Source organism: Bacillus sp. M6-12 (assembly GCF_002860285.1).
GTDB lineage: Bacteria > Bacillota > Bacilli > Bacillales > DSM-1321 > Peribacillus.
Map to the genome: position 1 here is coordinate 1 of NZ_PGVF01000015.1, position 57342 is coordinate 57342.

Genomic DNA, 57342 nt, shown 5'->3' on the forward strand with positions numbered 1-57342 from the left:
AGGACGAAGGTTGTAACACGAATTTAGTTACAACACTGGCGACTTTAGCCGTTCTTCCTCTGACCAGGGTGCTTCCGCTTTTCTCTGATGTCCAGCTCCAGCGCCCAGCCCCTCGAGGTCATTAGCCAATCACTTCCGAAGGCAAAAAGCGCCTTCTGTCAGCGCTCGTCTTATGCTTGTCGGGGCTGACCAGGGCGCTTCCGCTTTTCTTTCCTTGTTACATGTATATGAGCGAGTGCCGGAAAATTGTCATTTTCCTGCCGGATTTTCGGCATCTTTATGGATTTTTTACCCACACATTCATATCTTCCAGGCTGCTAAAAATATAGCAATTATTTGCGAGCCTTCCTCCAAACACATAACCCAGCTGATGAAGCGCTGCGTTCATCCCAAAGGACAGCGAGCGGGCAATCGAATAAGTGCAATATATTTTCATTTGGTAAAGCTCCTTTTCCAGTCCGGCAATCAGCAGCTTCATTAGGCCAAACTGCCGGTGTTCAGGCAAAGTGGCGCAATCGGTTATTTCCGCATTATTGTAGATGCGGTTTATTTCAGCTGATGCAGCGCTGATAATCCTGCCGTTGTGCTGGTAAACATAAAAAATCGTGTCACTTTCCATAACCTCGCGGATGTAGTCAGGGCTGTTCATCGGGACGGGATACACTTGAAATACGCTTTTATAAAGTTCTGCAAGCTGCGGTGCATCAGCAAGCTGAGCTCTTCTCATTTCGTACTCGGCAGGCGGATTGGGCATCGGTCCGACTGATGGAAGATGCTGAACATTTTTTACAATGTCATCTTCCTTTTGCCATTCCGGACTATCCCTTCGGCCTGCTTTAAAATATTTAACAAGAAAATAAGCATCACTGCCGGAAAAGTATTTTGTGATTAACGCTTCGAGTTCGAATCCCGCCGATACCAACCGGATCAAATCTTCTTTTCTCGCTTTAAAAATTAATTTTTCTGCATTCATTTCCTCAGCCGATAGTACCGCTTCGCTCAGGCAGTGGTCAAAATTTCCGCGATAATCATCAACTCTTGCCCGCTTATTAAAAGGATCAAGATATATGTCCAAAAAATAATCCTGGCCGCGTATCAGTTTTTGTTCAGATTTTTTCATGGCCTCGCGCAAGAAACAATGGCAGATTCAAGCACAATCACCAGCTTGCTCGGAACATTATTTTCCTTCATCTGTAAAAGTTCTCTTGATTTCGGGCCTGGAAATTCTGTTTTTAATGAAATCGATCTTTCAACGCCCATCTTCTTATCCCCCCATTATTCTTTTCCTGCTTCCCCGCACCAATCAATTAAAGTGCAGGCAATAACCTCCGCCACCTCAATGACTTTGCTGATTTCGATAAATTCATTTGCATCATGTGCAACTGCAGTTGTTCCAGGCCCGAAAACAACAACAGGGATTTCTCCGACATTTGATAAAATGCCTCCGTCAGTTCCCCATGGAGAGGCTTCGATTAATGGATTCTCCCCGATAATTGAAGTGAAATTTTTTGACAGAACTTCCATTAACGGATGATTCAGTTCAAGGCTCCCAGGAAGCCATCTTGCACCGAACCATTCCAGCTCGACCGGTTTCGTGGAGAACCATGCATCCTCGCTATTGAGACTGCAGATACAATCCTCAAGGTCCTGTTCTGCATCCTTTACCCTTTCAGTCGGGGCGATCCCCATCCTGCCTTCGATTACCGCTATATCTGGTACGGAGGAAGGCCACTCACCACTGGAAAGCTTCCCAATATTAATCGGTATGGGAATTGGGATACTCTTATAAAGCGGGTGGTTAAGCCTAATATTCCTTGCCTTTTCAAGCTTTTGCAGCTCGGTAATTACCTTCATTGCCTGTTCGATAGCACTGACTCCTTCATATCTGGTGCCGCCATGGGCAGACTTGCCTTTTACTGTTATCCTGAACCACATGGAACCCTGCTGCAGCGGGAAAAGCTTCATATTGGTCGGCTCTGGTATTATGGCTCCATCAGCTTTATAACCCCGCAATACGGCAGCCAGAGTACCTGCGCCGCCGCTTTCTTCCTCAATCACACTTTGAAAAACCACATCACCCTTTAAATCAATTCCAGATGCATGCAGTGACTCAAGCGCCAATAACAGCGAGACAGTCCCGCCTTTCATGTCTGTGGCTCCACGTCCGTAAACCTTTCCATCCTTGACTATTCCACTGAACGGATCATTGTCCCAATCCTTCAGGTTTCCTTCCGGCACCACATCAATATGGCTGTTTAAGATAATCGATTTACCTCCGCCTGTTCCGCTTTTTACTGCTGCGAGGTTCGGGTTTCCTTCAAACTGGCTGCGATCACAGTGAAAGTTGGCGTGGCTTGTCAGCATCTCTCCGCCTAATTCCCACAGATCAATAGAAAGGCCAAGCTCCCTGCATTTTTCGACTATAATTGCTTGAGCCTTCCCTTCCTGACCTCTCCGGCTTGGTTCCTGTACGAGCCGCTGCAGGAACTTTACTCCATTGTTCCTATTCTCCTTCAGCCAATTTTTCACTTTTTCCTTACTCTCCATCCAACTCCTCCTCTTACATGAATTACGGAGCACGCAATGTTAATATTTTAATATTCTCAGACTGTCTGAGATTGTAAAATTCACTGCTGTTTTTTCCCTTACTTCCTCTATTGTGTAAGGGCTGAATAGATCAACTAGCGATAATCCTTCACTGTATACTTCGAAGACAGCCATCTCAGTAATAACCAGCTGGACACAGGATTTTGCTGTCAGGGGAAGTGTGCATTTCTCCACAATTTTGGCTGAACTATTTTTGTCACAGTGGTTCATTACGACGATTACTTTTTTTGCTTTCGCTGCCAGGTCCATTGCTCCGCCCATTCCAGGAACTCTTTTACCAGGCACAATCCAATTGGCAAGATCCCCAGAACCGCTTACCTGTAAAGCTCCTAAAATCGTAATATCGATCTTGCCGCTTCTTATCATCCCGAAGGCTGTTGCACTGTCGCAATAGGAAGCTCCTTTTTGCAATGTAACGGGATATCCGCCTGCGTTGCATAGATTGGCATCCTCCTGCCCTGCAGCCGGGGAAGGCCCCATACCAGTAATCCCATTTTCCGCATGAAACATGACCGTTTTGCCGGCGGGCAGATGATCAGGAACAAGCGAAGGAATCCCGATTCCAAGATTCACAAGCATCCCATGCTCAATCTCAGCAGCGGCCCGTTTGGCGATTTTGTTTCTTACTTCTGCTCCCAGACCCACTTCCAATTGACCCCCTTTGACGGAATAATATAATCTACAAACACCCCGGAGGTAATGATGGCTTCGGGATCCAGCTCCCCAAGCGGAACTATCTCATCGACCTCCGCGATAGTAACCTTTCCGGCCATGGAGACAAGCGGATTATTGTTTCTTGCACTTTTGTTAAAAATCAGATTACCGTACGGATCTGCTTTTTGGGCAAGAACAATTGATATATCTGCAGTTAGGGCTGTCTCTATCAGAAATGGTTTTCCATCTATTTCACATGTTTGCTTATTTTGGCTAACCACTTCTGTATCAGCACCAACATCTGTCAGGATTCCCGCAAGCCCCATCCCTCCTGCGCGAATCCGTTCAGCAAGGGTCCCCTGGGGTGAAAACTCAATTTCAAGCTCGCCGTTTGTCATAAATTTGCCGGCATTAGGGTTGGATCCAATATGGGAAACTATTAATCTTTTTGCCTGTTTATTGGTAACAACCTTGCCAATGCCGATGTCGGGAAATCCAGTATCATTCCCGATCAATGTAAGTTCCTTAATATTGCTTTCGATTATTGCATCAACCAGTCCCGGCGGTGTCCCTATTCCGCCAAACCCGCCAAACATGATCGTCATGCCATCTTTAAAAAAGTGCCTGATTTCATCTATAGATGTTATCTTTTGAAAGGTATTGTCCAGCATAGGTACACTTCCTTTATTCCTCATTCATATAGGCAGCCTGAATAATCGTTTCTGCCTCCTCCAGCGTTTTCCGCAGCCTGCGGACAAGTTCTTCACATTCTCTTTTAGTGATTGTCAGCGGCGGAGCGATAATCACGGCATCACCGCCCGCACCTTCCTCGCCTGCTGCCGAAGGGTATAATAACAAACCATTTTTCGCCGCTAATTCTATAATCAATGTGGTGACCCCGGCAGAAACTGCAAAAGGCTCCTTCGTGTCTTTCCTGCGCACAAACTCCAATCCTAGGAGCAGCCCTTTTCCTCTTAAATCCCCTATTAACTGGAAACCCTGAGCAAGCTTCTTCAGCAAATTGCATAAATATCTGCCTGTCTCCTCCGCTTTTTCTGCTATCCGATTTTCATCTACATAGTTTAAAACGGCAAGTGATACTGCACAGGATTGTGGATTCGCACTAAACGTATGGCCGCTCATAATTAATTTTGATCCAATCAAGATAGGGTTTAAAACCTTCTCACTGACTACAGCAGCAGCTATTGGAGTGTATCCGCCGCTCATACCTTTGCCAAAAGCAACAATGTCGGGCACAACTTGATAATGATCGCAGGCAAGAATTTTCCCAGTCCTTCCAAATCCGGTCATCACTTCATCAGCGATAAATAAAATATCATTGTCTTCACAAATATCTTTAATTTTTTCAAAATAACCCTCAGGCGGCGCTATGGCCGCACCTGCTGCACCAATAACAGGCTCGGCGATAAAAGCTGCAATTTGTTCGGCCCCGATCCTTTTTATTGCCGTTTGCAGCTGATTTGCACAAGCAAGACCGCAGGATGGGTATGTACTATTAAATGGACATCGGTAGCAATATGGGGGATCAATTGCCGGGAAATCTTCCAGCAATGGTGTGAACCTTGCCCTTCTTGCAGTATGCCCTGACATCGAAAGCGCTCCAATCGTAATACCATGATAGCTTCTCCATCGTGAAATAATTCTGTGCTTAGAGGGCCTCCCTTTTTCCTGCCAAAATTGGATCGCTATTTTCATCGCTGTCTCGGTCGCCTCTGACCCGCTGTTTACAAAAAAGCTGTATTTTAGCCTTCCATCCGTCATCTTGGCTATTTTCTCTGCGAGCTTTTCGGCAGCTTCACTCGTAAACTGGGAGCGGTAAACAAACGAAACCTTGTTTGCCTGCTCAGCCATCGCTGCTACAACTTCCTGGACTCCATGGCCGATGTTCGCTGTCACCGCCCCAGACGAAGCATCAAGATAATCCTTTCCTTCCCTATCAAATAAAAAAACGCCCTTCCCATGGCTAATAACCGGATATGCAGCATTTAACATCGGTTTGATTAAATATGATACATTCATCGCACCCTTCTCCTCTTTTCCAGCCGTAAAACAAGCAATATAGTAAATTGTATGTACACCTAATGGAAATCTTGCTTAGAAAGTGAATCTTCAAAGTCTTCATAAACCCGTGAGAAGAATTTGAGGACATAAAATCGATAGTGAACAGAGAGGTTTTTAATTTTTTTCCTAAGGCAGGATACTGGAATACTACATTTTGAGTTTCGCAGTCAAAATAAAAACGCCTATCCTTTGGATAGACGCAATTAAGCATGCTCTCACTTCTTTCGATCAATCGGCCTGACAACAAAGCAGCCAACCCGGCAAATCTTTAATGAATGTGTTTTTAAGATAAAATTATTTTAATTTCAACACCGCTGCCGTTAGCTTTCACCAAAGCTCTTCCTCCGACAGGTACCGTAGCAAAAGGATGTACATGGCCGAAGTTTACATTAGCAATGACAGGTATACCTTCTAATTCTTTTTTTGAAGAAATAATTTTTTCCAGTGCGTAATCGGTCATGCCGCTGTCCTGTTGAAAACGACCGATTACCAGCGCCTTGATGCTGGTGGCATCCGGAAGGTGGAGCAGTGATTGCAAATTCCGGTCAAATGTCAGCGGATGGGTTTCTTCATCGTCCTCAATGAACAGGATGCAATCTTTTATGGATGGCATAAACTCTGTTCCCTGAAGGAGATTTAGTGTACCTAAATTTCCTGCCAATACCTCGCCTTCTGCATTTCCCGGCTGCAGGACCATGAATGGCCCCTGCTCATGAAACTCCCGTTTTTCCTGGTCAAGGTACCAAGGATCATCACTCCACTTGTCGCTTGGCAGAATTTCATAATCTTCACTATCCATTATTGCTTTTTTAAAATATTCGAGGGTATAGTCAAAGCCGTACTTTACCCCAAAACTTGAAAAATGCGGACCAGAATAGGTAATCAATCCCGTTTTCTGATAAATGGCCCATTGTAATGCCGTAATATCACTAAACCCGCATAATACCTTTGGATTCTGTTTTATCAAATCATAATCTAAGTAGCGCAGGAGCTGATTTACATTATAACCGCCAATTGCAGTGAATATCCCTTTCACATTTGGGTCACGGAAAGCGTCATGGATGTCCTGCACTCTTTCTTCTATGGAGCTTGAGAAAAACTCATCATGCCCTGATGTATTATTTCCGTAAGTTACTTTAAAACCCAAGGATTCCAGTCTATCCTGTGCAATTTCCACTTGCTCAGATTTTAAAATAGCAAAACTTCTAGATGGAGCAATTACCCGGATTTCATCTCCAGCCTGTAAATGTTGTAATTTCATAGCTTTACTCCTGTATCGTGTTATTTTGTTGAATACTTTTATACTACTAGAAAGAAAAAATTTTTTACATAAAAAATTCCTGCTGAAAAAATCAGCAGGAAAAAAGTTATACCTCAGTATCGTGCAGATGGCTACACTGTAACAGGTTCATCGTGAACAATCTTCGTTTTTGACTTTTCAACAATATCTCGAGCAATCCATACGCCGCATGCACTTGCCTGTGCAAGACCGCGTGTGATTCCGGCTCCATCGCCGCCTACATACAGTCCGGATATTTCGGTTTCAAAGCGGTCATTTAGCTTTGGACGCGCTGAATAAAACTTTGCTTCGATTCCGTAGAAAAGCGTGTGTTCAGAAGCGAGCCCCGGAGTAACCTGGTTTAGAGCCTCTGTCATTTCAATTAAGCTTTTTAATGTATTATACGGAAGAACAAGACCTAAATCACCGGGGACCGCTTCCTTTAAGGTCGGCTCAAGGAAGCCTTCTTTAATCCTTTTTTCCGTTGAACGGCGCCCTTTTAAGATATCACCGTATTTTTGAACGATGAGTCCGCCATTGGATAGTGCGTTGGCCAGCCTGGAAACCTCGTGTGCGTACTCATTCGGCTTATCAAAAGGTTCAGCGAACGTATGGGATACAAGCAAGGCAAAGTTTGTATTTTCACTCCCAAGTGCCGGGTCCTTATAGGCATGGCCGTTTGCAAGCATAATCCCCGAATGGTTTTCCACCACTACGTGGCCTGATGGGTTGGAGCAGAATGTCCTGACCGTTGTACCAACAGATGTGTTGAAAGTAAACTTGCCTTCATATAAATGCTTATTTATCTCTTCCATTACAATATTCGAGGTTTCTACCCTTACACCCACATCAACCTGGTTGTTGATCATTTTCAGGCGGCGTCCCTTAAGGAGAGAAGTAAGCCATTTGGAACCATCGCGGCCTGGTGTGACTACCACCTTTTCAGCTGTCACCTTTTCCCCTGATTTTAGCTGTATACCTGTCACACGATATGTTCCCTTTTCCTTCACAGTCAGAAGCTCTTCAACTTCAGTTTTGAAGACCATTTCCACTTTATCCTTTAAATATTCAAAAATACTTTGCAGGATTTGCAGATTCTGTTCAGTTCCTAAATGCCTTACCTGTGCACGCAGCAGCTTTAACCCCGCTGCATAACCGCGCCTCTCAATATCACGGACTTCTTCTGTCATTGGGTCGGTAATGGATGTGGTGGCACCGTGGCTTAAATTGATTTCATCAACGTATTTAATCAGGTCTACTACCTGTGAATTTGGCAAATAATCTGTCATCCAGCCGCCAAACTCACTCGTAATATTGAATTTACCGTCAGAGTATGCTCCCGCACCGCCAAAACCATTCGTTATCGAGCAGGCAGGCAGGCAACCAGCAAAATCCTTCTTGCCGGCAGCAGGAGGGCATTTATCAATCTTTTTTTGTAAAATTGGACAATTGCGGCGATATATATCATGGCCTTTATCTATAAGCAGAATATTAGCTTCAGGCATTTTTAAAGAAAGTTCATAACAAGTGAAAATACCGGCTGGTCCGGCTCCAACAACGATTACATCATAATTATTTTTCATTCAAATTCCTCCAGTGGAAAATCATATTTCATCTTTCCCCTAAGTAACTATATCAGAGCTGAAATTATCAGTCAATTATTTTACGAACTATTTTAATAATGTTATATTTAATGTTCGTATTTTGGTTGAGTTGAAACTTATGTAACCGTGGACAATCAGCGATTTGTACGTAAAAAAACCGGCTCCAAAAGGATAGCCGGTCATTTTTGCAAAATTAATAATTGACGAAGGAAGCACCAATGATTATTAACAGGATGAATAGAACAACGATTAACGCAAATCCAGATCCAAATCCTCCACCATATCCGCCGCCATATCCACAGCAATATCCGCCATATCCGCCGTATCCGTACATATTATCCGCTCCTCTTCTTGTCTTTATTGAGATTACACTAATAAACTATGTTATATGGCCCTGCCCTGTCTGTGCATTCGCCCATTTTCCAAATAAAAAAAGAAAATTATGTGCTAATCAGACTTTTCAGAAAAACCTAAAGTGGTCTTCAGAAGGCTCAGTATGCGTTATAGGGCTAAAAAGCTGGAAATATTAATTCCTAGGTAAATAAAAACTTTTTATTTGCGAAAAAAGACACAGAAGCATGCGAAAACTTGCTTACCAATCCATGCAAGATGATGTATAATTTCTTTTCAGGTAGTGTTAACCAGTAAAATGGTAATGTACTAAATTACCTTCAGCTGCACCAAAATATGGTATGTGTAAGTGCCACTCTTGATCATAAAATACAGAGCGATTATTCAACGTTGGGGGATATGAATTGAAAAACCGTTTTATTCTTATGCTTCTTTCCATTACTTCTGCGACCATGGCCATCGTCATACTTTTCATCTTGTTTGGAAGCACCGAAAAAACATACGGGTTTGACAAAAATAGCAGCGTGTATGAAAAAATGAATCACAAAAAAGCAATTTCGTATTTGGTGATCGGGGACAGCATTGGACGAGGATCAGGCACAGAAAATCCGGCGATGCGATGGTTCAAAATCCTTGAGCGGCGATTTTTCATTGAAGATGCTATCCGTCTTAAGGGTGACTATATCGTTCAAAGCGGAGCTACAGCATTTGAGGGTCTATATAAACTGACCAGCCATAAAGAGAATAGGCCCGTGGATTTAATATTTTTTGTATTCGGAGAAAATGACAGGAAGTACATGCAAGCAGGGGAGTTCGGACATCTATATGAATCGCTGATGAGGCAAGCAAAAACTCTGCACCCAAATGCCGAACTGATCACCATTACAGAAAGCTCGCTTACCTTCGATGACTTTGCAAAGCAAATAGCGGCTATAACAGGACATTATCAGGCTGCAAGCATCGACATGCGGCCAGTCTTCCAAGCAAGCGGTTATACTGCAGAAGAGCTGACAAGGGATCTTGTCCACCCTAACGAAAAGGGTTATCAGCTATATTCAGATACAATCTACAGCAAACTTTGGGAAAATGCGTCGAATAACAAAAAGCCAGCTATACTCCCGCCGCCGCTTTATGAAGACAGCTTTTTGGGATTTCAAGAAGTAATGAAACCCGATCGCCTGGATGGCTTTGTGCCCAAGGGCAGTTTTCTGGAATCACATCACACCGGTGCAGTCTTAGAATATGAATTCAGCGGATCATTAGTTGGAGCCAAAGTATTAAGGGGACCCGATGGAGGAATCTTCAATGTGTATATTGATGACAAATTCATTACTTCCCTTAGTACCTGGTGGCCATTTGAAAAAGAACGTTCTTTATATATTGCGAGCAGTTTGGCGGACGGGCCGCATAATATAAGGATTGAGGTTTCAGAAAGAAAATCTCCTTACACCAAAACGGCGAAGAGTTTTATCCGGATCTCCTCAATTATAAGCAATAAAACCGAGTAATTTAGAGTTTTTGGAGGAGTTGCTAGATGAAAGTACTATTGAAAAATTTTATTAACGGGATCCTGACCATTGTTCCGATCATTTTAGTCATATATGTTGTTTTCAAAACATTTACGTTTCTTGATAGCCTGCTGGGCAGTTTTTTGCGCCCTGTTTTAAAGGATGCTTATGTACCTGGAATTGGACTGATTTTGACTATTGCCCTGATTACATTGCTCGGCTGGCTTTCTACGCAGCTTATTACCGGGTCGCTCATTAAGTTGGCCGATCGCATTCTGGCGCGCATCCCAGTCGTCAAAACTATTTACTCTTTCATTAAAGACACAGTCCATTCATTTCTTGGCGATAAAAAGTCGTTCTCGAAGGTAGTCCTAGTAACACAGCCTGGATCTGAATTAAAAAGCATCGGGTTTATCACAACGGAAAACCTTGACGATTTTTACAGTCCATTAAAAGAGTATGCTGCCGTTTTTGTACCGCAAACCTTCCAGGTGGCAGGCTTCACCTATTTTGTACCAAAAGAGTTTATTGAAGTCATTGATGTTACTCCTGAAGAAGCAATGAAATTCGTACTTTCAGGCGGATTAACTTCTAAATAAGAAAAGCGCAAGCGCCCTGGTCAGAGGAAGAACGGCTAAAGTCGCCAGTGTTGTAACTAAATTCGTATTACAACCTTCGTCCTGTGGCAACGCCGTTCTGACCCACTTCCTCACAAAGCTGTGGCTTTGTTTCGTGCGATGTATCGCTGCCGCAGCGTTCCTTGTCCTGTTCGACGGGGCTGGGCGCTGAAGCTAGATATCTGTACTTGTTAAAAAAGGAATGCTTCTTTCTTATTTTTTAAAAAATAATTAACCCGCGAGCATATCATAAGTCCCGCGGATTTCATTGTGTCCAATTTTGATTCCTGCTAAGGTCACCTAAGCTTTTCTGTCTATTGAGTATTCATTAGCAAAGCGCAACCGCACTTACAAAGAAATGCCACTAAATTACCTGCAATCGTTTTTGTGAATGATACGTTACTTCCATACATCCTCTGATATCTCTACAACATGACGAAGCTTTGCCCACTGCTGCTCTTCAGTCAGCAGATTTCCTTCTTCTGTAGAAGCAAAGCCGCATTGCGGACTTAAGCAGAGCTGGCTTAAATCAACATAACGGGAAGCCTCATCTATCCGGCGCTTGATATCTTCCTTATTTTCCAATTCACCAAATTTAGAGGTTACTAATCCAAGCACAATCTGAAGGTCTGGCCGCTGTACGAAACGGAGCGGTTCAAAGCCTCCAGCACGATCGCTGTCATATTCCAGAAAGAAGCCATCAATATTCAAGTGGCCAAATAACTTTTCCGCTACCGGCTCATAGCCGCCGGATGAAATCCAAGTGGAGCGGAAATTCCCCCGGCAAATATGCATTGTTATTTTCATATCCTCCGGACGGTCTGCCACTGCAGTGTTAATGGTTTGCAAATACAGTGCACTGAGCTCATCAGGGTTCAAACCTTTTGCACGAAGCTGCTCTTTCTGCTCATCGGAACAAAGATAAGCCCATGACGTATCATCAAGCTGCAAATAACGGCAGCCATCATCATAAAAGGATTTAATTGCTTTTTTATAGGTGATAGCCAAGTCATGAAAAAATTCATTTTTGTCACTGTAGGCACTTTTTTCGATTTCGCCGCGGAAATGAAGCATGCTTGGGCTTGGAATCGTCATTTTGGCAATATGATCCCCTGCAATATTCTGCAAAAACTTAAAGTCTTCTATCATAGGATGATCATTGAAATCAAGTTTATTTGTAACTTTAATAGAACGGGAACTTGTTTGTTTTTGATGAAATTGAATCCCGCCGCCTGTCTCATAGCCTTCAACACCGGTCAGGTTTTCCAGGAAATCAAAATGCCACCAGGACCTCCGGAATTCACCGTCAGTTACTGCGCGAAGCCCAGTTTCCTTTTGTTTTTCAACAGCGCGGGTGATTTCTTCGTTTTCAATTGCTCTAAGCTGCTCTGAAGTAAGCTGTCCTGCCGCTCTTTGAAGCCGCGCCTCCTTTAACCTGGCCGGCCTTAAAAGGCTGCCAACCTGGTCTGCCCGAAATGGCGCCTGATTTGATTGAAGTGACTGACTTGAATTTTTGATGATATTCTCCATGACGTAATTCCTTCTTTCCTCGTAAAATAAAAAGCTCCTCCGATTATGGAAGAGCTTGGTAAACAATCTCTTCCTCATCTTTAAGATCACCATTGTGTTCTTAAGGACTTGGCACCATTCTGTCAGTAACAGCGGTTGCCGGGCTTCACAGGGCCTATCCCTCCACCTCTCTTGATAAGGAGATAATAAATATATAAATTCTAGTATTCCTAATTTTCACTCATACGTCAACCCTTTAGAGTATAAAAGTTTTAAAAAACTCTATGAAACTTATTTTAAAGAATAAACGTAATATATTTATATACCGCTTTTTCACTATAAAGAGCATAGATAAATAGGATTATCACAATTGATAAAAATAGATTCAGCTGGAGTGATAGAAATGAAAAAGAAAGTTGTATTGGCTGGAGGAACAGGGTTTATCGGAGATTATTTTAGACAGAAGTTTCTGAATCTTGGATATGACATAAAAACCATTTCCAGGCAGTCTGCTCATATTTCATGGAATGATAAAACTGGAATCATAGAAGCTTTGGAGGATGCTGAGATTCTGATCAACCTGGCAGGAAAGTCGGTAAATTGCCGCTACAATAGCAAAAATAAACATGAGATTTTGAAATCAAGGACAGAGACAACCGAAATTCTAGGAAACGCTGTGCTTGCTTGCCAATCTCCTCCTCATTTATGGATCAACTCAAGTACAGCAACCATATATCGGCATGCCGAAGACCGGCCGATGACTGAAAAAGATGGGGAGATTGGAACTGGCTTTTCCGTTGAAGTTGCAAAAGCATGGGAAAAGTCCTTTTTCTCTTTCGCATTGCCCAACACAAGACAAATTGCACTTAGAATCGCCATTGTATTGGGTGCAGGCGGAGGCGTTATGACACCATATAAAAACCTGGTGAGATTCGGCCTTGGCGGCAAGCAAGGCTCTGGAAAGCAGAGGTTTAGCTGGATTCATGCGGAGGATTTATTCAGAATAGTTATTTTCCTGCACGAAAAAGAACATGTCAGCGGAGTGTTTAATTGTTCGGCTCCTGAATCCGTAACCAACTGGGAACTGATGAGCCAGATAAGAAAAGCTATGAATGTGCCAGTTGGTCTGCCGTCTCCTAAATGGCTTCTTGAAACGGGCGCAATGTTTATCAATACGGAAACCGAATTGGTGTTGAAAAGCCGATGGGTAAAACCTGATAGACTGGAAAGCGAGGGGTTCCAATTCAAATATCCAAAGCTTAAGGAAGCCTTGAAGGAGATACTTCAAAATTAATAATAATATTTGGGGACAAACTTATTAAGACTTAACTTGGTTCCGCATGCTTTTCTTTTGGCCTGCCGCAAAATCTGAAACGGTATTTTATGAGGATCTCTTGGGGGTATAGGAGCAAGCACAACTAATTCACAAACGAATTTTTGACGTTTTAAGCCCTTATTTGGAGTATAAATTCACTTTTTTGCAACGTACGAATAGAGATCATTCTCTCCCGGGAAAAGTTTATCTTGGAGTCTGTTTTATCATCCAACTTTTTATCTTTATCAGCAACTTTTATTATGAATTTTTCAACTTAGAATGGTGTATCTGCTAGTCAACGGTTCGGATACCCCGTTAGGGTATGTGTATTTGACCGGCTATCTTACAACTTAGACCAATTTATCATCGACCTTCAAAATTTATCGCTCAACTTGCCCCATTTATCGTGTAACTTTGCGAAAATATCGATTTCTCGACAAAATTCCCCTTTTACCGGTGTTTGATGACGGGTGAATGAGGTTAATTTCCAGCCTGTACACGCCTTAACCCAGTAAAAAATCCGGATCCATTTCTTGGATCCGGACAAAATATCTTACTTTTGAGCAACTGTCAATAATACAGTTGTTCCTCTTGTAAGTGATTGTTCACTTGTTTTTTGCAGACCGCCAAAATCGTCTCCATTGGTGATGATGATAGGGGTGACGGTGCTTTTTGCTTTTTCACGGATCAGGTCAAGATCAAAAGAGATAAGCTTGTCCCCTTTTTTAACCGTATCCCCCTGGCTAACATGAGCCTCAAAGCCTTCACCGTTCATAGCTACCGTTTCAAGGCCTATATGGATCAGGATTTCGATTCCATCTTTGGATTTAATCCCAACTGCATGCTTGGTCGGGAAAATTTGAACGATTTCTCCAGTGACCGGTGCAACAACAACACCCTCGGCTGGATCAATGGCAATTCCATCCCCCATCATTTTCTGAGAAAAAACCGGATCTGGAACATCTTCCAGCTGAACGGCTTTTCCAGTCAATGGAGCCGCCAGTTCTCCTGCAAATGGTTCACTTTCTTTTTTTCCAAATAATTTCTTAAACATAATGAATACCCTCCACTTTCAATGCTTCTAATTCTGTTTTTCAGGAAAATAATTTCCTATACTCGCCGTAGCCTTCCTTTTCCAGCTGGTCGGCTGGTATAAAGCGCAGTGCGGCGGAATTGATGCAATAGCGCAAACCGTCTGGACCTGGGCCATCAGGAAAAACATGCCCCAAATGTGAATCCGCTGTATTGCTCCGGACTTCAACCCGGCGCATCCCATAGCTTAAATCCTCTTTCTCAAAAACTTCCTCTGCTTCAAGCGGCTTTGTAAAGCTGGGCCATCCGCAGCCAGCATCATACTGGTCCCTGGAAGAAAACAAAGGCTTTCCTGAAACAATATCTACATATATGCCTTCCCTGTTATTATCGTAGTATTCATTTCTGAATGGCGGCTCTGTTCCATTGTTCTGAGTTACTTCATACTGCATAGGCGTAAGTTTTTTCTTTAGTTCCTCTTTGTTAAAGTTTGGCATCCTGGCTGTTTCCCCACTTTCTTTCTAAAAATCCAGCTCTTCCTGATCCGTGCCGGTAGGCTTCATAATGTGCCGGGTTCTTTTTGTAATAGTCCTGATGGTACTCCTCTGCAGGGTAAAATTCCTTTGCGGGAAGGATTGGCGTTACGATTGGGCTGCTGAATTTGCCGCTTTCCCCAAGCTTTTTTTTCGAACGCTCTGCTGCGTCCCTTTGTTCTTCATTATGGTAAAAAATCGCCGTCCGGTAAGATTCTCCGCGGTCACCAAATTGTCCTGCGGCATCTGTTGGGTCGATTAGCTGCCAAAATAATTCAACCAGCTTTTCATATGAGTATATTTCAGGATTGAACGCAATTTGAACGGCTTCAAAATGGCCTGTCGTATCACTGCATACCTCCCGATAAGTCGGATTTGGTTTATGGCCTCCTGTATAGCCGGATATGACTGACTCAATCCCCGGCTGTTCATGAAAAGGTTTTACCATACACCAAAAACAGCCTCCTGCAAAGGTTGCCAGTTCTGTTTTTTCAGACATCAAAAATCCCTCCCAATCACTGAACATTTCTATTAACTATTCCCTATTTAAAGCATTTTAACGCTTTTCTCTAGTTAAAGAAAGTTTTAAGCTTGTTTTCATAAACTGATAATTACAAATTCACGCGGCTTCCCAAAAAGGAACAGTCAAAACGGTCTGAAACATACTCCCAACCGTGTGCACCTGCCCAGTATTATTCGCATATTCTGACTTTATCAATAACCAGGGATGGGAGATGAAAATATGTCAAGGAATACGGCAATTCACTTTCAAAAAGCATCTATGTATTACATGCTGGCCGAATATCATAAATACTCAAACCCCGAACTGCATGTAAAATATTATTATAAACATTTTAATCATTTAAAAAAAGCCACCCAGGGCTTTAGGAGTAATGCATGGCTGCCTCAATCCTTTCAGACTTTTCCCGGGAGACTTCGGTTCCTGCATGCATGCTTAGACGCGCCTGATGCAGACGTATATCTGAATGGGATGAGGATATTTCAGAATGCAGCAACCATGACAGCAGGTGAGTTTTTGTCACTCCCGGAAGGGCAATATCAATTGGACATCTATCCTTCCGGGAAAATGATTCAAACAATCGTAAGCGGCAAAGTAACAATAACGACAGGCAAATTGGTAACAGCCGCTGTTGCAGGACATACGGATAATCCCCGGCTAGTTGTATTAACGGATGATTCCTATATTCCTGCAGGAGAGTCTAAAATCAGATTTGTCCATTTAAGCCCTGATGCCCCTTCTTTTGATATTGCCGTTAAACAGGGAGATATTGTTTTTCCAAATCTTTCTTACCGCAAGGCTACGGACTACTTGGGAATCATGCCAATGACGATTGATTTAGAGGTAAGGATGGCCGGAACATCAGACGTTGTTCTTGATCTGGAGCAGGCTCGGTTCTATCCTGACAAGGCATATTCCATTTATTTGACCGGCTATGCAGGAAAAGGCCCCGGAATAAAGCCGCTTATTCTCCATCCTTAAAAGACAAAAGTTCAAGCTCACTGGTTAGAGGAAGGACGGCTAAGGTCGCCATTGTCCTGTCGCGACGCCGGCACTAGACGTCCTCGCAAAGCTGTCGCCTTGGTTTCGTGCTATGTAACGCTGCCGTAGCATCCTTGTCTTATGCGTCCGGACTGGACGCTGCAGCTAGAGAGATAGACGCAGTACTTCAGTTATCCATAACTCTGATCTTATAATTTCCTTAGCAAAAATAAAAACAAGCCGGTGTAAACTGCTTGCCACCGGTTTGTTTCACTAGTTTGGCACAGAAAGAATAAATGAAATCTTGTCATTTTCCAGATCAAACTCTTCTGCCTTCACTTTTACATTACTCTTTAGCTTTAAATTTTGCAGCGAAAGATAAATCTTTTCCTCATTTGGCTGAATGCTTACCCAGTCAGGAATTTTGTATTGTTTGTTAATAAAACTCAGAATATACGAAACCGGCAAATTAAGCTGACCGAGTGACATGGATTTTTGTTTTAATAGCAAATCGCCATTTTCCAGTGCTTTTGGCTCAAAAGTCAGCTTCATCTCAAAATCCCGGCCAAATGCTGGCACTGTTCCGTATAATTCTACCTCTTCAGCCAGAATTACATGATATTCAATCGGTCCTCTTAAGCCTTCATCAGTCAGGTAACGATTAATTAATTTATTCAGATCACTTTTATTTGTATGGACTTTAAATTGAATATCCTCATGTACTCTGCCTTCTTGCTCAATGTTGTCATGGGTTGCCGGTAGGCTAATAAGGATAATTAATAAAGTGATCACAAAGATATTAATAAAGAGCAAAGAAAAGAATAATGCTCTCCACTTTCTGCTGCCTGCCATAAGCTTCCCCCTTTCATTTGAGCTCTGTTAATTATACGCATACTCTTTAATTGAATACTCTTCCATTTGTTTGTATATTTGAGCAGCAATTAGCTCATAGCCCCGGTCATTTGGATGGAAGTAATCCTCAGTGAACAGCAAGTCTTCCTTGGAATTCTTAAATACATCACCTATTTGTATAAAATGCGTGTTTTCAAATTCCGCCAGTACCATCTCGCTGCTTGAATTCCAAGAACCCATGATCTCATCCAATTCACTGAAAAATTTTGAGAATGGGTTGTATAAGCCTACAAGATAAATTTCGGTATTTGGATTATTGCTTCGAACTTTTGCAATTATTTCTTTTAGCCTTGTTTCATAATCTATTCTGGCATCGACAAACTGCTCCATTTGAAGGTTCATAATGTTTTCCCGGACAACCTTCATAACATCATTTCCCCCAATTGTTATGATTACTGCATCACTGGCGGCAATTTCCTGCTTCAGCTCAGGATTATTAAGCCTCCTTAGGAGCTGATCTGTACGGTTTCCCTTTTTTCCATAATTACTTATTTGAGCTGTATGGAGGAATGTTTCTTCCTCCAGCAGTGATTTCAGGTAGGGCAAATAGCCTCCATTTTTATGACTGGATCCTACTCCTTCTGTAAGTGAATCCCCAATTGCAACCACCTTGAGCGGTGCAGGGAAAAAAGAGGCAGGAATAGCTTCTTTTGTCTGGAGTCCTATCTCACTTTTCTGCTGTTGTTTCGGTTCCTCCTTAACAACTTCAGCCTGCCTTGTACAAGACGCCAGTGTTGCGGTGCATATGATTAAAAGAACTATTTTCCTGAACATTGCTCTCACCTGCCCATTACTATTTATATTATATCACGAAGCAAAAATTCGAAACCCGGCTATAATTCAGAACCTGCTGAAAGATAAAGAGGCTCCATCCCGCTGTGCCACTAAAGAAGTTCAATGACCGGGCTGAAGGGTCAAATGGCTTCTTTAATGGCACCTATGCCGGATAGGCCTCTAGTTTTTCTGTAAAATTTTTATATGTTTTACAATCTCATCAAACGGGATTTTATCCAAACCTGTATAGTAATTAATGATTTTTCCTTCTTTATCCATCAGGTAGAAATCGGTGCCATGTATTACCTGATCCTGTCCTTCAGGTTTTGCCACAATTGTTTTAAAACTTTTTTTTGCAAACTCTTCAATTTCCTCCTGCTCGTAACCAGTCAGGAAATGCCAGCTGGAAAAATCAGCTGCAAAATTAGAACCAAACTCTTTTAAAACTTTAGGATTGTCAACTGCGGGATCTATTGAGAAGGACACAAATTCTACATCCTTGATACCTTTATCCTTCAGTTTTTTTTGCAGCTTCGCCATATTGGCAGTCATCGGAAGGCAAACATCTTCACAGTTTGTAAAGATAAAATCTGCGACCCAGACTTTTCCTTTTAAATCCTTTTTAGAAAAAGAGGCGCCATCCTGGTCAGTAAAAGAGAAATCTTCTACCGGCCAATTTTTTGCATTTGGCACTTCTGCCTTCCCGCATCCGGAAATCATTAATAAGACACTAACAGCTATTGCCATAGCTGCAATTTTTACTTTTTTCATAGTTTCACCCTTGTCACTAATTCATATCAGTCTATTTTAACAAATGGTACAACATGTGAAAAGGAAGAATTATTATATAATTTATGGAACTTAAACAAAGAATCATGTCCTGTCTCGGTTTGCATAGATTCGTTAAATGTACAATTTGTAGAATATTGCAGGCAATCAACTGTTCTCAAATTTTCTATGTTATGATTAGCATGCATTTTTGAAAAATTATGGGCAGGTGATTTACATAATGAAAAGAATTTATGCAAAATCGGCAGCTTTGCTGTTAGTTTCAGCCCTTTTCCTGGGTGGCTGCGGATCAGCTCAAGAAGAAAGCAATGCTGCCAAAAAACCCGCTTCGAATCATGAAGCATCCGGATTCCATGGTGAGCACACAACAAATGGAGACGTTCGGGAAGAAACAGCTTCTGCAAAGCAGCTGCCGGGCTTTTTACAAGGCAAGGACAAGGCAATGGCAGTCATTTATGCAGCTGCTGGCCAGAACAAAGAGCTGCTGGAAAATATCCCATGCTATTGCGGCTGCAGTGAATCCGCCGGACACCGGGATAACTATGATTGCTTTATTCATGAAAATAAAGAATCGGGTGCCGTTGTATGGGACGATCATGGAACCCGCTGCGGAGTCTGCCTCGAAACGGCTTCTGAATCCATCACACTTTACAAATCCGGAAAAAGCATAAAAGAAATCCGCGATTTAATTGATGATAAATATAAAGAGGGATATGCAGCTCCTACCCCAACGCAAATGCCAAAAGGGTGACAATAAACCAGAAAACCAAGCAGTCCCCAGCCTTTAGATAAGGGCGGGGTTGCTTGGTTTTAACTTTTATAAGGTCAAAATCCTCATTTCTGTTAATCCTGTAAAGGACGAAATATCCCAAATTGTTATGAAAAGAAAAGCTAAGTCTGCCATGACAGAATTTATTTAGTATAATACATGAAGCCTACTGCACCAGGGCCTGCATGAGTGCTGACCACAGGTGTTGTATATACAACGTCGACTTTTTGGAATCCGCTGTTTTCCATTATCGCTTCTTTTAACTTATCCGCAAGCTCAGGACCGTTTGCATGAGCAATTCCCACGCCAAGAATCTCCTTGCCCTTTGTATCGTCCATAAATTCTTTGACCAATTGTTTAACAACCTGGGACTGGCTTCTCGCTTTTGACGATTGATTAAGAACACCATCTTCGAGCCGGGCAATTGGTTTAATGTTCAGCAATGATCCAATAAACCCAGCCGCTTTTCCGATTCTTCCGCCCTTTATTAGATTTTCAAGCGTATCGATCACAATATAGAGCGAGGAATTTCTTCGGATTTCCACGAGCTTTTCTACTATTTCAGCGGAGGATTTCCCGCTCGCAGCCATTTTCGCAGCTTCAATTACTTGAAAAGAAAGCGCCCTAGAAATAAACTTTGAATCGAAAACAGTAACTTTTGCATCTGTCATAGATGCAGCGCTTTCCGCTGAACGGACCGTTCCGCTCATTCCGCCTGTCATATGTATCGAAATAATTTCGCTTCCATCCTTGGCAAGCTCTTCATAGACCTCTACAAATTTGCCTGCAGGAGGCTGAGAGCTTTTTGGCAATTCGTTTGCATTCTTCATCCGGCCTAAAAAATTTTCAGGGGAAATTTCAACTTTATCTAAAAAGGTTTCGCCATCAATAGTAATGGACAGGGGAACCATAGTTATTCCATACTTACCTAATTCTTCTTCCGACATATCAACTGTTGAATCCGTAACAATTTTAACCTTAGCCACTTTTCCACACCCCTAATTCTGCACTTGTATAATATTATACCTTTTCATATAAGTGATTCAAACTAATAAATGAGGCTATTCGGTTAATTATCATATAAAAAAATATTATCCCAGAAATAGAAAAAGCACCCAAAATTAGGGTGCAGGTGTTAGGCATTATTCTTTAATTCTTCATGTTGAAAAAGCTGCTCATAAACGGGCCATTTCAGGACTTGCCTTAAGTGGTCTTTAAACGAGTATACGATTTTAGCATCTGTCGCTTTGTAAACGGTTCTCATTAACATTTCCAATCGAGCTGAAATCATAAAATGATAAGTGTTATCTTCCTCCAATACTGGAATGTGGATAATTTTAACCTTCTGTCCAACAGCATTTTTGAACTCCAGGCTTTTGAATAACAAAATATCAATCCTCTTTTTTCACCGTTTGAATATATTATACACGAAATGTGTGTCTTAAATTGTCAAAAAGCGCTTAATTCTAAAAAAAAATAATCCCGCTGCCAGAACGGAGCGGGATTTCATAAGAGCAAAATCTATTCCATTTTAAACCGGTTCTCAAGAATCGGCTTCGCCGTCTTCCAATTCTTCTTGTCGTGCGTCGCGCTTCATTTTCCGCTTATAGACGACTTTTGAAAGTGTAATACTGATTTCGTAAAGAAGAAGCAGCGGAATCGTTACCAGGATGTCTGACATAATATCCGGCGGTGAAATAACTACAGAAATGACTACAAGAATGAAGTAGGCATATTTTCGGACCCTTTGCAGGACATATGGATTAATAATGCCAATGGATGTCAGGAACATAACGATGACTGGCAGCTCAAATAAAATGGCAAACGGCAGGGTCATGTGCAGAACAAAACGAAAATATTTATCCGCCGTAAAGTTCGTGACCAGCATGTCACCGCCAAGCTCGACCAGAAAGTTCAAGACTGTCGGAAAGATAACGAAGTACCCAAAGGCTAGTCCGACAATAAAGAGAATAAATAGAGCAGGAATATACGATAATGTCATTTTTACTTCAAACGGCTTTAAAGCAGGTTTTACAAATAGCCAAAGCTGGGTGGCGAAGATCGGTATTGTTGCAGCTACTGCTATTACAGAGGCAAGCATGAAATAAACCCAGATAATATCGCTCGGCCCCAGAACAATTAATTTCACATCTAAATCCTTCACAAACCATTTATAAATATCTTCAACATATATGAATCCCAGGATAAAGAAAGCTATGAAGGATACAGCTGTTATGATAAGCCGTTTTCTAAGTTCGTCCAAATGATCTATTACATTGATGTTTTCTTCCATTTTTTTCACGCCTTCTTAGAGAATTGCCAAAAACCGGATATCCCGCAGGAAAACTGCCGAATAAAACTGCCGGGTCCGTGTTTTGTAAAAAATAACCGATTAAAAAGGTGTAAGACTGTTCATCTCACACCCGAAAAAAATCAAAATGATATGTTATTTTACCGCTTTTTTCTTTTCTTCTTCAAAATCTTCCATTACGTCGCTTGTCAGCTCGCGAGTGGAATTTTTAAATTCACGCAAGGTTTGGCCAAATGCGCGTCCAATCTCTGGAAGCTTTTTAGGTCCAAAAATAATAAGAGCAAGTACAAGGATCAGAATCAAGCCTGGTATGCCGATATTTGAAAGCATGCAAACATCCCCTTTTGTTTTGTGTGGCTGCTGCCACTTACTACTACCATTATAGTATTTTTTGATGGGCATTTGTACTTTGAGATAGATATTTCATAGTAAATTCACATATCGAAATGTTTCATTTTCAAACCCATTCATATTCTATTCTATTTTGTCGATTCGTGCAAGGGTGATATTAGATAAGTTTTCGTCCTGCATTCATTAAATTAATAGGTGGAACAAATTGCTTTCCTTGTTCACTTCCATAAAAGGGAAGCCCTTAAGTGCCATCCGGTCGACCAATCCCTGATAATCCTCCCTTTTCTTGAGCTCGATACCTACAAGGGCGGGTCCGCTGTCTTTATTGTTTTTCTTCGTATATTCAAATCTGGTGATATCATCGGTCGGCCCAAGGACTTCATCGAGGAATTCCCTTAATGCACCGGCCCGCTGCGGGAAATTTACTATGAAATAATAGAGCAGCCCTTCATATTGCAATGAACGTTCCTTTATTTCCTGCATTCTGCCGATATCATTATTTCCTCCTGAAATAACGCACACTACTGTTTTCCCCTTAATTTCTTCCCGGTACAGGTCCAGGGCAGCGATTGGGAGTGCGCCAGCCGGCTCAGCAACAATTGCATGTTCGTTATAAAGCTCCAAAATAGTTGTACAGACTTTTCCCTCAGGCACTAAAAGAATATCATCCACCAGCTCCCGGCATATCTCAAACGTCTTTTGTCCTGCGCATTTCACGGCAGCTCCATCAACAAAAGTCTCAATGGATTCCAATACAGAAATGCCGCCTTGTGAGATAGCTGTCTTCATAGATGCTGCCCCTGAAGGCTCCACACCGATACATCGTGTATCAGGAGAAATGGTTTTTAAATAGGTGGATAACCCGGCCATTAAGCCGCCCCCGCCGATGCCCGCAAACACAAAATCGATTTGTTCATCGATATCGTTCAGGATTTCAACTGCTACTGTGCCCTGACCGGCCATTACTTTTTCATCATCAAACGGGTGGATGAATACCATGTTCTCTTTTTCGGCGCATTCTACAGCTTTTGAAAACGAGTCATCAAAGGTATCCCCCACCAGCTCAATCTCCACAGCTCCTTTTCCAAACAGCTCTACCTGGTTTACTTTTTGCCTTGGCGTAGTCGCAGGCATAAAAATCTTGCCGCGTATCCCCAGCTGCCTGCATGCATAAGCTACACCTTGGGCATGATTTCCGGCACTTGCACAAATGACTCCATTCCCGGTTTGATCTTCGGGCAATGACTTTATTTTATGGTAAGCACCTCTTAATTTAAATGAGCGAACATGCTGTAAATCCTCGCGTTTCACATAAACACTGCATCCATATTTCTCAGAAAGCACTTTATTCTTCTGAAGAGGAGTATGTGAAACTATATCCTTCAGCTGATTATAAGCAATCAGAATGTCTTCAATCGTAAGCCACTTTTTTACAGAAACGGTTTGAGTCATAACCTTCTCCTCTATCCTGTGATTTTTTTCCCGATTAAATATGGGCTTTATTAATTTGTAAATTATATCACTTTATAAGTACAAATCAACTGATTTTTCAAAAAATTCACACGGAATAAGGCAGATTTATGGAATAGTCTAAAATTTATTAATATAATATTAAAAAGGAAGCGTTTTCATTTGTTTTGAGGTTGCTTCAGGGATTTTAGGGGTTCATTTTATGCGGGGGTGTTGGAATGGAGTTTTTATTATGTTCAACTGATTGTGCCTTGCCTGTGGAAATAACAGTGGATGATGACAATGGACGGTATATGATCCGAAAGAGCGATACTAGCGGGGAATACTTCAATAGCCCGGGTGAGTTAATTACTTGGGTAAAACAAAATTTCTTTGTTGAGCAGTTCTGTACTCCTTTAGAATTTTACGATATGATCAAGACCCTCACAGAATATGAAATGAATAACCTCCACAATAAATGATCAATTTTTTCATATAAGAATCCTGACCGCCTCTGTATTCAATCCCGGCCAGGATTCTTTTTTTCGGATAAGAGGCAGAGCTACGCCGATTGTCCAGGAAAAAATTGAATAGCAAGTTGTAGGATAAAGCTTCGATCACACCGCTTTATTGGGTTAGGCTGTGATAATTATTTATGCTTATTTCCATGCATTTGCTGGGATGAAGGAAAAGACTTTATCTGCCTGTACCCTTGAATCATCAGACTAGATGCTATCATTTTTTCTCGTAGACAAGAAAGTCATGCTCATAGATGTTTTTTTCATCAACTGTACCTTTTCTTGAGGAAATCAGCTCCCACTCGCGTTCATTCACAGGAGGAAAGAAGGTATCTCCTTCAAACTCTTCCTTTATCTCCGTAATATAAAGTCTGTTTGTAACAGGAAGGACTGCCTTAAATATTTCCGCTCCGCCGATTACAAATACCTCGCCTTCATGTCTATCCGCATATTCCTTTATTTCATTAGCAGAATGGAGTACAGCGCAGCCATCCGCTTCAAAGTTTTTATTGCGGGTAACAATAACGTTTTCCCTGCCTGGAAGTATTCTGCCTATCGATTCGAAAGTCTTTCTTCCCATTACTATCGGATGGCCCATTGTTACTTCCTTAAAGTATTTTAAATCTGCAGGAAGATGCCATGGCAGCTGGTTTTCCTTTCCGATCAGCCGGTTCTTATCCATTGCAAGCAAAAGTGAAATCATCAATTTGGTCTCCTTAAACTTTAGTTGAATAAAAGGAATTTAATGGAAGATTGCTTTAATTAACCATTATTTCTGTCCCCAATTATCCTGTCTTCGTGCAGGGTTATTTATACAGCAACCGGAGCCTTAATCGGCGGATGCGGATCATACCCCTCAATAGAAATATCTTCCATTTCAAAATCAAAAACTGAACGTTTCTCCGGATTCAATTTTAATTCAGGTAGGCTCTTTGGATCCCGGTCCAGCTGCATTTTTATCTGTTCCAGATGATTTACATAAATATGGGCATCACCTAGTGTATGGATAAATTCCCCAACCTCCAAGCCGCATTCATGGGCAATCATGTGCGTCAAGAGTGCATAGCTTGCAATATTAAATGGAATTCCAAGGAAAATATCCCCGCTTCTTTGATATAGCTGGCATGACAGTTTCCCTTCCGATACATAAAACTGGAAAAGACTGTGACAAGGAGGCAGAGCCATATTCGATGGTACATCTTCAGGATTCCAAGCAGAAACAATTAATCTTCTGGAAGACGGATTATGCTTAATAGTTTCAATAATATCTTTTAGCTGGTCAATTGTCTCCCCTGTGGAAGCTGTCCAAGCTCTCCATTGCTTCCCATAAACATTCCCCAGTTCTCCAAATTTCACAGCAAAGTCCTCATCGGTTAAGATGCTTTGTTTAAACATATCCATCTGTTGTTCATATTGCCTGTTAAACACTTCGTCAGTTTGTGAACGCAAGCCAAAATCAGTCATATCGGGGCCGTTATATTCCGGGCTTTCAACCCACTTTTTGAATGCCCACTCGTTCCAGATATTGTTATTGTGCTGCAGCAAATATTTAATGTTGGTATCCCCTTTAATGAACCATAATAATTCACTTGCAATCAGACGAAAAGGGATCTTTTTGGTAGTTAATAGCGGGAATCCTTCATTTAAATTAAAACGCATTTGGTAGCCAAACAGCGAAATCGTCCCTGTACCTGTACGGTCCTCTTTTCTCACTCCATGTTCCATAACATATTTACACAATTCCAGATATGTATTTTCATTTTTACTCAAAGTATTTATTCTCCTCCCATTATAAAGCTGTTACCAGTTTTGATATAGCAACCAGGCCTTGTACAGGTTTTAAATTAATTAAACAACTTATAGGAAGCACACAACTAAAAAAACAGGAATGCTGCTGCAGTTTTTTCACAAGTGGTTCTATAATATTTGCAGCAGCCTACCTTCTATCATCCAATTATCGCAGATTGCTATTTTAGCTGTTTTATATACGCAAAGGTTTTGGGGGCTCCTTTTTTCAGGAGTTCTCTGCTTTCATCATTATAATAATAGAATGCAAAACACTCTGCAAAATATTCCTCTGGGTAGTTTATGAAATATTTTTTCTCCGGAAACATTACAGCGGCTTCTTGTGACCATAATGCCAGAAAGCTATCATTGTGCCGTATTTTATTAAATACAAGATTATCAATACTATGGGCTAATTCATGAAGCTCAAGATTGACAGACCCGTGGCCGCTTCCTTTTGCGCTGGCCCCAATCTTAACCAAAACATTTGGGCCGCCTCCTAATCCAGGCACAACATCCCATGTTTTCGACTTATCCTGATAACCGCGAGGCACGCGCCCTTTTAAATGGCGGGCTGTCGTATTTGCAGTTAGGCTTCCGTTGAACAGCTTAACCTTAATTCCCTTAGCTGCCACCCTTGATAGCAAGGACGGCGGCAGGCGATCAATCCTTTTCATCATTTCAAGAGTTTGTCCGGTATTGAAATCAGAATTAGGAAAAAGAAATAACTCAGTCGTGTTTTGCCTGGACTGAAACTGAACTTTCAAGCCATGCCGTTCACTGTCAGACAGCTGCTGCCAAGTCCGGCCATATTCTGTGGCATTTGAAAAAGAATAAACAGGAATTACACAAATTATAACAGCCAAAATTTTCAGCCATTTTTTCACCATTTCCGCCCCTTAATGAAAAGCAAATTTCTCTCTTTACCATTATTTTAACATATAAAAATATGAATATTAAAAACCATTTTAATGGTAATGCCTGCAGAGGCTGGCAGAAATCACACTTTAGTAACATTCCATCTGTCTTCTCATATAATGGATTACTCCGAAGAGGTGATTGCATGAGGTTTAAATATAATAAAGAGGACATAATCAGGTATCATCCAGAGCTAGCCGAAGAAGTAATTTCTATTTCGGGGCTGGAGCTTTTTGTCTATCTTGATCTGCTGGTATTTTCAGCTGTTTTAGGGTTATTACTATATCCCCTTGTTAGTTCTGTTTGGCTGCTGTTTTCTATTCCCGTAATGTTCTTTATTTCATGCTCTGCAGTATTCAGGCTGATTTGTAAAAGTGCTCCTTCATAGCAGACCCTTGTATACAATAGGCCTGCGGCTGCATAACTTATTCATGTAATGAAATATCTGTCCGGTTAAATGCGGTGAGGACTGTTCAGCTATGAAAAAAGGAACCCTGCTAACTTGGCAGGGTTCCTTCTCAGGCTAAAGGGAATATATTATCCCTCTGCATTAACATTTTTAGCGTTTCTATTATGAATAATGATGGTTATGACGAATGTTAGAGCAATTACAATAAAGAATACAACGTGTGGAATGTGTATCCCAAAAACAGAGAGCAGCATTTTTAAAGCTATGATAGCAATCAATACGTACGCAGAGGTTTCAAGCTCAGGAATCCGGTCAATCAGCTTAAGGAATACACCCGCAACGCCCCTCATCATCAGAACCCCTAGCATACCGCCAAGCAATAGTACCCAAACCTGGTTACTGACACCGAATGCAGCCAGAACACTATCCACTGAGAATGCAATATCCATTAATTCAACAGCTGCCACAGTTCCCCAGAAGTTACCGAATAGTCGAATGAATATGCTTTCCTTGCTAAGTCCCTTTATTTCCGCTTCTTCTCCTTCATCCAAATCGCCCTTTTTCTTGCTTCTATCGATAAAGTATTTTATTGATAGCCACGCGAGATATCCTGCACCAAGCAGTTTAACCCACCAAAGCTTGATTAAAAATACACCAAGTCCTATTGCGATAAAACGGAATATGTATGCACCAAGGAGACCGTAGAAGAGGGCCTTCTTTCTTTTATTCTCAGGGAGATGCTTTACCATAACCGCTAAAACCAGTGCATTATCGGCTGATAATAATCCTTCCAAAATAATAAGTGTACCAATTAAGCCCCAGCTGACAGGATCACTAAGCACTTTAACCCACATATCCCAATCGAAGAAACTGGCATACGTGTCGATAAAGCTATTTAATACTTCATTCATTTGTTGTATCTTTCCTTTCCTTGTAGATCCCAGTTAGCTCATATCAACATATGAAGCAGATCAGGACTGATATTTATTTTATTATTGCATTTTCCCCATGATTTTCAAAGTTTTTTACTCAAGGGCCTGGCATCAGACCATTGTGGAGGAGTATTGGTATCCCAGTATATCCTTCCCAGGTCTTTATGGCTTGAAAAGCGGTCATGGTATGTATGGTAATGAAAATTGAACCAATATCCGTCCTGAGGCGGCCTCTCCAGCCGTACATGAAACCTGATAATATCCATGCCGGTTAGTTCATTGTAGATATGGAAGATCTTTTCGCCTCTTCCTGATGCTGGCTTTTCTGAAATGGCGAGCTGCTCCAAGTCTTTATCAGAGTATTGGGCAGTAATTTCAGTAATGGCTTCGTCAATTTTCGGCAAAATTATCTCATTAAACTCGGTTCCTATTCTTGGACCAATTTTGTCACCGAATTTAGCATATGCGTTCATTTCAGCTCCTTCCATTAATGCTGAAATAAACTCTCCCCTTTCAAATGAATCGGCCAGTGATTGGCTGTAATAACCGGTGTGTAAATTGAAGATCTGCTGTTGGCCGTCTTCGGCAATATCATCTTTTTTCGGCTGCTTGGAAGAACCAGCATCAGCTTGCCAAAGATTTTCCGATGGGGTTACCAATCCGAACGTAAGGATCGATATTAGGATGAACAGACTTTTTCTTAACCATTTTGATACATTCATTGAAATTGCCCCTCTAATATAATTGCTTTTTCTTGAAGCAATTAAACTCCCGTTGTCAGCACTTTTTATAAAAACCCTTTGTTCATAGTATATAATGCTTTCTCCTGTAATACGAATTTAAATAATTAAGGTTTCATTTTTTTTAGGATGGGAAAGGAAAAAGCAATAGAATCTGTTACCGGCGCGATAATTTCAGGCGGTACGGGAAGCATATTCTTAGTTGTTCGATATGCATGAAGGAGGGGTTTGGAATGGATTGGTCAATTGCTATCGTCGTTTTCAGTTTTATTATGCTGGGTTATTTCGTATATCTTACTTTTGCGGATTAGAAATTAAGCGTAATAAATTAAAACCTTGCAGTTTACTTGCGGCAAGGTTTTCTTTTTTATACAACACAATTAACTTTATACTCTAAATCAAAATAAATCTAATTTTTTCCAACCGTATCTATTACTCCATAATGGAATTTCGCTGTTTTCCTAACATGGACGGAAAAACCAAATTCACTAAACCGGCTGCTTCTAAAATGATCCTTTAAAATCACCCTGCGGCTAGCTACTCTTTTTGCCTCAGTTATCGCTTCTTCTGTAAGTTTATCTGCAGCGGCAAAGGGAATTAGTAGCCTGATGCCATCTGATTCACCAATTGTTTCTTCGAACATCGGATCAAAATAAACAATATGGTAGCTGTTTGTTTCTAGTCCTTTTAACATTTCCAAATGATTACTTGCAGCTACCTGTATTCTTCTCATGGATTCATCTATTACCCGATAGCCTGTTTCCCATTCCCTTAAACCAGTTTGTACAATTTTGGCAAGATGCGGATTAGCCTCAATTCCTGTTACCATCCCCGAAGAACCGACCTGATAGCTTGCTGTAATAGCATCTGAGCCAAGACCGAGAGTACAGTCGAGGACTTTCATTCCTTCTGTAATTCCTCCGATCGAAATAAGAGGATCTTCTTCGTTATTCATTAACCGTTTTATTCTGAGCATCGCGACATTGGGATGGAAAAAGAATGGTTCCGCGGAGCCAGGTGAATAAAGCTCCAGCCTTTCTTTCCCAAGTACAAGACAATCATCTTTAATCAGCGACTGCAGGGCTTTTACAGAACGTTTTTTCCTTGGTAAATAAATTACGTTAAGTTCCGCAGCGAGCCGTTTTGCTTTTGCAATCCACAATTCATCTGTCCTGCCGGCAGTTGTTACAAACATATTTAGCTTTCTCCTTCAAAATTTGCTTCTAGACAATTTAAGTTAGATTAGGATTTCACAAATAAGCTGCAGTCTACTTAAACAAGTAAATGCGTTGCTCACTTATAGTGAAATATATTTTTCAGTATCTTTTAGATTTGAATAACTTACTCATCTTATATAAAATCAAAATCCAATTTTACAATATCCGGAAAAACGCAAACACCCTGACAGCGATTGACAAGGTGTTTGCGGGAAAAGTCAGTATTCCGGATTTTTTACTTTAGCTTTTCAAAAGCGGTGATCAGGTTTTTCATGATATCTTCCATAGAGTGGTCTTCAATATCATGGCGAGGGATAAAATGTACGACTTCCTTCCCCTTCAGCAAAGCCATTGATGGAGAAGAAGGTTCAATATCGCCGAAATAATCCCGCATTTTGGCGGTGGCTTCTTTATCCTGGCCAGCAAAAACAGTTACAAGGTGTTCCGGCTTATCTTCCGACCTCAATACTGCCTGAGTTGCTGCTGGGCGTGCTAATCCAGCTGCACAGCCGCAAACGGAATTGACGACAACGAGCGCTGTTCCATCAAGCGATTCCATAAAGCCTTCTACTTCGGTTTCCGTATTAAGTTCCTTAAAACCTGCAGCTACAAGCTCTTGACGCATTGGTTTTACCATTTCTCTCATATATTCTTCATATGCATTTGACATTATTAGAGCACCCTTTCCATTCCCTATTCTCATTAAGGATACTATAATTATCAATCAACATGCAAAAACAACGGATGAGCAAGGTCATCCGTTGTAGCCATCCCAGGAAACAGGATGGTCTTTTACTAGATTTTCATCACGCCGCCTGTGCTGGCGTTTGTTACCAGCTTGGAATAACGGGCCAGGTAACCTCTTTTCACTTTTGGCTCAAAGCCTTTCCAATTTGATTTCCGCACTTCAAATTCCTCTTCAGAAACTTCCAGGTTGATTGTACGATTTTTTAAATCCAATTCGATTATATCTCCATTTTCTACAAAGGCGATAGGCCCTCCTTCTGCAGCTTCCGGAGAAATGTGGCCAATTGAAATGCCTCTTGAAGCACCTGAGAATCGTCCGTCCGTAATCAGACCGACTTTTGCACCAAGACCCCTGCCGACAATTTGGGAAGTTGGCGCAAGCATTTCCGGCATACCCGGTCCGCCTTTTGGACCTTCGTAACGGATTACCACTACATGTCCTTCTTTTACTTTACCTGTAATAATTCCTGATAAAGCATCTTCTTGTGAGTCAAAACAGATAGCCGGCCCTCTGTGATATCCGCCGACGGATGGGTCAACTGCGCCAACTTTGATGATGGAACCGTTTGGGGCCAGGTTGCCAAACAGAACAGCCAGCCCGCCGGTCTCTGAATGCGGATTATCCAATGGCCTAAGAACATCCTTATTTAGGATTTCACATCCCGCTACATTTTCACGCAGCGTTTTGCCTGAAACGGTAATAAGATCTCCATTAAAAGCATCCGGTTTTTTGAGAAGCTCATTTATAATGGCACTGACCCCTCCTGCCTCATGTACATCTTCAATGTGATAATCCGATGCAGGAGCTATCTTGGCAAGATGCGGTACGCGGTTGGCGATTTCATTGATCCGCTCGATTGGATATTCAATCTCTGCTTCATGTGCAAGAGCAAGGGTATGGAGAACCGTATTTGTTGATCCGCCCATAGCCATGTCAAGGGCAAATGCGTTATCAATAGCATCGATAGTAACAATATCGCGCGGCTTAATATCCTGCTTGATAAGCTCCATCAATTGAGTGGCAGAACGTTTAACAAATTCCTTGCGTTCTTCAGCCACAGCCAAAATGGTTCCATTGCCCGGGAGAGCCAATCCGAGACCTTCAGCTAAACAATTCATAGAATTAGCCGTAAACATCCCTGAACAGGAACCGCATGTAGGACAAGCGAACTGCTCGAGCTCCTGTAAACTTTCTTCATCAATTTTCCCTGCCTGATAAGCTCCTACTCCTTCAAATACAGATGTCAGAGAAAGAGCCTTGCCGTTTTTATCTTTGCCGGCCTTCATTGGTCCGCCGCTCACAAAGATAGTCGGAATATTTACGCGCAGAGCAGCCATCATCATACCCGGCGTAATTTTATCACAGTTTGGAATACATACCATTCCATCGAACCAGTGCGCGGAAACTACCGTTTCAATTGAATCAGCAATGATTTCACGGCTTGGCAAAGAATAGCGCATGCCGATATGGCCCATGGCGATTCCGTCGTCAACTCCGATTGTATTAAATTCAAAAGGCACGCCGCCCGCTTCACGAATGGCATCCTTCACGATTTTCCCAAATTCCTGCAAATGAACATGTCCAGGGACAATATCAATATAAGAGTTGCATACTGCGATGAACGGCTTTCCAAAATCTTCTTCCTTTACACCGGCTGCCCGCAGAAGGCTGCGGTGCGGCGCACGGTCAATTCCCTTGGTAATCATATCGCTTCTCATGTTTTCTGACATATAATGTATACCCCCAGTAATTTAAAGCACTAAATTATTTTATATTATCTAAAGATTCTAACATATGCTTGTCATCTTGCAAATGATCTGTTTCAATTAATAAAAATTTTTTTGGTCTTTACCTTTCAGCCCAATCCGAAAAATAGGCAGCATATCTGTCGCAATAAACGTGTTGTTAGCCAAGCTATACTACGCAGCTTTCTGGTGTGATTTTTTATTTCTTTTTCATTTAGTTTTTGATATGTGTATATTATTTGCAAAAGCATTGCCCCCTTTCCAAAAAAAACCTCTTCCTATTTACTGTTCAGTAAAATAGAAAGAGGTTTTAATCACTAGTTTCTTTACTTGCTTTGCTCTCCTGCTTGCCTTGACTCGGTCATTTGCTTCCAGACCGACCCTTTAGCTTCTTCGCCTGTTTCAATTCTTTCAATAGCCATTTTTATTTGCATAGCCACTTCAAATTCAGGGTCGTTTTCAGCTTCTTTTAAATCTTTCAGAACAGAATTATCCCCGGATTCGTATAAAAACATCGCTGCTCTCCATCTTACAAGCTTGTTCTTATCAAAGAGGGCCTTGGCCATTTCTCCCATTGCCTCTTCAAAGCCTAAATCGGAGAGTGTATCCCCGGCGGTCCGTCTTACAGCAGAACTTTTGTCATGAAGTGCTTTATACAAGGCAGGCAGCACCTTTCGATCACTAATCATGCCCAAATAAACGACAGCGAGCCTTCTGATTGAGGCTTTCGGGTCATCCAGTGCCTTTTCTAGAAGTGGAATATCATCTTCTGCCGGATCCTCCATTTGATCTAGCACCTGATATCGCCGTTCCCAGCTTTCGTACTCCAAAACTTCTTTCGTTAGCTTGATTTTTGCCCTTCTGGCTCCCGCTGATTTCTTCTCTGGATGAGCGGCCGCATCTACTAATTCTTTTAGCCTTTCCGGCGGGTAGGCTGCCAGGATTTCTTCTGTGACATCTGCACCAATATCCTCCATGGACCCATAACGGACTCCATAATCCTTCCACTTTCTTAGCAGGACAACGTTATCTTCTTTTAGCTGTGCACTTGCGATGGAAGCAGCGAAGATTTCAGGCAGTCCGAAGCGCTTCTCCACCTCTCCATCGTTAAGCTTAATTTGCATTGGTATACCTTTAAATTGCTGGACTTGAACAGTAACTTCGCCATAGTGCTGTTCAGACTGCCTGACAGCGGAATGGAGACTGTCTTCTTCTCCAAACGTCTTGCGGACGCTTACCAAAATGCTCTGCCAGTCATATTTGGGATTCCGTTCGACTGCAAGGAAATCGGCAACATGGTAGACTCCTTTAACTCCCTCTATACGAAGAATATCAGCTATAACATCTGGGGCTGTTTCCAGATTTTCTTTTTTGTAGTTGTTGCTTTTGCCAGCCGGCAATTCTTCAGTCAGGTTGACTTTCATTGTATTCGGGCTTGGGGTCGGTTCAATTGATTTAATTTGCATCGGTTAACTCCTTTATACTTACTCCTATATTCTTATTCTTCTTCAGCTTTCTCAGCTAAATATTCCCAGCGTTCCATCGTTTGTTCGAGTATTACATTTAGCTCGTGCTGCTTATCCATTAAGTCGCGGGCTTTTGTAAAATCACTGCCGGTCTCTGATAGTTCTTTATCAATCGAAGCTAGCTTTTCTTCTATTTGCTGAATTTTATCTTCTATTTCATCCCATTCTCGTTTTTCCATATAGGACAGCCTTTTCTTGCCTATTTTTTTATCTTCACGTTTAACAGGCTGCTCCACAGGTTTAGCCGCTGGCGCTGCTTCCGGCTGGCTCTCCTGTTCCAGGTATTCGGAATAGCTGCCATAATAGGTGCCAACCTTGCCGCTGCCTTCAAAGACAAACAGCTGGGTTGATGTTTTATCCAAAAAATATCTGTCATGGGAAACAGTTATTACAACCCCGGAGAAGTGGTCAAGATAATCCTCCAGCACGGTCAATGTCTGTGTATCAAGATCATTGGTCGGTTCGTCAAGCAGAAGCACGTTTGGCGCAGACATCAATATTTTCAGCAGATAAAGCCTGCGCTTTTCCCCGCCGGAAAGTTTTCTGATCGGAGTTCCATGGCTGTTCATCGAAAAAAGGAAGCGTTCAAGCATCTGTGCTGCTGAAATATAGCTGCCGTCTTTAAGAGCAATGGAATCAGCGGTTTCCCTAATATATTCGATCATCCGCAGATTTTCATTCATATCTTCATTTTCCTGAGTATAATAGCCGATTTTGACCGTCTGGCCAATTTCTATTTCTCCAGAATCCAGGCTTTGCCTGCCTGAGAGCAGATTAAGAAAAGTTGACTTTCCGGTTCCATTCCTCCCGACAATTCCTATTCTGTCTCCCTGCTTAAAAAGGAAAGAAAAATCTGATATGACTGGTTTAGCGTTAAAAGCCTTGGTGATTTCCTTCAGCTCGATTACTTTCTTTCCGAGGCGCGATCCATTTAAATCAATTTCCAAAGAACCAATGCTGTTCTTTGTTTTTACATCAGATTCTATTGTCTCAAAACGCTGAATCCTTGCCTTCTGCTTAGTTGTTCTTGCTTTGGCGCCCCGTCTTATCCAGGCAAGCTCCTGTTTGTACAGGCTCTCCTTTTTGGCGCGCTCAGACGTTTCATTTTCTTCCCTGATTGCTTTGGCTTCCAGAAAATCACCATAATTTCCTTTATATTCGTAAAGCTTAGCATACGCAAGCTCCCAAATCTTTGTTGAAATCCGATCGAGAAAATAGCGGTCATGGGTGACAAACAGTACGGCTCCCTGATATTTGGCCAGAAAATCCTCCAGCCATTTAATGCTTTCGTAGTCCAGGTGGTTCGTTGGTTCATCTAAAATCAGCAAATCCGGAGTCTCGATTAATGTTTTTGCAAGCGCAGCCCTTTTTTTCTGGCCTCCTGAAAGTTCAGAAAGCGGTTTAAAGAAATCAGGTAGCCCCAGTTTTGTCAAAATAGTTTTAGCATTTGCGCTTATTTCCCACGCATTTTGTTCATCCATCTTCTGCTGAAGCTTAAACAGCCTTTCCTGGACAGCCTCGTTGTGAGCGGCCTCCTGCAGCTGAAGAAGTGTTTTCTCATAATCCTTTATAAGAGTAAAAACGGGATAGTCGCTCGCATACAGATACTCGAGTACCGTTTTCGATTCGTCGAATGCAGGATTTTGTGATAAATATGAGATTGTATAATCGTTTGGATGGTCACTTCTTCCGCCATCTGCTTCTTCTTTTTCGGCAATAATATTTAGAAGCGTGGATTTACCAGTCCCATTAACTCCAATAATTCCAATCTTATCTCCCTCAGCTATCGTTAATGATATAGAAGAAAAAAGCAGCTTTTCCCCGTGGTATTTCGTAACATCTTCCATGCTGTATATCTTCATAATTTAACATCCCATTCTTTATAAAACTGGTGTAAGAATTTTTCCATATATTCATGCCGTTCGGCGGCTAACTTTTTTGCAGATTCTGTATTCATCATATTTTTAAGCTTAAGCAGCTTTTCATAAAAGTGATGGACAGAAGAACTTTTGCCCTCCCGATATTCTTTTAAAGTCATATTTTCCCTAACAAGAATCGAAGGGTCATACAGTGCCTGCCCCTTTTTTCCGCCATAGGCAAAGGTCCTGGCAATGCCGATCGCTCCAATGGCGTCAAGACGGTCAGCATCCTGAACAATTGCCGCTTCAGCCGGCAGCTGCTCCGTCTTTCCAGCGCTAAACGGGATAAGGGAAATTATCTCCCTCACTTGCCCGGCCATTTTATCTGATAATTCCTTATTAAGCCAGCTGTCGAGAAATAACCAGCCTTCTTCCTCGCTTTTATTCAGTTTCCCATCTGGAATATCGTGCAGCAGTGCAGCCATTTCAATGAGAAACAAATTCCCGATCTTTTCTTCTGCAGCGATTTGGAGGGAAAGCTTTCGGACCCGTTCAATATGGTGCCAGTCATGGCCGCTTGCATCACCTGCTGTTCTTTCTCTTACAAAAGCTTCCGCTCGTTTAATTATCAAATCATTCATCTTTTTCTCCTAACATTTTTACACAATTATGGCTTGCTGAAATTTCCGTTTCGAGTCATTTCACGACAACGGCAGCCTTTTATTTAAAAGTTAAATGAACCATCTTATTTGCATTATCCACTATTTTACCACGGAGATGGCATAAAAGAAGCAATCCTGCCTGAATTACTATTGTCCAAAACTCACTTACATTTAAGGGATATTAAACAATAATTGTAAATATTATAGAAGAAAAGGAGGGTTCATAATTTGCAAAATGGAAAAACAGTGATTTTGACATATTCAGCACTTGGTATTGCCCTAAATGTCGTCCTGGGTACAGTGGTGTCTATGCTGAAAATTCCACTATTATTTTTAGATACTATTGGCACTGTTATTATTGCTGTGTTATTCGGTCCATGGTGGGGTGCTCTCACAGGGCTGCTGACGAATGTGGTAATGGGGGTAACTACGTCCCCAACTGCCGTTTTCTTTGGGCTGGTCAACATCGCCATCGCGATCGTTACAGGGCTAATGGCAAGAAAGTTCGATTTTACGAAATGGTATATTGCATTAGTGACGGGTTTGCTGCTTTCGGTAATTGCCCCATTAATCGGGACACCAATTGCTGTTGCAGTATTCGGAGGTCTGAATGGCAGCGGTTTTGATGCAGTAGTTTTATGGCTGCGGTCTACAGGCGAGAGTATTTTTACCGCAACTTTTATATCAAGGATTACCGGAAACTTTGTTGATAAAATTGTTACCTGCCTTCTCGTTATGTTTTTAGTTATGCGTGTGCCGCAATTTATGAAATTATATAAAAAAACAAAGGATACAAGACGGCATGCAGCGTAGCAAAAAGATCTTGCTTATCTCCCACTGCATTCTGAATCAAAATACGGTCATCGATTGTGAAGCGAGGGCCAAGGGGGCTGTCCCGTCAGTCATAAACTGGGCGATGGCTGAAGGCTATGGAATTTTGCAGCTGCCTTGCCCTGAGTTTACATTTAGCGGTTTAAGCCGCCCGCCCATGACTTATGAAGAATATGATACCGCAGAATATCGGAAGCATTGCCGCAGCATTTTGGCCCCTGTTATCAGCCAGCTGAAGGAGTACTCAAAGCACGGATATGAGATAATTGGTTCGGTCGGAATCCAGAGCAGCCCTTCATGTGATCCTAAACGCGGAGTTTTTATGGATGAGCTTCAAGTTCTCGCTGGAGAAAATGGAATCTCATTAGAAAAACAATGGTATTTGCCAAATACAGAAAAGCCTGTGTTTGAAAGTAAAGTCCATACAGTTAACAATGGTTTCACGTAAAAGAACAGAAAAAAGAGCCTGGATCACGTTCATAACGTTTCCAGGCTATATGTATTTACCTAGCTTCCATAATTCCTATTCTTTTTCAATAAACCAGCTGATTCCGAGAGTTTGATCTCCCGCATGAACGCCTACTGCCGTCCCGATCGAGTAGGCACTGACAGCTATAGCAGGATATGATTCCTTTATTTGCTTTTTTAAGCCCTCCGTCTGTTCCTCTGACGACCCGTATAAGAGATAGCACTCCTTTATCTTTCCTTTATCAGCGGCTGATTTAAAGAGACCCAGTATTTTGGCTTCCGCCTTCTTTTCACTTCTCGTTTTTTCCCTAATTTCAAGGGCTCCCTTCTCAATTGAGATGATTGGTTTAATATTAAGCATACTGCCAAGAATGAATGTTGTACCCGACATCCGCCCGCTTCTATGAAGCTGTTCAAGACTGCCAATAAGTACATATAATTCGTTCGTATCTCGGATCTGCTCCAGCTTTTCTTTGGCTTCCTCAGGGGAAAGGCCATTATTTAAGTAAGCCATCATTTTTTTAATGAGGAACGTCATTGGATAGGAGATTAATAGGGAATCAATCACCATTATTGGGAAGTCTAGCATTTGAGCAGCCTGCAAGCTTGAAGAAAAGGTTCCGCTCAGTCGGCTGGACAGATGAACGGCTATAATCCTATCATATTCTCCGGATAATTTTTTAAACAGATCCAGGAATGTCCCCACAGCCGGCTGTGAAGTTTTTGGAGCTACTTTCTCCTCCTTCATCATCCGATGCATTTCTTTTGGATGAAGATTGACACCATCCAAATATTCTTTCCCGTTAATCATGACAATTAACGGGACAACATATACATCGGGATTTTTCAGTAACTCCTCGTCCAGACATCCGCTGCTGTCCGTAACCCATGCAATCCTTTCAGCCATTAATCCAGCCTCCTACTCCAACAATTTTTTAATATCCTCCTCAATATCCAATGGTTTTGTCTGAGGGGAATACCTTTCAATTACGTTTCCGTTCCTGTCAACCAGAAACTTGGTAAAATTCCATTTGATCCCCTTTGATCCAAGGACTCCAGGCGCATTTTTAGCCAGATAAGCAAAAAGCGGATGCGCATTTTCTCCTTTTACATCAATCTTTGCAAACAGGGGAAATGTTACACCATAGTTTAGCCTGCAAAAGGAGGATATTTCGATCTCGTCCCCTGGCTCCTGGCCAAGAAATTGATTAGACGGAAACCCGAGGATAGTAAATCCTTTTTCAGAATATTGTTCGAACAGCTGCTGCAATTCAGTGTATTGAGGTGTAAACCCGCATTTGCTGGCTGTATTGACAATTAAGAGAACCTTGCCTTCAAACTCAGAGAGCCGGACCATTTCCCCGTTAATTAATCTCGCTTCGTACTGATAAACAGACATTTTTGACACCTCTTCTCGCAGATATTAAAACCTTTTGATATGGTTTTTTGTAATGGCTACCTTTCTTCATTTGCCCAATTTTCTAACGCCTGTAAAGCATGAACACAGCAAGATGCCATCGGCTGCAGGTCACTGATTTGCTCCTCCGTCAGCAGCCTGCCGAAAAATACCTTTATCTCGGCGCATTCAGCCATAAAGCCCTTATTATCCTGTATTTTTCGCGATACAAATACGATTCTCCTGTCTTTACCCCATATTTCCTCAAGGATGCAAAGTAATTTCTCACCATCCGTTTTTTGCCCAGCCATGTCAAGATTGAATTTAATTTCTGCATGGCAGCCGGCAAGCTCAGCCGCCATGTCACCCGCATTTTCCAGCAGCTCCGCACTAAGGTTTTCCAGCCCTGCCTCTAGCCTTATCGCTGCTGTAATCCGCTTTTTCGTTTGCGGCTTTTTCAGCTCCATCTCCACTTCATATTCCCTGGACAGACTGGACAGATTAATATTCTCTACCCGATTCGTTACCGTGACATCTCCTGCAAAATCAAGGTCATAGACTGCCCCCTCAAGGACAATCTTCATGTTTTCAAAGGCTGTAGGATCGAACATTAAAACAGCCCTATTGCGTTTTCTGAACTGTCAACATCCATCCTCAAAGCGGCGGGCGCCTTTGGCAAGCCAGGCATAGTCATAATTTCACCGGTCAAGGCGACGATGAAGCCTGCGCCAATTTTTGGTTTTAACTCCCTGACGGATATTGTAAAGTCTGTCGGCCTGCCGACCTTCGCAGGGTCGTCAGATAATGAATATTGAGTTTTAGCCATGCAAACAGGGAGATCTCCCCATCCTTCTTCTTGAAACATTTTCATCTGCTTTCTTGCTGCAGGTGAAAAATCAACATTCCCAGCGCCATAAACTGTTTTCGCGACTTTAACAATTTTTTCTTCCAATGATTCGGAGAGATCGTATAAAGCTTCAAAGCAGCGATCGTTATTTTCGATTAGCTTCAAGAGCCCTTCTGCCAGTTCAATACCACCTCCGCCGCCTTTCTCCCAGACCTCAGTCAATGCATAGGAGATTCCTGCATTCAAGCATAGCTTGCCGAATAATTCAAGTTCCAGTAGGCTGTCATCTGCAAAGCGATTAAGCGCAACGATAAACGGCAACCCGAATGCTGAAATGGTTTCCGCATGTTTTTTTACATTCTCGAAGCCTGCTGATAGAGCAGACAAATCTTCTCGGTTCAGCTCTTCCTTCGCAGCTCCGCCGTGCATTTTTAGTGCCCGGATCGTGGCGACGATTACTACTGCTTTCGGGCTGATTCCAGCTCCCCTTGCTTTAATATGCAAAAACTTTTCAGCGCCAAGATCAGCACCAAACCCTGCTTCTGTTACAACATAATCTGCAAGCTTTAAGGCTGTTTTTGTCGCGGCAACGCTATTGCAGCCATGGGCAATGTTTGCAAAGGGCCCGCCATGGACCAGTGCTGGAGTATGGGCAATCGTCTGGACAAGGTTAGGTTTGATGGCTTCCTTCAAAATCAATGTCAATGCCCCTTCAAAACCAAGGTCCGCTACCGTGACTGGCCGATGTTCATATGTATAGCCAATAACCATTTTTGAAAGCCTCTTTTTCAGGTCTTGCAGTCCATCCGCAAGACAAAGGACAGCCATAATTTCTGATGCTACTGTTATATCAAATCCGTCTTCCCGAGGTATGCCATTTAAAGGGCCCCCCAAGCCGATTACAATATTGCGCAGGGCACGGTCATTCATATCGAGGGCACGCTTCCATACTATTCTGCGCGGATCAATCCCTAAGGCATTCCCCTGGTGGATATGATTATCGATAAAAGCCGCAAGGGCGTTATTTGCTGTTGTTATGGCATGTATATCACCTGTAAAATGGAGATTTATTTCATCCATTGGCAGTACCTGTGAGAAGCCCCCGCCCGCAGCTCCTCCCTTAAGGCCCATAACCGGGCCAAGTGAAGGCTCCCGGAGCGCAATCATGGTTTTGTGGCCCAGCTTTTGCAAAGCATCGCCAAGACCTACAGTAACGGTTGATTTCCCTTCTCCTGCCTTTGTCGGATTTATCGAAGTAACAAGGATTAAATTACCGTCCTTTTCCCGTTCTAGCCGTTTCATTATATTTGAAGATAACTTCGCTTTATATTTACCATATTGATCCAGTTCATCTGTTTGAATTCCAATTGAATTTGCAATTTCCTGTATCGGCTTCATTTTTGCCGATAGTGCAATTTCAATGTCGCTGTGTATTGTCTTTTCTGAACCAATTCCCAAACCAAACACTCCTTTTTTCTACTTGATTCTTAAGTCATATTGTACCATTTTAACCTAGTTAGCTTCCCTGAAATTATCAGTAAGTATTAATTTTTGAGGTAAATAATTTCCCTAAATGATTGCAGTGAAATTTGTTTCCTTTATAATAAACATATTCAAATTGAAAATTCAGATAAAAGGAAGACTGATATATGCCTATTAAAATACCTAAACAGCTGCCTGCTGCCGATATTCTAGAACAGGAAAATATATTTGTGATGGATGATGAAAGGGCAGTGACTCAGGACATCCGTCCCTTAAATATCCTAATATTAAATTTAATGCCAGAAAAGGAACGGACAGAAGCACAGTTGCTCCGGTTTCTTGCAAATTCTCCCCTGCAGATTAATATCGTTTTTCTAAGGCTTGCTTCTCATACCTCGAAAAACACCAGCAAGCTGCATCTGGACCAATTTTATACAACGTTTTCTGAAATAAGTGATAGGAAATTTGATGGCATGATTATTACAGGCGCACCAGTTGAAAAATTGCACTTTGAAGAGGTTGGCTATTGGAAGGAGCTCCAGGAGATCATGGACTGGTCAGCACGAAATGTAACCTCAACCATGCATATTTGCTGGGGAGCCCAAGCGGCACTTTACCACCATTTTGGCATAGGGAAGCACGAACTTCCGAAAAAGTGTTTTGGAGTGTTCAGCCATGAAGTGGCCCACCCTTCAGAGAAACTCGTTAGAGGTTTTGATGATATTTTTTATGCGCCCCACTCCCGCTACACAGACATCGATATTGAAAAAGCAGAAACAAGCAGCAATTTAATTGTTTTGGCTAAATCAGCTGAAGCAGGTGTATTCCTGATTGCCTCCAAGGATGGGAAACAAATTATGGTTACCGGCCACCCTGAGTATGACTCCAATACACTGGGAATTGAGTACTCAAGGGATAGAGAAAAGGGCCTTAATACTGACATTCCTAAGAATTATTATCCTAACAACGATCCAGATGGCAAGCCTATGCATACATGGAGGAGCCATGCAAGCCTCTTGTTCTCAAACTGGCTGAATTATTATGTATATCAAGAAACTCCTTATGAGTGGAACTGAAGGGCAAGAGGCCTTTGCGATCAGCTAATATGACAAGGTGAGGCTGCCCTGATTTGTCCCTTCTTTTTGCTTAAGGTACAAATCAGGGCAGCCGGCAACTTTGATTTTGGGGATTTTAAGCAGTCTGATAAATACACATTTTTCTATACGACACTTTAACTTCCTTTGCTTCCATCCATATATTAACGGCAAATTGTCTAAAGCAGCAAAGCTCAATTGGTATTTTGCATTTATCCTAACTCTGTACCTGGGTAAAGTATACTTCCTCATAAGGCTGCACAACTACAAATCCGTTTCCAGTAAACTTCATTTGCACAGACTCCCCGCTTGCTCTGCCAAAAAAGGTTTTCAGCGAAATATCGGTAACAAAATCAGGCTGGAGATCTCCCGACCAGGCAACTGTGGCGTTTGGATCGGTATAAACCGGATTTCCTGGTTCAACAATCAATGTCAGCGGTTCATAGTGCGACGTAAAGGCAACCATGCCGGTACCTTCAAGCCTTACATTAAATAAGCCGCCAGACATCAATCCTGCTATTTTTCTCATCAATTTGATGTCCCAGGAAATGCTTGGTTCAAAAGCAAGTAAATCATTGCCATTAACCGAAATCGATTCATTTTTAAGATTAAGTATCGTAATCTTTTTCCCTTGGTCCGCAACATATAGCTTCCCTTTTCCTGTAGCTTTCATGAGGGCTGCACCTTCCCCTGTAAGTGCCTTTTTAAACAGCTTTCCCAGGCCGTGTTCCAAAATGCCTTCTCTTTCGAATTTAATATTGCCCCTATAGGAAACCATGCTGCCCATTTTGGCCCATATCTGATTTTCGAGGTTAATCTCAAGAATCCGCGGGGTCTCCATTTCAAAGAGACCCTGCCCTCTGTCCTGCTGCTTCGTTTGCTCCACAAACTGTTCAATAGCGTATTTGCTCATTCTGCTTTCCTCTCCTTTTTATTTATCAGCAAAAATAGCCACATAAAGGAAACTGCCTGTTTTAATTCCTTTGAAAAGTGTCCAAGTTTTTCAAATTCCACACCTCTTTTTTCGACACCTGTCTCCTGTTGAAGTGCCCAGCCATTTTCAAGTGCCAGCTGTTCAAATTCCCAGGGCATCATAGAATTCATGATTACTTTTTCCCCATAAAGGCGGCGATAGCTATGATTCTGCCTTGGACCTGCTGTAGGCCCTAGAATCCCAAAACAGGCGACACCTCCCGGCTTGAGAATGGTTTGTATGCGCATTAACACCTCTCTGGGAGACTCGGTCCACTCAAGAGAATTAATAGCTAAAATGGCATCAAAGTGATTTTCTTTAAACGGCAATTCAGCCAGATCTCCTTGTACAAAGGAGACATTCTTCTGGCCTTCCGCTCTGCTTTTTGCAGTTTCAATCATTTCGCCGGATATATCAAGGCCTTTTACCTTGAAGCCCTTATTAGCCAACAGAATTGATCCATATCCGTCACCGCAGCCTAAATCGCAAATCTCATCGCCCGGCTGCAGATAAGAAGAAAGGAGAGGAATTATCTTGTGCCTGCTCCCGCTCTCCCACATCTCTCGTGAATTCTGGGACCATTGCGCCGCAAATATATCCCATTTTCTTTCAGCTTCCTTATGCCAGCTGCGTACTTCCATCGAAAACACCCCTGCCGTCTTATTAACTTTTAATACGTTCATCATGGTAATTTGGTTTCAATATAATTATTCTCCGTACAAGGTAATAATCCTTTTGCAGGCAATATCTGCAGTGTTTATTCTTTAAATTGTTTCTTAAATTAATCTCTTGTTTTAGCTTTATACGCTAAAATCTTGATTTATTAAGCATATGAAAAAAACCACAGCTTTTGCGGTGGCATTAATCATATATTATGAGTCAATCTCTTCTTCAGTCTGTTTTTGGATTCCTCTAAGGGTTTCAACCCTTTCAGGGCTTTCTGTAAAATACTGAACGAGGTCACCTATCCGGTCAATCGCATCCCAGCTTAAATGATGCTCTATCCCTTCCACATCATGGTAAATATTTTCTTCTTTAACTCCAATTATATTTAACAGCTGCTCAAGGAGCTCATGTCTGTAGACAAGACGTTTCCCGATTTTTTTCCCTTTCGCTGTTAAAATAAGTCCGCGGTATTTTTCATAAACCAGATAGCCTTCCGAATCGAGTTTTTGCACCATTTTGGTTACGGAGGATGGGTGTACCGTAAGATTTTCCGCAATATCGGAAACTCTTGCGTATCCCTTTTCATCTATTAATAGATATATTTGTTCTATGTAATCCTCCATGCTCGGTGTCGGCATTCTTTTTCCCCCAATCAACACATATCATAAAAAGTTTACTATAACCCTTCTGCGGTTACAAGACAGGGGTATTTACAAGATAAGCGGAAGTGTTTCTGAGCTTTAGGTCTTCGGCTAATATTTATCTCCAAAAAAAGCAAAAGGTCCTGCCATCAAGACAGGATCCTCCAGGAAAGAAATAGAATTAATTAAAATTTAGAACCAGCTTCGCGAGCTCTTTCCACTGCTGCAGCAAAAATATTATCAGCATTAGCAGGATCAGCAGCCATGCCTTCAGTTAGTACAACTGTGACATCAGTAACGCCAAAGAATGCAAGAACTGTCTTCAGATAGCTTTCTGTATGCTGGAGCTCCATTCCAGGACCTTCAGAATAGATTCCGCCTCGAGCTTCAACTAAAGCGATTTTTTTGTCGCCTGCTAATCCAACTGATCCGTTCTCTGTATACTTAAATGTTTTTCCTGCCACAGCAATTGAATCAATATAAGCCTTAAATAAAGGCGGGTATCCAAAGTTCCAGAATGGTGCTGAGAAGACAACTTTGTCTGCAGCAAGGAATTGGTCGACCAGCTCTCCCATCCTGTTTATCTTAGCCGCTTCTGTTTCTGAAAGTTCAGTGCCTGCAGCAAGTTTCCCCCAGCCATTCAGCACATCAGCATCAATTAGCGGAATGTTAGTTTGATAAAGATCCAGAAGTTCTACCTGTGAATCCGGATTTTCAGTTTGGTATGCATCCAGAAACGCATTTGCCAATCGGGCAGAATAAGAAAACTCGTCAGCCTTCGGATTAACTTTTACATATAAAACTTTAGTCATTTTTTATTGCTCCTTTTGTTAATCTAGTTAGTTAAAAATATATATTTAAATAATATATTCTTAATTCAAGATAATAATAGTATGTTATACAACTAATGTCAACCAATCGGCTTACAACCTTTTAAAAAATTACTATTCTTTGTTTCCAAGAAGGGTAAACTAGTTATGTATAAAAATTAACTTATCAGAACCAATGAAATAATTCATTTTTCATATTTTAATAAGATTAGACAAAAAAATCGTCCCGAAAGACGATTTTTTGTACTTATTCAAGAGTTATTTAGTAAATTCCATCTTCCAGCTATAATACTCATTTTCGGGATTTTTTTCATAGCGGAGATTTGCGTCAAATTTATTTCCTTTTTTACTGGTTAAGCCTTTTACTGGTGCTATTCCATTTTTCAGGAGAGTTTTTACCATTGTTTTCGTTGGCTTTTTCTTCATCGCTGCTAAAAATTTATCATTTTTCCATATAACAAATTTGCAGCCGCTCTTCCAATTGCTGCAGCCAAACCCTTTTTGGCCTTCTATAATTCCATGCCCGCATACTGGACATTTCCCAAGAATCTCAATTGATTTTCTTGCAGAAGAAACTTCGTTAATAATAATATCTTTTTCATTTTTAATTGAATGAACAGATTTGGAGGTAAAATCAAAAATTAAATTAAGAAAGCTTTCTTTGGTAAACTTTTGTTTCTCTATATCTGACAATGTTTTTTCCAATCGGCCCGTGAACTCCAAATCAAATAAATCCTTCACAGGAAAAGTCTCAACAAGCCTTTTCCCAAGATCAGTACAAATTAAGTTTTTGTTTTGGGTATCAATATACCCTACATCCTTAAGCTTCTTTATGGTTTCAGCCCTTGTAGCCGGCGTACCAATACTATAACCGCTTAAAATAGCCTCCATCATTTCTTCACTTTCTTCGTCATCATGCTCTTTTCCGCACGTTTCCATCACTCTTAGTAATGTTTTTTCAGTATGATGTTTCGGCGGTTTCGTAACATGGGATGTAAGCTTATGGCCAATTATGCTAACTGCATCATTAACATTTACAAGCGGTAAAATTGTATCCTTAGATTCAATTTTTTCAACCTTTTTCCAACCTTCAACAAGCTGAACCTTGCCTTTAGAGACAAATATCCCTTTAATCCCGCTATTGTTTATTTGTGTCAAGATCTTAGTTTCCTCATGCTCTGCAACAGGCATAAACTGCATAATATACCGGTTTTTGATAGCCGTATAAACAATCTCCTCATCCTTTGTTAAAGATTTAGGAATCAGATAGGTTGGTATGATGGCGCTGTGGCTTTCTACTTTGGAATTATCAAAAATACGCTTCGACTTAGTAAATTTGATTTCGTTCTCATAAGGCAACCCTTTTTTGAGATTTTCCAATACTTTTGCTGCCTTGCCGACCAGGCTTTCTTCTAATACAACGCTTGCTGTCCTGGGATACGTAATATATTTTTTTTCATACAGTGATTGGGCAACTTTTAAAACTTTATCCGACGTCCACCCTTTGTATTTGCTGGTAATAAAACCTTGTAAATTAGAAAGGTTAAATAAATAGGGGGGATACTCTCTTTTCCGTTCAACTTGCTTATCCTTGATAGAGGCTGTTTGATTCAACAGAGCCTTTTCAATAGATTCCAGGGTCTCTTTATTCTTAAATTTATCTTCTTCATTTTCAGCATAAGTTCCTTCATACTCTTTTCCATCTTGCGTTTTGAAGGTAGCAGCCAATTTAAAGTATTCTTCCGGTTTGAAATTTTCAATGGCTTTATCCCGGTCATAGATTATTTTCAAAGTCGGAAGGAGCACTCTGCCTATATTCAATGCCTTCCCCTTACCTTTTTGGTACTTTAACGTTGCCACTGAGGTTAAATTAATTCCGATTACCCAGTCAGCCCATTGACGGCCCATCCCTGCATCCTGAAGCGGCCTCATTTCGCTATTAGGCTTTATTTGCTGAAGCCCTTTCAACACTTCATCAGGTGTCCACTCATTTAATAAAAGCCGATAAACCTTTTTCTGTGTTTTGAGATTATAAATAATCGTATCCCCAATTATCTGGCCTTCACGGTCAAAATCACATGCGGAGATGACCATATCTACATCATTGCGTTTGATTAAGCTGTAAATAATTTTAAGCTGCTTCTTGGCACCAAAATCTTCTTTCTCTTTGTTTCGGGGATCACTTTTTACTTTATAGCGAAAGTTTTGCGGTATAAATGGAAAGTTTTCCATTTTCCACTTGGCCATTCTTTCATCATAATCTTTTGCATCCAGCAGCTGCAAAAGGTGGCCAAATGCCCATGTAATAATGTAGCCATTCCCTTCAAAATATCCTTCGCTCCGGCCTTTTATTTTCAAAGCATCTGCAATGTTTTTGGCAACGGAAGGCTTTTCTGCAATGATTAATCTATTCAAATGCTCACCTGCTTTTAAAAACTGTAATTCGATGGTTTTACTATTTTAAAATTTCATGGTCTTATATTTTAACATAATTCTCTATATTCTTTTCATATTAAAACCAAAGAATTTGTGTATGCAATTTTATTGTTAAAAAATCACTCTGCCAATATACTTATATCTTAATATGCTAATTGATTAAAAACGCTTTTGGTGTCTACCACTTGAAAAATTAAAGAATTTAGGGAAAGAAGTCAGTAACAATGAAAAAGCTCATCCTTGCCTTTGCATCCATAATAATTTTGATGTCAATTGGCCACCAGACAAAAGGCGGATATAAAAACCCTCGAACTGCTCATTTGAGCAATAATAAAAAAAGAGGACATTCCGTAAGTTAATTTTTTTACTCCCTGCTTCTTTAAGCAACAAAAAAGGTACAGCACTTTTGAATTTAGTGCTGTACCTTTTTTGTTGAGTCTTCTTAAATATCAATTTCCGGTATTCTGTTCGTATGTTTGATCTATTGTATCTTTGGTAGTCTTGTAGGTCTCATCAACCTTTTCTTTCTTGGCCCGGTAATCATCATCTGCCTGGTCCTTGATTTCTCTGTAAAAATCATCAATGGTTTCATTTACTAAATCGTATACATCAGGATCCATGTGATATTCGTTATTAGCACGAATCAAAACACTCGTTGCTGTATTGTCAAAAGCGATAAGCCGGCTGGTTGTTTTGTTATTGAGTGAAATCAGGTCACTGGTATCTTCATTGCTTTGGTTGATGGCATCGCTTGTATGCTCATTGGACCAGGAAATCCATTTGCCGATAGAGTCATTGGATTTTTCAAATTCCTCTTCCAGGTCTGCCTGATTTTCAGCGGAAATATATCTGCCTCCCGCACTGCTTGCAATAGTTTCAAGGCTTGAACGGTCTGATTGATCTACACCAAACCCAATAACGTTTATTATCGGCTGAATATTGGACTTTGCCAGATTTGCAGCAACTTCCTGCGGTTTGCCATCACAGGTTTCTTTTCCGTCAGAGACTAGGTAAATTATATTAGTATTTGATGCGCTGTCAAAACTCTTCAGTTTTTCGCCAGCATGAGTCAATGAAGCTGCAATCGGTGTCCATCCGCTCGGTTTAACTGTATTAAGCACTGTCCCAAAAGAGCTTGCATTATACGCGCTCATCGGATAGATTTCTTCAACACTGGAGCAGGAGAGCTCCTTATCCTTATCGTCCCCAGTTCCTTTATGTCCGTAGATTGTAAAAGAAACCTTCGTATTATCCGGCAGATTTGTTACAAAGCCATTGATGGCTTCTTTTGCAATTTCCATTTTTGTTTTGCTGCCCTGTTTTGCGTTCATCGAACCAGAAGCATCCAAAATGATTGCTACATTAATATTCTCTTTTACTTCCCGTCCATTAAGCTTTAGGTTAGAACCTGTATCAAGCGTTTCCAGTGAGATGTTTTCTCTGGGCTGATACGAACCCAGGCCAGGCAATTCAGGATAAATTGATTTGAAGATCAGCTGTGTTACACGATCCGCCCGTTTCTCTTCACTGATATCAAGAGAATCAATTTCACCAATTTTTTCAGCAAGCTTTATTTGGTCCGAGTCATTCCACTCATTGTCCTCTATCTTTTCCCACCATTCACCTGGGGTCATCTTCTCCGCTTCCTCCAGTGTCTGCGGTACTGAAAAATCCTTTTCCGGCTTAAAGGAATCAGGCCATTCTTTTGAATTTTCTTCCTTGTCTGCAGCAGCTTCCTTTTTTTTGTCTGTTACCTCTGCGGGTGCTTTTTTTGCTTCAGCTTCGGCCTTTTCTTCTGCTTTTCCGCATCCGGTTATTATTAATATCAAAATTGCAATTAACGGTAATAGCTTTTTCATTAATTCAATTCACTCCTAGATAAAAATGGTAAAACCATTTTATCATTTAGGGTATATTGAAATGCCAGCATTAAGCGAGCAATGGTGGAAAAACAGGAAGAAAATACCGATTTTAATTTAAATACTATAAATCTTTTTACCTATTTTATTTTTCCGGAAAACTTGCAGATATTAGCAAACTTTTAAGAAATTTTGAATAAAGTATACTTTCCATCCCGATGCATAAAAAGCATGCACCTGTAAATAGATGCATGCTTTTTGAGGCTGAATTATTCAATGCTAATCAATATTTATCCAAGCAGTAAAAACTTCATTAGATTCCTAGTTTTGTTCCAGATTCAAAGCCGGTCCAAAGAATTCGTAATGGATTTTATCCTGTTCTACACCAAATTTGCGTAAACCTAATACAGCAGCACGAAGGAACAGCACTGGACCGCATACGTATACTATTATCCGAGAACCATTGTTCATCAATATAGCCTTGCTTGCTGAAATGGCTATTTTGCAGATCCTCTGCAGAAGGATTTTCATATATATAAGACAATTTAAAGTTTTGGAATTAATGTCTGTGAAATCATCAGGAAAACAGAGGAAGATTTTTACCTGGTTGAATGCTTCGAACATCATAATAACAATTGCCTGATCACACCAGTCTGTTCACTAAAATACATTTTCAATACAGCACTTGAGGGCTTTTTACAGGTATTGGATAACTATTCTCTGGCAGATGTTACTGATAACAGTCTTATGCTAAGGGAATTTTTCACAATGCAGAAACAATTGGAGGCGGTATTGCTTCCCGATAGGATAAATCCGGATTAAAGTGTAATAGTTTTTGCAGTCTATCATAAACATGGGCGCCGGAAAATGAATCTGGCGCCCTTTCTCTTTTCATTATTCATAAATATTTTGTTTTCAAAGGCTGACCGGTGCTAATACACCCTCTCAATTCCTATCCCTTTCTCCTTGCTCAAATCGTGAATACTGTTACCGACTTTTACAAGGGAATTAATAGGGTCGTATGGGTTCACCATTATCATTGTTCCTTCCATTCCATTGGAGAGAAGCACTTTATTGCCCACCATGCCTGCCATCATATGATTCAGAAATATAAGAATGATATTTGGGTCAAACTTGCCGAACATATCATCGTGCATTCCTTTCATAATCTGGTAAAAAGGGAGAGCATCATGGTAAATCCGATCAGATGACATAGCGTGGAACACATCCGCGATAGCAACAATTTTTGAATAGAGATGGGTATTAAATCCTTTCAGGCCGATTGGGTATCCTTTCCCGTCCTCACGTTCATGATGCTGCAAAGCGGTGAGGGGAATGGTAACAGGAAGGCCTGGAATTTGTCTTAAAAGCTCATACCCATAAACAGTGTGCAGCTTCATTTCTTTAAATTCCTCAGCGGTGAGCTTGCCAGGCTTCTGCAGAATCGACTCTGGAATACGGGTTTTCCCAATATCATGTAGGACAGCTGCTAAAGTAAGTTCCTTAAGCTCCTTTGGAGATAATCCAATCCACCTTCCAATGGCAGCGGAAATAACCCCTACACATATCGTATGCCTGTAAGTGTATTCATCTTTTGAATAAAGTTCCTTAAATAAAAAATACAAGTGGGGAATTTCTGCCGCTTCTTCAATTGTGGGAACGATTACATCAGTAATTTGTTCAATAGGCACTTTTCCATTCCCTCTTATGTAGAGAAATATCTCACCGATCTGATTTGTGGCCTCTTTTATTTTTTGGCCAATTGCTTCTAATTTTTCAGGCTGATAGGGTGTTTCCGGAAGTGCCTGCAGTTCGATTTTTTGCTCAGCTTTCTTTTCCCTGAGCTCAAGGAGTATCTGATCTATCTCCTCTGCGGTTAATGGAGCCATTTCACCCAAGCGTTCTAACCTTTTATCTCCTTCCATATCTATCCCTCCTTTTATTATCATATCAAAAAACACGTTATAATGGGTTAAAATGGAATTTTTACCTTTTATTATCATAAATTCTTACATTATTTATAGTTATCATCTGTTAATGTTATGCTTGAAGGAAACTGCCCACATAAAGAAAATCCAGGGCAATGGCCGCTGGATTACTTTAGGAAATATTTATTGTCCATTTTATTTTTTATTTTCATTCTGATTATGGCCTCGACAATTTTTCTCCAATGAGCTTTAATTTCTCACCCACAGTACAGGAAGAAATGCAAAATTTATGGGCATGGCGCTTGCCATGCTCTTTTCGGAAGTGCGCTTTTACAAAACAATCCTTACAATACTCGGATAATAAATTTTCAACATCGTCATAAAGCATCTTTCTTTCCATGCCGGCTCCTTTGTCCAGTTCTTAATTGGTTAAGAGCTGTTAATATACTTCGTTTTTCGTATTACATTTTAAGCATTTGATAAATTATAAATTGATGGTACTGGAGATAAATTCGCCTTTCAGTGCCTGTGTTGCCAGCTTATCGGCTTCCTGATTTTCTTTTCTTGGGATTGGTTCATACACAGGGCGAATACCAAGCTGCTTCATTTTCTCTTCAATTCTGTCAAGCCATGCATTTAATGTATCTTCAAAGCATGGCCAATCCCCTGAAAGCTGGTTAAGAACGACTTGGGAATCACCCTTAAAGGTTACCGTCTGATGGTGTACTCCCAGTACCTCCAATTCCTTTACTCCTTCATAAAATGCAGCGTATTCTGCTTCATTGTTTGATACAAGCTCCTCAAGCAGCCTATTCATCCTAATTCGCTTTTTGTCTTTACCCTGGCTATAATATATGACAATTCCTGCTCCTGCCATACCTTCTTCCTTCATATAGCCGCCATCAAAATAAACGGTAACATCCTGTGGTTCCTCTTTAATTTCGTCCAGTAATTTTGTTAATTCTTTTTTAGTCCAGGAAGTACCGATTTCATCCTTAAATTCAACGTCCTTGACTCGCCCTGTCTTTTCAAGGTCTTCCAATATAAGCAATGCTGCTGCGGCCTTCATATACTCAGAAGTAAAAAGTACCTGTGGCCTTCTTGCCATTGAATATGTCCATTGCATCATTACGTTCAATTTGTAAGCACCGCCTTTTCCCTTGGGAATCCTTGGTTTTGTTTTTTATGATATTACCAAACTTGCTCCAGTAGAGCTAAATAAAAGTGCCTTTTCTAATTATATACCATTCAGCGTTTATCAAAACAAAAGTGATACTTTTGCTGATAAAAAGTGTGCAGAAAACGGCCGGGGATGTGGTAAACTTAATCAGATATTATTTCCTGGAGGTATTTCGATGATAGAAGTTTACATAGATGGGGCCAGTGCCGGGAACCCTGGGCCTAGCGGAGCCGGGATTTTTATTAAAAATAGCGGGAGCGTTGAGCGTCATTCTATCCCGCTTGGGCTGATGGAAAACCATGAGGCCGAATATCACGCATTAATTAAAGCTCTGGAAATATGCATAGAAAGTGGATACAGCTCTGTATCATTCCGGACTGATTCTGAATTAATAAACAGAGCGTTCGAAAAAAACTATGTAAAAAATAAACGGTATGCTCCTTTATTTGAAAAAGCTGTGCAGCTGTCAGAACAACTTGGACTTTTCTTTCTTAAATGGATTCCCAGCATAGAAAATAAATCGGCTGATGAGCTCGCACGCAGGGCCATCCATTTAAATAAGGAAGATCTTGATGAATAAAAAGCTTGCTGCCGACCTGACATTACTATTGGTTGTTTTAATATGGGGAGCAACGTTTGTAATGGTACAAAATGCCATTTCCTTTCTGGAGCCTTTCAGTTTTAATTTTGTCCGTTTTTTTTCCGCCTTTTTATTGCTTTTCCTTTGGTTTTGGCTATCTCAGAAAAGAAGCAGGCGTACGGGGCAGCACAGTATACCTGCATTTTCAAAGGATCTGGTTATATCCGGTTTAAAACTCGGGGGCTGGCTGTTTCTTGGCTATGCTTTTCAGACCTTTGGCCTGCTCACAACCTCGCCTTCTAAAACAGGATTTATCACCGGGCTTAGTGTTGTCCTGGTCCCGCTGTTTTCGCTCCTATTGCTGAAACAAAAACCTTCCAGGAATGCTTTGATTGGAGTAGGTTTAGCTACGGCGGGACTTTACTTTATGACAATGGTCGGAAGTTCAGGCATTAACTTTGGCGATTTCCTTGTATTTTTATGTGCAATCAGCTTTGCCATGCATATAATTACAACAGCAAAATATGCTGCCAAATATCCAGCCCTCTCATTAACCATTGTCCAAATATTTACCGTTTCCATGCTTTCGTTTGTGTTCACCCTATTCTTTGAGGACATTTCAGTCATTCTTGATCCGGCAATTATGCTTCAGCCAGATGTATGGGGTGCCTTGCTCGTCACAGCGGTGCTTGCAACTGCTTTTGCTTTCCTTGCCCAAACCTATTTCCAGACGTACACAACACCGACAAGGGTTGCTCTTATATTTTCGATGGAACCGGTTTTTGCGGCAGCCACCTCTTTTTTCTGGATCAATGAACGCTTGGGTTCAATGGCTATTGCCGGCTGCATTTTAATTTTTGCAGGGATGATTTTTGCAGAACTTCCGCAAAAAAAGACTGAACCGAAAATTGAAAGCTTATCAAAAATTAGTTAAAAATAAGGAACTTCCTGATCTGGGAAGTTCCTTATTGTGTCAGTCATTATATATAGTTCCGTTAAATAAGCCCTCTTTCCCTAGAGAAAGCTACAGCAGCTGAATGTGTGCTGATATTGCTTTTTTTCATGGATTCAAGCAGCGAAATATAAAAGCTGCCATCGAATTTCTTCTGGGCTTTGAGGGTCATTTCAATCGCAGCGTTAACTAACGTATCTTCTGCCTTCGTATATTGTTTCCCAAAATAAATAAAACCTATTGCATCTTCACCAAAAGAAAACCCTTTTGATTCAAGATAACTGACGTATTCTCCAACTGATTTTCCCACAGGTACATCCTCTCTATATCATTCCTTTTTCTTCCTTTATTTTACCTTAAGAAAGCTGATTTGCCTATCCATTTACCGTCTAAACCTGCCGTTAAGGAAAGCTGTTGCCAGAAATATGAGCCGTACCCCAGCTGCCCAAAATAGTAAATTCAATTTAAAAACTCATCAATGGAGTGACAGCTTTCCTGCAAAATATTCTTACAAAAGGTTGTCTCAAGGACAAAAGAACACGTCTTGAAAAAGATGTTTTCTTTACAGATTGAAAAAACCGGATGGGGGAAAAGTAAGACCAGGGGGTGGAAACCAAATGAGTAAAAATAGAAACAGGGGAACCGCTGCGTTTAGCGGCGTGAACCCGCAGGGACATACTGGCGGAGCAGCCTCTTATAATCCAAAGAGTGAACTGGAAAACAAAGCGAAACGCAGCAATACTAAACGTTAAAAGCAGGGTTAGTAACATAAAACCAAAAAAACCGCCCGGACACAATATCCAGGCGGTTATCAGTTAAATGATCCGCTGAACTGTTTTAAGCTCATGAAGATCAAGCAATGTTTTCACTTTATCTGAGTTATACCCGTAGATAGCATCATTCAGAGAGCAAAAAACAGGAACATCACATTTGATTTCAGCCAATGTCCTGGATAAATGAAGCATTTCAACGGCTGCTTCTATCTTTGCACGCTGCGATTTTGTCAAAATATGGACATTCCCGAGAATCCCTTCAATTGACTCAAATTGCTGGAGCAGCTTCAGTGCAGTCTTTTCACCGATCCCTTTAACCCCGGGATAGTTATCAGCTGAATCCCCCATCAGCGCTTTTAAATCTATCATCTGCCTTGGGACGATTCCCTTCCATTCATAAAAGGAGTCAGGATTATGGATTTCATAATTGCCATAGCCTTTTTTTAGCAGGACCACTGAAATTTTGTCCTCTATCAGCTGAAGCATATCCTGATCCCCTGTAAGAATATATACATGGGAGTTATCCATCGCGGCTTTTGCAATCGTGCCGATGCAGTCATCTGCTTCATATCCGGAAAGGCCTATATTCGGAATATCAAACGCTTCTACAGCCTCCTTAGCTAAATCAAACTGCGGCATCATTTCTATTGGAGCCTCGCCCCTGTTTGCTTTATATTCAGCGTAAATTTCATTCCTGAACGTTTTGCTTCCCATATCCCAGCATACCGCCACGTGGGATGGCTGAAAATGGTTGATGGCAGTAAGCATGTGCTTTAAAAAGCCCTGAACAGCATTGGTCGGTACTCCTCTTGAATTTATCATAAACTGACCTGTAACGGCCGTTGCATAAAAAGCCCTAAATAATAAGGCCATGCCATCGACCAGCAGGAACGAAGGTTTTATCTCTTTTTCATTCATCAATTAAATCACCCCAGAAAAAAATCAAATCATATTATTTTATCATATTTTCGGGATATTTGTAAGAAGGTTTGCTGCTTCTTCTGGAAGCTATTTTTATTTGTTCGTTTCCGCTAATGATTCGATCTGATTTTCCGGGTAGGATATCCAGTCACTAAAGCTGCCTGTATAAACCTTTACTTTTGGAAATCCTGCTTCCTTTAAAGCGATATAATTAGGAGCTGCCGTGATGCCTGATCCGCAGTAAACGATAATCTGTTTATTTGGATCCAGTTCGGCAAACCGCTGTTTTTGCTTTGATTCCGGTAAAAATCGGCCATTTTGAAAACCCTTAGTCCAAACCTCATTGATTGCCCCGGGAATATGACCTGCTTTGGCATCAATTGGCTCTTCAATCCCAAGGTAGCGCTTCTCCTCCCTTGAATCTATCAATATTGCATCTTTCCCCTGCTCAACCGCCTGTTTAACTTCTTCATAAGAAG

General features: G+C 41.2%; 63 protein-coding genes and 1 riboswitch (1 of these 64 only partly in view). Of the genes, 14 read left to right on the top strand and 49 right to left on the bottom strand.

From position 1 onward, the window contains the following. Positions 1–277: 277 nt before the first annotated feature. From ablB to CVD28_RS17340, 9 genes are all read right to left on the bottom strand, one after another. Positions 278–1120: a putative beta-lysine N-acetyltransferase gene (gene ablB / locus CVD28_RS17305; protein WP_101594261.1), complete on the bottom strand. Its 843-nt coding sequence runs from the start codon at positions 1118–1120 to the stop codon at positions 278–280. Then, positions 1117–1260: a hypothetical protein gene (locus CVD28_RS28190; RefSeq protein WP_180954201.1), complete on the bottom strand. Its 144-nt coding sequence runs from the start codon at positions 1258–1260 to the stop codon at positions 1117–1119. Before CVD28_RS28190 ends, ablB begins: the two co-directional genes overlap by 4 nt. A 15-nt stretch (positions 1261–1275) precedes the next feature. Beyond that, positions 1276–2547, bottom strand: a complete 1272-nt coding sequence (locus CVD28_RS17310) for a peptidase (RefSeq protein WP_101594264.1) — start codon at positions 2545–2547, stop codon at positions 1276–1278. 39 nt (positions 2548–2586) lie between these two features. Then, entirely contained in the window at positions 2587–3252 is a 666-nt protein-coding gene (locus CVD28_RS17315; RefSeq protein WP_101594267.1) for a 3-oxoacid CoA-transferase subunit B, read from the bottom strand. Next, the gene (locus tag CVD28_RS17320; protein ID WP_374702543.1) at positions 3231–3932 is read right to left on the bottom strand and encodes a CoA transferase subunit A; all 702 of its coding nucleotides are present in this window, start codon (positions 3930–3932) and stop codon (positions 3231–3233) included. The genes CVD28_RS17315 and CVD28_RS17320 overlap by 22 nt, the downstream gene beginning before the upstream one ends. 13 nt (positions 3933–3945) lie before the next feature. Continuing rightward, the gene (locus CVD28_RS17325; protein ID WP_101594273.1) at positions 3946–5301 is read right to left on the bottom strand and encodes an aspartate aminotransferase family protein; all 1356 of its coding nucleotides are present in this window, start codon (positions 5299–5301) and stop codon (positions 3946–3948) included. Positions 5302–5626: 325 nt separating this feature from the next. After that, the gene (locus CVD28_RS17330; protein WP_101594276.1) at positions 5627–6604 is read right to left on the bottom strand and encodes a S66 family peptidase; all 978 of its coding nucleotides are present in this window, start codon (positions 6602–6604) and stop codon (positions 5627–5629) included. Between the two features lie 131 nt (positions 6605–6735). Continuing rightward, positions 6736–8205: an NAD(P)/FAD-dependent oxidoreductase gene (locus tag CVD28_RS17335; protein ID WP_101594279.1), complete on the bottom strand. Its 1470-nt coding sequence runs from the start codon at positions 8203–8205 to the stop codon at positions 6736–6738. 214 nt (positions 8206–8419) lie between these two features. Beyond that, positions 8420–8560, bottom strand: a complete 141-nt coding sequence (locus CVD28_RS17340) for a YjcZ family sporulation protein (RefSeq protein ID WP_101594281.1) — start codon at positions 8558–8560, stop codon at positions 8420–8422. Between the two features lie 421 nt (positions 8561–8981). On the opposite strand from CVD28_RS17340, the gene CVD28_RS17345 reads away from it, so the two are divergent. Together CVD28_RS17345 and CVD28_RS17350 are read left to right on the top strand one after the other, a co-directional pair. After that, a complete protein-coding gene (locus tag CVD28_RS17345) occupies positions 8982–10085 on the top strand; it encodes an SGNH/GDSL hydrolase family protein (protein WP_101594283.1) in 1104 nt (367 codons plus the stop codon). Between the two features lie 26 nt (positions 10086–10111). Then, entirely contained in the window at positions 10112–10684 is a 573-nt protein-coding gene (locus tag CVD28_RS17350) for a DUF502 domain-containing protein (protein ID WP_101594286.1), read from the top strand. 417 nt (positions 10685–11101) lie between these two features. On the opposite strand, the gene CVD28_RS17355 is transcribed toward CVD28_RS17350, so the two are convergent. Continuing rightward, on the bottom strand, positions 11102–12232 hold the full coding sequence (locus tag CVD28_RS17355; protein ID WP_257985904.1) for a 5-methyltetrahydropteroyltriglutamate--homocysteine S-methyltransferase: 1131 nt from the start codon (positions 12230–12232) through the stop codon (positions 11102–11104). Positions 12233–12303: 71 nt separating this feature from the next. After that, positions 12304–12413, bottom strand: a riboswitch (SAM riboswitch). A 201-nt stretch (positions 12414–12614) separates the two neighbouring features. Here CVD28_RS17355 and CVD28_RS17360 point away from each other — a divergent pair. Further along, positions 12615–13505 carry a TIGR01777 family oxidoreductase gene (locus CVD28_RS17360; protein ID WP_101594288.1) on the top strand — a complete coding sequence of 297 codons (891 nt, stop codon included), beginning with the start codon at positions 12615–12617 and terminating at the stop codon, positions 13503–13505. Between the two features lie 574 nt (positions 13506–14079). On the opposite strand, the gene CVD28_RS17365 is transcribed toward CVD28_RS17360, so the two are convergent. The 3 genes from CVD28_RS17365 to msrA are packed head-to-tail and all read right to left on the bottom strand — an operon-like array spanning position 14080 to position 15590. Next, positions 14080–14580, bottom strand: coding sequence for a PTS sugar transporter subunit IIA (locus CVD28_RS17365; protein WP_101594291.1), 501 nt, complete (start codon positions 14578–14580; stop codon positions 14080–14082). A gap of 40 nt (positions 14581–14620) precedes the next feature. Continuing rightward, the gene (gene msrB, locus CVD28_RS17370; protein WP_101594293.1) at positions 14621–15055 is read right to left on the bottom strand and encodes a peptide-methionine (R)-S-oxide reductase MsrB; all 435 of its coding nucleotides are present in this window, start codon (positions 15053–15055) and stop codon (positions 14621–14623) included. Beyond that, positions 15042–15590: a peptide-methionine (S)-S-oxide reductase MsrA gene (gene msrA / locus CVD28_RS17375; protein WP_101594296.1), complete on the bottom strand. Its 549-nt coding sequence runs from the start codon at positions 15588–15590 to the stop codon at positions 15042–15044. Before msrA ends, msrB begins: the two co-directional genes overlap by 14 nt. A 243-nt stretch (positions 15591–15833) precedes the next feature. On the opposite strand from msrA, the gene CVD28_RS17380 reads away from it, so the two are divergent. Further along, positions 15834–16592, top strand: a complete 759-nt coding sequence (locus CVD28_RS17380) for a DUF4397 domain-containing protein (protein WP_180954202.1) — start codon at positions 15834–15836, stop codon at positions 16590–16592. A 273-nt stretch (positions 16593–16865) separates the two neighbouring features. Here CVD28_RS17380 and CVD28_RS17385 read toward each other — a convergent pair whose 3' ends face one another. The 3 genes from CVD28_RS17385 to CVD28_RS17395 all read right to left on the bottom strand — a co-directional run bounded on the left by CVD28_RS17385 (position 16866) and on the right by CVD28_RS17395 (position 19049). Next, positions 16866–17444, bottom strand: a complete 579-nt coding sequence (locus CVD28_RS17385; RefSeq protein ID WP_101594302.1) for a YpmS family protein — start codon at positions 17442–17444, stop codon at positions 16866–16868. Between the two features lie 27 nt (positions 17445–17471). Further along, complete coding sequence (locus CVD28_RS17390; protein WP_101594305.1) at positions 17472–18278, bottom strand: SGNH/GDSL hydrolase family protein; 807 nt, start codon at positions 18276–18278, stop codon at positions 17472–17474. 180 nt (positions 18279–18458) lie between these two features. Then, entirely contained in the window at positions 18459–19049 is a 591-nt protein-coding gene (locus CVD28_RS17395; protein WP_101594308.1) for an SCO family protein, read from the bottom strand. 238 nt (positions 19050–19287) lie between these two features. On the opposite strand from CVD28_RS17395, the gene CVD28_RS17400 reads away from it, so the two are divergent. Continuing rightward, entirely contained in the window at positions 19288–19818 is a 531-nt protein-coding gene (locus tag CVD28_RS17400; protein ID WP_101594311.1) for a PCYCGC motif-containing (lipo)protein, read from the top strand. A gap of 161 nt (positions 19819–19979) precedes the next feature. Here the strand turns inward: CVD28_RS17400 and CVD28_RS17405 are convergent, their stop codons facing one another. From CVD28_RS17405 to ilvA, 5 genes are all read right to left on the bottom strand, one after another. Beyond that, positions 19980–20822 (bottom strand): DegV family protein, encoded by an 843-nt coding sequence (locus CVD28_RS17405; protein WP_101594314.1) that lies wholly within the window; start codon positions 20820–20822, stop codon positions 19980–19982. Positions 20823–20971: 149 nt separating this feature from the next. Further along, a complete protein-coding gene (locus CVD28_RS17410; RefSeq protein WP_101594316.1) occupies positions 20972–21223 on the bottom strand; it encodes a DUF2535 family protein in 252 nt (83 codons plus the stop codon). A gap of 156 nt (positions 21224–21379) precedes the next feature. After that, a complete protein-coding gene (gene tatC, locus CVD28_RS17415) occupies positions 21380–22129 on the bottom strand; it encodes a twin-arginine translocase subunit TatC (RefSeq protein WP_101594319.1) in 750 nt (249 codons plus the stop codon). A gap of 153 nt (positions 22130–22282) precedes the next feature. Then, positions 22283–22477 (bottom strand): twin-arginine translocase TatA/TatE family subunit, encoded by a 195-nt coding sequence (locus CVD28_RS17420; RefSeq protein WP_101594323.1) that lies wholly within the window; start codon positions 22475–22477, stop codon positions 22283–22285. A 204-nt stretch (positions 22478–22681) separates the two neighbouring features. Further along, positions 22682–23950 (bottom strand): threonine ammonia-lyase IlvA, encoded by a 1269-nt coding sequence (ilvA, locus tag CVD28_RS17425; protein ID WP_101594325.1) that lies wholly within the window; start codon positions 23948–23950, stop codon positions 22682–22684. Between the two features lie 236 nt (positions 23951–24186). Here ilvA and CVD28_RS17430 point away from each other — a divergent pair, with 236 nt between their 5' ends. Beyond that, on the top strand, positions 24187–24429 hold the full coding sequence (locus tag CVD28_RS17430; protein WP_101594329.1) for a hypothetical protein: 243 nt from the start codon (positions 24187–24189) through the stop codon (positions 24427–24429). A gap of 253 nt (positions 24430–24682) precedes the next feature. Here CVD28_RS17430 and CVD28_RS17435 read toward each other — a convergent pair whose 3' ends face one another. The 3 genes from CVD28_RS17435 to CVD28_RS17445 all read right to left on the bottom strand — a co-directional run bounded on the left by CVD28_RS17435 (position 24683) and on the right by CVD28_RS17445 (position 27137). Continuing rightward, positions 24683–25171, bottom strand: coding sequence for a dihydrofolate reductase (locus CVD28_RS17435; protein ID WP_374702544.1), 489 nt, complete (start codon positions 25169–25171; stop codon positions 24683–24685). Between the two features lie 104 nt (positions 25172–25275). After that, positions 25276–26235, bottom strand: a complete 960-nt coding sequence (locus CVD28_RS17440) for a thymidylate synthase (RefSeq protein WP_101594334.1) — start codon at positions 26233–26235, stop codon at positions 25276–25278. A gap of 197 nt (positions 26236–26432) precedes the next feature. After that, entirely contained in the window at positions 26433–27137 is a 705-nt protein-coding gene (locus tag CVD28_RS17445) for an anthrax toxin lethal factor-related metalloendopeptidase (protein WP_142384795.1), read from the bottom strand. A gap of 176 nt (positions 27138–27313) precedes the next feature. On the opposite strand from CVD28_RS17445, the gene CVD28_RS17450 reads away from it, so the two are divergent. Next, complete coding sequence (locus CVD28_RS17450; RefSeq protein ID WP_101594338.1) at positions 27314–27556, top strand: hypothetical protein; 243 nt, start codon at positions 27314–27316, stop codon at positions 27554–27556. 149 nt (positions 27557–27705) lie between these two features. On the opposite strand, the gene CVD28_RS17455 is transcribed toward CVD28_RS17450, so the two are convergent. From CVD28_RS17455 to CVD28_RS17490, 8 genes are all read right to left on the bottom strand, one after another. Then, complete coding sequence (locus CVD28_RS17455) at positions 27706–28488, bottom strand: TerC family protein (RefSeq protein ID WP_101594341.1); 783 nt, start codon at positions 28486–28488, stop codon at positions 27706–27708. Positions 28489–28592: 104 nt separating this feature from the next. Next, positions 28593–29231 carry a YpjP family protein gene (locus CVD28_RS17460; protein WP_101594343.1) on the bottom strand — a complete coding sequence of 213 codons (639 nt, stop codon included), beginning with the start codon at positions 29229–29231 and terminating at the stop codon, positions 28593–28595. Positions 29232–29658: 427 nt separating this feature from the next. Beyond that, complete coding sequence (locus CVD28_RS17465) at positions 29659–30444, bottom strand: class I SAM-dependent methyltransferase (RefSeq protein ID WP_101594346.1); 786 nt, start codon at positions 30442–30444, stop codon at positions 29659–29661. A gap of 257 nt (positions 30445–30701) precedes the next feature. After that, positions 30702–31136 (bottom strand): BrxA/BrxB family bacilliredoxin, encoded by a 435-nt coding sequence (locus CVD28_RS17470; protein ID WP_101594349.1) that lies wholly within the window; start codon positions 31134–31136, stop codon positions 30702–30704. A 125-nt stretch (positions 31137–31261) separates the two neighbouring features. After that, complete coding sequence (gene ilvD, locus CVD28_RS17475; protein WP_101594687.1) at positions 31262–32932, bottom strand: dihydroxy-acid dehydratase; 1671 nt, start codon at positions 32930–32932, stop codon at positions 31262–31264. A gap of 353 nt (positions 32933–33285) precedes the next feature. Continuing rightward, positions 33286–34425 carry a conserved virulence factor C family protein gene (locus CVD28_RS17480; protein ID WP_101594351.1) on the bottom strand — a complete coding sequence of 380 codons (1140 nt, stop codon included), beginning with the start codon at positions 34423–34425 and terminating at the stop codon, positions 33286–33288. Between the two features lie 32 nt (positions 34426–34457). Next, a complete protein-coding gene (locus CVD28_RS17485; RefSeq protein ID WP_101594354.1) occupies positions 34458–36347 on the bottom strand; it encodes an ABC-F family ATP-binding cassette domain-containing protein in 1890 nt (629 codons plus the stop codon). After that, entirely contained in the window at positions 36344–36985 is a 642-nt protein-coding gene (locus CVD28_RS17490; protein WP_101594356.1) for an HD domain-containing protein, read from the bottom strand. The genes CVD28_RS17485 and CVD28_RS17490 overlap by 4 nt, the downstream gene beginning before the upstream one ends. A gap of 249 nt (positions 36986–37234) precedes the next feature. Here CVD28_RS17490 and CVD28_RS17495 point away from each other — a divergent pair, with 249 nt between their 5' ends. Together CVD28_RS17495 and CVD28_RS17500 are read left to right on the top strand one after the other, a co-directional pair. Beyond that, positions 37235–37819 carry a CD3073 family putative ECF transporter S component gene (locus tag CVD28_RS17495; RefSeq protein ID WP_101594359.1) on the top strand — a complete coding sequence of 195 codons (585 nt, stop codon included), beginning with the start codon at positions 37235–37237 and terminating at the stop codon, positions 37817–37819. Continuing rightward, positions 37809–38285, top strand: coding sequence for a CD3072 family TudS-related putative desulfidase (locus CVD28_RS17500; protein ID WP_101594361.1), 477 nt, complete (start codon positions 37809–37811; stop codon positions 38283–38285). Before CVD28_RS17495 ends, CVD28_RS17500 begins: the two co-directional genes overlap by 11 nt. Before the next feature lie 75 nt (positions 38286–38360). Here CVD28_RS17500 and CVD28_RS17505 read toward each other — a convergent pair whose 3' ends face one another. From CVD28_RS17505 to CVD28_RS17520, 4 genes are read right to left on the bottom strand one after another with little or no spacing between them, the layout of a single operon-like run. Next, positions 38361–39212, bottom strand: a complete 852-nt coding sequence (locus CVD28_RS17505; RefSeq protein WP_101594364.1) for a DegV family protein — start codon at positions 39210–39212, stop codon at positions 38361–38363. A gap of 12 nt (positions 39213–39224) precedes the next feature. Beyond that, positions 39225–39704 carry a glutathione peroxidase gene (locus tag CVD28_RS17510; protein WP_101594366.1) on the bottom strand — a complete coding sequence of 160 codons (480 nt, stop codon included), beginning with the start codon at positions 39702–39704 and terminating at the stop codon, positions 39225–39227. A 56-nt stretch (positions 39705–39760) separates the two neighbouring features. Next, complete coding sequence (locus CVD28_RS17515) at positions 39761–40312, bottom strand: hypothetical protein (RefSeq protein WP_101594369.1); 552 nt, start codon at positions 40310–40312, stop codon at positions 39761–39763. Then, positions 40312–42000 carry a formate--tetrahydrofolate ligase gene (locus CVD28_RS17520; protein WP_374702549.1) on the bottom strand — a complete coding sequence of 563 codons (1689 nt, stop codon included), beginning with the start codon at positions 41998–42000 and terminating at the stop codon, positions 40312–40314. Before CVD28_RS17520 ends, CVD28_RS17515 begins: the two co-directional genes overlap by 1 nt. Before the next feature lie 197 nt (positions 42001–42197). On the opposite strand from CVD28_RS17520, the gene metA reads away from it, so the two are divergent. Next, positions 42198–43106 carry a homoserine O-acetyltransferase MetA gene (gene metA, locus CVD28_RS17525; protein ID WP_101594375.1) on the top strand — a complete coding sequence of 303 codons (909 nt, stop codon included), beginning with the start codon at positions 42198–42200 and terminating at the stop codon, positions 43104–43106. A gap of 235 nt (positions 43107–43341) precedes the next feature. Here the strand turns inward: metA and CVD28_RS17530 are convergent, their stop codons facing one another. The 7 genes from CVD28_RS17530 to CVD28_RS28195 form a co-directional block, all read right to left on the bottom strand. After that, positions 43342–44037 carry an AIM24 family protein gene (locus tag CVD28_RS17530; RefSeq protein WP_101594379.1) on the bottom strand — a complete coding sequence of 232 codons (696 nt, stop codon included), beginning with the start codon at positions 44035–44037 and terminating at the stop codon, positions 43342–43344. After that, complete coding sequence (locus CVD28_RS17535) at positions 44034–44738, bottom strand: class I SAM-dependent methyltransferase (RefSeq protein ID WP_101594382.1); 705 nt, start codon at positions 44736–44738, stop codon at positions 44034–44036. The genes CVD28_RS17530 and CVD28_RS17535 overlap by 4 nt, the downstream gene beginning before the upstream one ends. Before the next feature lie 231 nt (positions 44739–44969). Beyond that, the gene (gene mntR / locus CVD28_RS17540) at positions 44970–45401 is read right to left on the bottom strand and encodes a transcriptional regulator MntR (RefSeq protein WP_101594385.1); all 432 of its coding nucleotides are present in this window, start codon (positions 45399–45401) and stop codon (positions 44970–44972) included. Between the two features lie 188 nt (positions 45402–45589). Then, positions 45590–46216, bottom strand: coding sequence for an FMN-dependent NADH-azoreductase (locus CVD28_RS17545; RefSeq protein WP_101594388.1), 627 nt, complete (start codon positions 46214–46216; stop codon positions 45590–45592). 276 nt (positions 46217–46492) lie between these two features. After that, positions 46493–48649 (bottom strand): type IA DNA topoisomerase, encoded by a 2157-nt coding sequence (locus CVD28_RS17550; protein ID WP_101594390.1) that lies wholly within the window; start codon positions 48647–48649, stop codon positions 46493–46495. A 470-nt stretch (positions 48650–49119) separates the two neighbouring features. Further along, positions 49120–50529, bottom strand: coding sequence for a vWA domain-containing protein (locus tag CVD28_RS17555; protein WP_101594393.1), 1410 nt, complete (start codon positions 50527–50529; stop codon positions 49120–49122). A gap of 321 nt (positions 50530–50850) precedes the next feature. After that, positions 50851–51000, bottom strand: coding sequence for a hypothetical protein (locus CVD28_RS28195; protein ID WP_180954204.1), 150 nt, complete (start codon positions 50998–51000; stop codon positions 50851–50853). A gap of 87 nt (positions 51001–51087) precedes the next feature. On the opposite strand from CVD28_RS28195, the gene CVD28_RS28495 reads away from it, so the two are divergent. After that, positions 51088–51351, top strand: a complete 264-nt coding sequence (locus tag CVD28_RS28495) for an Rrf2 family transcriptional regulator (RefSeq protein ID WP_219621201.1) — start codon at positions 51088–51090, stop codon at positions 51349–51351. Between the two features lie 110 nt (positions 51352–51461). On the opposite strand, the gene CVD28_RS17565 is transcribed toward CVD28_RS28495, so the two are convergent. From CVD28_RS17565 to CVD28_RS17575, 3 genes are all read right to left on the bottom strand, one after another. After that, positions 51462–52454 (bottom strand): HD-GYP domain-containing protein, encoded by a 993-nt coding sequence (locus tag CVD28_RS17565; protein WP_257985905.1) that lies wholly within the window; start codon positions 52452–52454, stop codon positions 51462–51464. A 220-nt stretch (positions 52455–52674) separates the two neighbouring features. Beyond that, a complete protein-coding gene (locus CVD28_RS17570; RefSeq protein WP_101594399.1) occupies positions 52675–52857 on the bottom strand; it encodes a zinc-finger domain-containing protein in 183 nt (60 codons plus the stop codon). Between the two features lie 84 nt (positions 52858–52941). Next, positions 52942–53595, bottom strand: coding sequence for a ribonuclease H family protein (locus CVD28_RS17575; protein ID WP_374702545.1), 654 nt, complete (start codon positions 53593–53595; stop codon positions 52942–52944). Positions 53596–53812: 217 nt separating this feature from the next. On the opposite strand from CVD28_RS17575, the gene CVD28_RS17580 reads away from it, so the two are divergent. Both CVD28_RS17580 and CVD28_RS17585 read left to right on the top strand, forming a co-directional pair. After that, the gene (locus CVD28_RS17580; RefSeq protein ID WP_101594402.1) at positions 53813–54217 is read left to right on the top strand and encodes a reverse transcriptase-like protein; all 405 of its coding nucleotides are present in this window, start codon (positions 53813–53815) and stop codon (positions 54215–54217) included. Continuing rightward, the gene (locus tag CVD28_RS17585; protein ID WP_101594405.1) at positions 54210–55151 is read left to right on the top strand and encodes a DMT family transporter; all 942 of its coding nucleotides are present in this window, start codon (positions 54210–54212) and stop codon (positions 55149–55151) included. Before CVD28_RS17580 ends, CVD28_RS17585 begins: the two co-directional genes overlap by 8 nt. 61 nt (positions 55152–55212) lie before the next feature. Here the strand turns inward: CVD28_RS17585 and CVD28_RS17590 are convergent, their stop codons facing one another. Then, entirely contained in the window at positions 55213–55479 is a 267-nt protein-coding gene (locus tag CVD28_RS17590; RefSeq protein ID WP_101594406.1) for a DUF6123 family protein, read from the bottom strand. Between the two features lie 307 nt (positions 55480–55786). On the opposite strand from CVD28_RS17590, the gene CVD28_RS17595 reads away from it, so the two are divergent. Next, positions 55787–55921 carry a small, acid-soluble spore protein L gene (locus CVD28_RS17595; protein WP_101594408.1) on the top strand — a complete coding sequence of 45 codons (135 nt, stop codon included), beginning with the start codon at positions 55787–55789 and terminating at the stop codon, positions 55919–55921. 63 nt (positions 55922–55984) lie between these two features. Here CVD28_RS17595 and CVD28_RS17600 read toward each other — a convergent pair whose 3' ends face one another. Together CVD28_RS17600 and CVD28_RS17605 are read right to left on the bottom strand one after the other, a co-directional pair. Continuing rightward, complete coding sequence (locus CVD28_RS17600) at positions 55985–56860, bottom strand: 5'-3' exonuclease (protein WP_101594410.1); 876 nt, start codon at positions 56858–56860, stop codon at positions 55985–55987. Positions 56861–56956: 96 nt separating this feature from the next. Next, positions 56957–57342, bottom strand: the final stretch of a protein-coding gene (locus CVD28_RS17605) for a sulfurtransferase (protein WP_101594412.1). Its footprint extends 460 nt past the window's final position; only the last 386 of its 846 coding nucleotides appear in the window; its start codon lies off the right edge, out of view — the gene reads right to left on this strand; the stop codon is at positions 56957–56959.

Bases quoted from the DNA above. Each gene is read 5' to 3' on its own strand.
- ilvA (WP_101594325.1), bottom strand. From the start codon at position 23,950: ATGACTCAAACCGTTTCTGTAAAAAAGTGGCTTACGATTGAAGACATT.
- tatC (WP_101594319.1), bottom strand. From the start codon at position 22,129: ATGGAAGAAAACATCAATGTAATAGATCATTTGGACGAACTTAGAAAA.
- CVD28_RS17320 (WP_374702543.1), bottom strand. From the start codon at position 3,932: ATGCTGGACAATACCTTTCAAAAGATAACATCTATAGATGAAATCAGG.
- CVD28_RS17335 (WP_101594279.1), bottom strand. From the start codon at position 8,205: ATGAAAAATAATTATGATGTAATCGTTGTTGGAGCCGGACCAGCCGGT.
- CVD28_RS17390 (WP_101594305.1), bottom strand. From the start codon at position 18,278: ATGTTCAGGAAAATAGTTCTTTTAATCATATGCACCGCAACACTGGCG.
- CVD28_RS17340 (WP_101594281.1), bottom strand. From the start codon at position 8,560: ATGTACGGATACGGCGGATATGGCGGATATTGCTGTGGATATGGCGGC.
- CVD28_RS17600 (WP_101594410.1), bottom strand. From the start codon at position 56,860: ATGAATGAAAAAGAGATAAAACCTTCGTTCCTGCTGGTCGATGGCATG.
- CVD28_RS17515 (WP_101594369.1), bottom strand. From the start codon at position 40,312: ATGTTCGATCCTACAGCCTTTGAAAACATGAAGATTGTCCTTGAGGGG.
- mntR (WP_101594385.1), bottom strand. From the start codon at position 45,401: ATGCCGACACCGAGCATGGAGGATTACATAGAACAAATATATCTATTA.
- CVD28_RS17505 (WP_101594364.1), bottom strand. From the start codon at position 39,212: ATGGCTGAAAGGATTGCATGGGTTACGGACAGCAGCGGATGTCTGGAC.
- ablB (WP_101594261.1), bottom strand. From the start codon at position 1,120: ATGAAAAAATCTGAACAAAAACTGATACGCGGCCAGGATTATTTTTTG.
- CVD28_RS17450 (WP_101594338.1), top strand. From the start codon at position 27,314: ATGAGGTTTAAATATAATAAAGAGGACATAATCAGGTATCATCCAGAG.
- CVD28_RS17595 (WP_101594408.1), top strand. From the start codon at position 55,787: ATGAGTAAAAATAGAAACAGGGGAACCGCTGCGTTTAGCGGCGTGAAC.
- CVD28_RS17565 (WP_257985905.1), bottom strand. From the start codon at position 52,454: ATGGAAGGAGATAAAAGGTTAGAACGCTTGGGTGAAATGGCTCCATTA.
- CVD28_RS17470 (WP_101594349.1), bottom strand. From the start codon at position 31,136: ATGTCAAATGCATATGAAGAATATATGAGAGAAATGGTAAAACCAATG.
- CVD28_RS17500 (WP_101594361.1), top strand. From the start codon at position 37,809: ATGCAGCGTAGCAAAAAGATCTTGCTTATCTCCCACTGCATTCTGAAT.
- msrA (WP_101594296.1), bottom strand. From the start codon at position 15,590: ATGTCTGAAAAAACAGAACTGGCAACCTTTGCAGGAGGCTGTTTTTGG.
- CVD28_RS17420 (WP_101594323.1), bottom strand. From the start codon at position 22,477: ATGCTTTCAAATATCGGCATACCAGGCTTGATTCTGATCCTTGTACTT.
- CVD28_RS17480 (WP_101594351.1), bottom strand. From the start codon at position 34,425: ATGCAAATTAAATCAATTGAACCGACCCCAAGCCCGAATACAATGAAA.
- CVD28_RS17510 (WP_101594366.1), bottom strand. From the start codon at position 39,704: ATGTCTGTTTATCAGTACGAAGCGAGATTAATTAACGGGGAAATGGTC.
- CVD28_RS17580 (WP_101594402.1), top strand. From the start codon at position 53,813: ATGATAGAAGTTTACATAGATGGGGCCAGTGCCGGGAACCCTGGGCCT.
- CVD28_RS17395 (WP_101594308.1), bottom strand. From the start codon at position 19,049: ATGAAAAAAGTAAAAATTGCAGCTATGGCAATAGCTGTTAGTGTCTTA.
- CVD28_RS17330 (WP_101594276.1), bottom strand. From the start codon at position 6,604: ATGAAATTACAACATTTACAGGCTGGAGATGAAATCCGGGTAATTGCT.
- CVD28_RS17460 (WP_101594343.1), bottom strand. From the start codon at position 29,231: ATGAATGTATCAAAATGGTTAAGAAAAAGTCTGTTCATCCTAATATCG.
- CVD28_RS17400 (WP_101594311.1), top strand. From the start codon at position 19,288: ATGAAAAGAATTTATGCAAAATCGGCAGCTTTGCTGTTAGTTTCAGCC.
- metA (WP_101594375.1), top strand. From the start codon at position 42,198: ATGCCTATTAAAATACCTAAACAGCTGCCTGCTGCCGATATTCTAGAA.
- CVD28_RS17360 (WP_101594288.1), top strand. From the start codon at position 12,615: ATGAAAAAGAAAGTTGTATTGGCTGGAGGAACAGGGTTTATCGGAGAT.
- CVD28_RS28190 (WP_180954201.1), bottom strand. From the start codon at position 1,260: ATGGGCGTTGAAAGATCGATTTCATTAAAAACAGAATTTCCAGGCCCG.
- CVD28_RS17465 (WP_101594346.1), bottom strand. From the start codon at position 30,444: ATGTTTGTAACAACTGCCGGCAGGACAGATGAATTGTGGATTGCAAAA.
- CVD28_RS17585 (WP_101594405.1), top strand. From the start codon at position 54,210: ATGAATAAAAAGCTTGCTGCCGACCTGACATTACTATTGGTTGTTTTA.
- CVD28_RS17430 (WP_101594329.1), top strand. From the start codon at position 24,187: ATGGAGTTTTTATTATGTTCAACTGATTGTGCCTTGCCTGTGGAAATA.
- CVD28_RS17535 (WP_101594382.1), bottom strand. From the start codon at position 44,738: ATGGAAGTACGCAGCTGGCATAAGGAAGCTGAAAGAAAATGGGATATA.
- ilvD (WP_101594687.1), bottom strand. From the start codon at position 32,932: ATGAGAAGCGATATGATTACCAAGGGAATTGACCGTGCGCCGCACCGC.
- CVD28_RS17310 (WP_101594264.1), bottom strand. From the start codon at position 2,547: ATGGAGAGTAAGGAAAAAGTGAAAAATTGGCTGAAGGAGAATAGGAAC.
- msrB (WP_101594293.1), bottom strand. From the start codon at position 15,055: ATGCCAAACTTTAACAAAGAGGAACTAAAGAAAAAACTTACGCCTATG.
- CVD28_RS28195 (WP_180954204.1), bottom strand. From the start codon at position 51,000: ATGAACAATGGTTCTCGGATAATAGTATACGTATGCGGTCCAGTGCTG.
- CVD28_RS17490 (WP_101594356.1), bottom strand. From the start codon at position 36,985: ATGAATGATTTGATAATTAAACGAGCGGAAGCTTTTGTAAGAGAAAGA.
- CVD28_RS17530 (WP_101594379.1), bottom strand. From the start codon at position 44,037: ATGAGCAAATACGCTATTGAACAGTTTGTGGAGCAAACGAAGCAGCAG.
- CVD28_RS17355 (WP_257985904.1), bottom strand. From the start codon at position 12,232: ATGGAGAATATCATCAAAAATTCAAGTCAGTCACTTCAATCAAATCAG.
- CVD28_RS17380 (WP_180954202.1), top strand. From the start codon at position 15,834: ATGTCAAGGAATACGGCAATTCACTTTCAAAAAGCATCTATGTATTAC.
- CVD28_RS17485 (WP_101594354.1), bottom strand. From the start codon at position 36,347: ATGAAGATATACAGCATGGAAGATGTTACGAAATACCACGGGGAAAAG.
- CVD28_RS17555 (WP_101594393.1), bottom strand. From the start codon at position 50,529: ATGAAAAAGCTATTACCGTTAATTGCAATTTTGATATTAATAATAACC.
- CVD28_RS17545 (WP_101594388.1), bottom strand. From the start codon at position 46,216: ATGACTAAAGTTTTATATGTAAAAGTTAATCCGAAGGCTGACGAGTTT.
- CVD28_RS17455 (WP_101594341.1), bottom strand. From the start codon at position 28,488: ATGAATGAAGTATTAAATAGCTTTATCGACACGTATGCCAGTTTCTTC.
- CVD28_RS17350 (WP_101594286.1), top strand. From the start codon at position 10,112: ATGAAAGTACTATTGAAAAATTTTATTAACGGGATCCTGACCATTGTT.
- CVD28_RS17365 (WP_101594291.1), bottom strand. From the start codon at position 14,580: ATGTTTAAGAAATTATTTGGAAAAAAAGAAAGTGAACCATTTGCAGGA.
- CVD28_RS17325 (WP_101594273.1), bottom strand. From the start codon at position 5,301: ATGAATGTATCATATTTAATCAAACCGATGTTAAATGCTGCATATCCG.
- CVD28_RS17385 (WP_101594302.1), bottom strand. From the start codon at position 17,444: ATGGCAGGCAGCAGAAAGTGGAGAGCATTATTCTTTTCTTTGCTCTTT.
- CVD28_RS17570 (WP_101594399.1), bottom strand. From the start codon at position 52,857: ATGGAAAGAAAGATGCTTTATGACGATGTTGAAAATTTATTATCCGAG.